We start from the raw sequence: 57,671 nt of genomic DNA, 5'->3' as shown, positions 1-57,671 counted from the left end.
TAACAGTTAACGGCAGATCCCACTACAAATGGCTTTTGCAGTTTATGCATCAGTGCAATTGCGCTGTAGTCATTGGTCTCAATTAGGTAACCAGTATTGGCGGCGTTTTCTAGGGCTTTTAATTCACTGTCAGAGCTGTATAAAGACAGCGAACTTAATACCACTTGTTTACCAGCATCGCTAAAGTCTTTGGCCAGTGCTAGGTAGTCGGCTTCTTTTAATAAGCGACGCTTCGCACAAACGGTTTCACCTAGGTAAACACGCTCGATAGGGGATTCTAAAAGGCTTTGGTAGTAATCAAAAGCTTGTTGTTTTTCCCAGCAGTACGGCAGGGGCGCAAGGGATAATTTCATTGTTATTGCCATGTTTTTTGGTATGGACCAAGGGTAGCCGCTTGGCCTTCTGCCAATTCGTTTAGGGCTTCACGCCACTGGGGCTGAACTTGGAAGTTAGTGCTGTCGGTTTTTACACTGTCAATAGCCTGACGCCAGGCACTGGCCACTTGCGTCACATAGGCCGGACTGCGTTGACGGCCTTCAATTTTCAGACAGCTGATATCTGCAGCCAGTAATTCAGGCAGTAAATCTAGGGTGTTGAGACTACTTGGGGTTTCAAAGGTGTGGCCTTTGTTATCACCACACTGGTAGCGCCCCTTACAAATGGTTGGGTAGCCGGCGGCTTCGTGTTTATCGTTCTTGTCTAGTAAGAACCCATTGAGGCGGGTTTCTAGTTCACCGTCATTTTGTTGCCAGCGAACAAACTTACTTGGTGAACAAGCCCCTGAAGTATTCGGCGATTCACCCGTTAGGTAAGACGATAAATAACAGCGGCCCTCAGAATTAATGCACAGGCTGCCAAAGGCAAACACTTCTAATTCCATGGTGGTGCGTTTAGCTAAGGATTGGATTTCTTTAATTGATAACACCCTAGGCAGTACCGCACGTTCAATCGCAAACTGTTGCTGGTAAAATTCAAGCGCAGTAGCGGTTGTAGCCGATGCCTGCACAGATAAATGCAGCGGCAGGCCTTTATGCTTGTGATGGCTGTAATCCATTAGGCCTATATCGGCCATGATCACCGCATCAACGTTGGCATCGGCGGCAACATCAATGCTGTTATGCCAAATGTGTTCCTGCTCTGGACGGGAAAAGGTATTAATGGCCACATACAGTTTTACCCCAGCGGCGCGGCAAATATCGCGAGCTTTTATTAACTGCTTGGGGGTGAAATTAAGACCGGCAAAGTGACGAGCATTGGTTTGATCCTTCATGCCGATATAAACAGCATCAGCACCTGCATGAACAGCTGCCTTTAAAGAAGCGAGGTTACCTGCGGGGCATAAAAGTTCCATTGGTATCCTTAGAAAAAGATTGATAAAAAACAATCTTAGCGAGATTTAAAAGCCCTTTTCTTGAGGTAGTTCAAACAACTTAAATTCGCTATTGAGTAAAGTATGGTTTTATTGTTTTGAATCAATGTTTACCAATAAGGGCGATTAAAAGGGCCAGTCTATGTTTAAACAATTACAAAATACACTTGAAGCTTTGCTGGTTGCTAAAGGCCCAAGTGTGACTAAGCCAATCGTGCAGTTTATGCCTTTCACCATTAAGCAGGGTATTGCCAAATATTTCCTAAATAATTTGTTAAAAGCCCCCCTAGAAGAGGGTGAACTGGAGTTTTTAGAGGGAGAAACCTTAGCTTTAGAAGTGGCAGATATTGGCTTATCACTGTCATTGGGTTTGGTTGATGAGCAGTGGCAGATTGCTCCAACTAACGGCACAGAAAGTGTCACTTTTAGTGCTGATAGCCAGTCGCTGTTGCTTATTGCCAGTAACAAAGCTGACCCAGATACGCTGTTCTTTAAGCGCAAACTGATGATCTCCGGTGATACCGAATTAGGCCTAGAAATTAAAAACCTATTTTTAGGATTAGACCCAGACTGTATTCCACAGACTTGGCAATCTAGTCTACATTTTGCGGCAGATATTGTGCAGAGACAGCAAGCGGCCTAATTTTACTGAGCTATGGATAAACATAAATTGATTTGTTGATATCTTGATTTGAGGTAAAAATTTACAGAATGTGGTTCTGAATATTACGTACTCTTCTTTGAAGATCATTAAGTACCTCTATAAGGCAAGCTAAACTCCAAATCTAGAATTCACTAGTATAACTATCAGCACTAGGATTAAACATATTACTGGTAATAGCTATTTAGAACTTACCTTCCTTTACAGAAGGCGGAAGTCTGAGCTATCAGGAACTTAGCTACAGTGGCGGCGAATGGCTAACTGTTGGTGGTGCGGTGATTACCAGCTGGGCAATTAATGCCAATGGCTATTTAGAGTTTAGTCTTGGTGATATTACCCTTACTGTGCAGTTATTGGTTGATAATCCTGCTGCTATTGGCTTGTGGGATCATAACAGTGGCGACTCTCAAGTCTGGTTACCTACCCGGCCAACTTTTGAGTAATCACTCAGCTAGTTAATAAAAGCCTTAGTTATCTAATAACTAAGGCTTTTTTATTAAATATTTCTTTATTTGGTTATTTTTGGGTTGTTTTTGTTCGATTGGGCTAACTTGTTGTTAATTAAGCTAGAATTGGGTCGCCTTAGGATGTAAGGTTCCGTAAAACTTTGTTCAAGGAAGAAGAATGTTAATCACAAAGCGCCTGTTAACTGCTGCGTTTGTTTTACTTTTTAGTGCTTGTAGTGGAGAAGCGCCAACTGAGTCAGAAAAAACACCAGTAAAACCCCTTACCGTAACGACAACCTTTGATAAAAGTGAAGCTTGTAGCTTAGGTGGCGTGTTAACTACAGAGGGGGACGATGCTAATAATAATGGTCAGCTAGAGTCATCTGAAATTACCCGCACCACAGAGACCTGTAATGAACCCCCTGTTAGTTCAACCATGACGATAAAAGGGATAATTTCGCCTGATTTAGTGGCGACGATTAATTCTGAGCAACAAGGCATTGCAGTAGAGGGTTTTGGGTTTGGTCATTTACTAAGCTCATTTACCGAACTTTTTTCCAATACAGATGAACAGCTAGCAACAACTACCGCCTCGCAAATCTCCATTGTGCCTCAATGTGTAGAGGGGATTGTTGAAGACAGCTCTGCAGAAAGTACAGATGAACAAACCTCCCCTCAAGAAGGCGAGATAACTCTTCCTTTAACTACAGTCATTCCGATTACTACTGATGAACAGGGTAACTACGAAGCTGAAGTCCCCTTGTGTGATGATTACGACTTAGTGGTAGTGGATAGCGCAAATGAGCAAGGTGTAATTATTAACCCTGTCATCCCTATTGTTGATGGTTCAGATGTGTTTTTCCCAACGGTTGACAGCAGTAGTCTCAGCCCGACGGGTACGGTCAGTTTAAACATTGTAAGTGTGACTGAGCAGGTAGCCGTTGCCAATGCGCAGGTAACATTCAGAGAATTAAACCAATCTATTAGCTCTAATGCCCAAGGGCAAGTGACTTTACGTAATGCACCTGAAGGTAGTTACACTCTAACTATTGAACATAACGATTATGCGTCAAGAGCTATCGATTTTAGAATTGAAGCCGGAACTACAACTGAACTGGTTGATATTGGCTTGCATAGCGACAGGGGACATTTAGCGGGTCAAGTCAGTGGTGAAGGGCTTAATTTGTCTGCAGGTTTTACGGTTTACGCCCGAGCTGCTGATGGCAGTATTTTTAGTACCATAACCGATGAAAATGGTTTTTATACATTGGCTAACTTACCCGTTGGTGAGGGCTACAGTGTGATTGCTAAGGCCAATGACTTTGAGATAGATAAAGTCGATAACCTCAGGGTCGAGAAGGACACCACTCGTAATGTGCCCAGCTTAAGTCTGATGAGGCAAGATAGTCAGGAACCAATAGGTTCGTTAGCGGGTTATGCCCGTTTTGCTAACCGTGGCGATATGGAGCACGCGGGCATTATTGTATCAATTGAAGGCACAGATAAAGAAGCCATTACCGCAAGGGATGGTTCATATGTGTTTAATCAATTGAGCGCTGGTAGTTATACCATCAACTACACAGACTCTAATCATGTTAGTTTTTCAACGAACATCCAAGTTCACAATAATCTAGCGACTACGCTAGACGCAGTTGAATTGCTTAGCTTTGCTGGGAGTTTGAGCGGAAAAGTCGTGGATACGGCAGGTGCTGCTGTAGTAGAGCAGGCCGTTCTACTCTCCCCTATAGGGGTAACGGTAGTTACAGATGCAGATGGTTTTTTCCGCTTTTCTGGTGTGCCGGTTGGGGCATATTTTGTCGAAATAAATAAGCAGGGTTATGGCGCTGTTTCACTTCCTGTCAATATCACTGAGGAATCAAAAAACGGCGAAGTGGTACTTGAGGAAAGCATTAATTTAGTTGCGAACTCATTATCAGGTCTGGTAGTGAGTAGCGGTGTTGAGCTCGATGGCGTAATTGTTTCTTTGGTGGGGGCAGCTGATAGCCAAACTGTCCAAACAGATTCTGAGGGCCGATTTATCTTATTAGGTGTAGCACCTGCAGAGTATCAGTTACAAGTGAGCAAGACTGGTTATAAAAGCTTTCAGATGCCGTTAGTGATGCCTGAGATAGAGCATTACGATTTACCATTACCAATAGAAATTGAACCTCAGATGGGAGTCGTAAAAGGCAACGCTCGATTACCGCATAAATCTGATCATAGTGATATTTTAGTTAAAGTTAGGGGTACAGATTATCAAACATTCACCGATTCTTCTGGTGACTGGAGCTTGCAACTTCCTGTGGGTAACTATGCCGATGTTGTGATTTTTTCAAAAGCTCTTTATTCATCTATAACTTATGATTCGACAGTGGTAGTAAATGAGGTTGGGGATTTCATTACTTCAAATATGACTTTGGAGCAAACCCATGCCCGTGTGAAGTTTGAAGTTACAACTGTAAATCAATGTCCGAGTAATATTCGGGTCGATGTTACAGATTCCGAATCTGCTCATAAAAGCACTTTTGTGGTTAGTGATAATTACTTTAATGAGGCGTTACCATTAGGTCTGCACCGCTTTGAGATTTATTGTCCTGAATCGGGGTGGGAAACGGCTGTGAGTTTCATCGATCTTGATTCGGGTGTAGAGCTTGTCGAACTGTCGGCTATAAAGCTGCGTCAATCCTATGTGATAATTAATGATGGGGCTGAATTTACCAATAACAAGTTGGTATATCTAACTATTGGACATGAAGAAGCAAGTGAAATGCAGATCAGTGTGAATGGCACGTTACAGCAAGCATGGAAGGCTCTGGAATCTGAAGCATTGATAAGTCTTGATGATGAAGATGGGCTTCAGCAGGTTAGTGTCGAATTCAGGAATAGTAATGAAGAATTGTTGCAAGATGAAGTTGATGAAATTGTTTTAGATACTCAAATACATGTGGATAGCTTCGTCGCGTCAACAGTGAGCACCATGGGGGATGAGCTGGTTCTTACCCTTAATTTGGGTGAAACTGGCGCTATGGTGAAGGCGCATTTGGGAGACATGTTCTCCAATTTAAATCTCAATGATGACGGTGTTAAAGGGGATGCCGTGGCTGAAGATGGAATTTATTCAGCTGCGTATATCATTGATAGACCTTTTGAAATTGACTTTGGTGTAACAGCATTGATAAACGATCGTGCCGGTAACGAAATGCAAGTGGTCTCGAATGCATTAAACCTGAGCACGGCTCCAAGTGTGGTGAACTTGAAAACCTCCTCAAGCACTTCAAATCGAAGTGTAGTATTCGACTTTCATACAAATGAACCCGCAAGCTCTGTACTATTATACGGGATTAGTGCAGATGCATTGTCTAATACTCAAGTTATAAATGAAACTTATACAAGCAATCACCTGGTAACCTTAGGTGACCTTACACCGAGTTCAGAGCTTTGGTACAGAATTATTGTTACAGATAAAGCTGGGAATGAAGGAGAGAGGTCTGGCAAAGTGAAAATGGCGCCTGATAGGGTGGAAGGCTTAAGTGCTCACCCTGGTGATTCTGAAATTGGTTTATTGTGGCAGCATTCATCAAAGAGTGATATTGCTGGCTACCGTATATATCGTAGTAGTAGTGCTATGGAGTCACCAAGTCTGGTTAATACTAGTCAATTAGTTCGTGATAATTACTACAGCGACCAAAACTTACAAAATGGAACGACCTATCGTTATTTTGTTACTGCAGTTGATAGCCAAGAGAATGAGTCTTTAACATCGCTGGAAGTTAACGGAATTCCATTTGAACATTATGCAGGTCCGACTTTAGTAGAAGGAGGCTTAGTTGATAGTCAGTGGGTTTGGTTAAAGTCTCGATCGCCATATCAACTTACTGCGAACTTGCGTATTGAACCAGGGGCTTCGTTAACTCTAATGCCTGGTACTGTGCTCAATATGATGAAGGCACCGCAAGTTGCTGAGGGGGAAGAGACACGAAATACAGCTAGGTATATTGAAGTTGATGGACAGTTTAGGGCTTATGGTACAGAGGACGATAAAGTTGAAATTAATCGTATTGACCTTCCAAGTAATTTCTCAACAACTGGGGAATCTAGCAGCAAAGTGGGTGAGAAGTCTCTGATACTCTTCAGACATGCCCATCTAAAGCAGGTAACGACTAGCAGCCGAACGAAAGAGTTAGTTCACCTTGATTCTGCTACTGTCAAGATTGCTGGTGATGTTGGCAATCAGATGTTTTACGCAGATAAGGTTGCCAATTCGACCTTAACTGCTGAAGTGATTATTGAGCAAGAGTCAACTTGCACCAACGATGAGACAAACCTAAAAGAGTCTTGCATTGCATTAAGTGTATCTAGCTATGGAGATTATTACCTAAATTCAATATTGGACAGCCAAGCTTTTGCAACAGGTATTTCCGAAGAGAATGCAAATAAAGTCAGACAGGGACAGTATACAAGCCGTGCTCTATCTCTTTATGCTGATGTTGCTCATGGGGTGGACTTTAAGTATGGCCATATTCAGGCAGATACTATTGAGCAGTCGAATATTGCTCATTCTGTGATGCAAGTGAAGAGGCTGTTACACAATGAAATTATAGACTCTCAGATATGGCCTCCGTTTCAACGTAAACTCCAAAATGCTAATTACAATGTAATTGATGAGATTAGTTACTTTGCCTCCCATGGGGTAGATGGCTATGAAGATACAAACTTTGCGTCTAACTATTGGAGCACACATGATATCGCAGATATTATGTTGCGTACCAACTACAAAACCACAGGTGCTAGTCGTTTATACCCGGTTATATCTTCTAGTAATATTGAGAATGCTGATTTTGATAGTGATGGCATTCCAGATCGTCTAGACCCGGATAATGATAATGATGGCTATGCAGATGTTCAGGAAGAAAAGCTGTCAAGCTTCGGTTTAGATTATGGTGTGTCAGTTATTTTCAGCCCATTGGACCCAAACTCGCACCCTAATGGAGCCATTGATACTGATGGAGATGGTATTACTGATGATGAAGATGAAGATATCGATGGAGATGGCATCAGTAATGTTGAAGAGCTAGAGCTGGGGCTAAACCCTGTTCTAACCGATACCGATGGTGATGGTGTTTCAGATAATCAAGAGCTAAGTTTGGGGACGGATCCGCTTAACTCAAGTTCTAAGCCTGTGAATAATTATACGAATGGCCTTGTTATTGGCAGTCATAACTCAAATAGCAATAACGAGTTTGTAATTTCAGGAGAGAGTATTCTGTCAAACTGTGTTGTTGAAGCAGGCACTACCCTCTTGTTGGACCTCCAAGAATGGAAAGATATTACTTTTGATTCCTGTCGCTTTGAAGGTGAGTTTGGCAAGCCTATTGTCATAAAGGGGCATCCAAATATTCCAGATGATGAAAATTTAAAAAGTAGTGATGTATATATTGTTGACAGTCAAGTTGATTACTTGGTATTGAAAAATGATATTGAGGTAATATTTAGAGTGTATACCTCAGAAGTAAAAAATAGTGAGCTTAATGCTGCTTTTGCTGGGTATTACTCTAACTCTTCAGTGGTTGATAGTTATATCGATACGGCGAGATTTAATAAGAGTTATATTGAGCATTCAAAAATTCTTAATACAAGTATATTTAATGGAACTGTGGTTAAAGACTCATATTATGGCTCTACTCCTAGTTCGGGTTGGGAAGTAGAAGGAAGCTTTGATGGCGTAGTATCTGATATCGGGGTAGTAACCAGCAAGCATGGAATGATCGATATAAAGAATAGTCTTTTATTTGAAGATTTTTATTTTGATGTCTACTCCTATCAACAGACGCGTTTTACCGATACTGATATTTACAACTTTCCTAGTAGAGCTGGTGAAAGCTTTTATGATGGGGTGGCTATTGCTTACGATGGGGTGGTAATCGACTATGCCAAAGGCTTACCTGATGATAATACCCCTGATGGCATATTAAGCACTGTTATCACTAATCCAATAAATGGCGATACTAATAAGCTTGATGGCTTATTAAACCCTAGAACCAGCTTAAACTTCCCAAACGGGGTGCGCGACCTATGGGATATGCGTTATGTTGGTACTGGCTTGGTTGAACCTGGTGCTCCTACACTACTTATTGAGCAAGACTACTTTTATAGTTTACCAATTAGTCCTGATCAAACCTTAAAGCAGATGAAGCTGACTTTTAGCGCTGACGGCGGGGTTGTATATGAGTGCTATAGCGCTGAGGTAGGGGATATTCAATGGCTTCGGGATATAGCTTGTGATAATAGCGGCTTTTGGCATATAGCTCATAGTGGATTCGGTAAGAGCCATATAGCATTTGATTGGACTGGGACTGAGTCGGTTATTGGCAACTCTATAGATATTGTTTATGACGAACAGGGCCAAGTGGATTTATCGAGCTTGGGTTTTGAAAAGTCGCAGCTAGACGTTCCATCCACAAATGTAATGTATGCTCAGGGCTTTGATTATTATCGAATGAGCGGAGTACTAACGCTGGAAAACCGCTTTGGTTATGCCATCCCGCTTCTGCCCGATTTGAAAGCGGTTGTGAAAACAAGCAATGGCGATGTTGTGATGCCGGTTGATCATGACACTGGGTATTTTGGTTTTGCAGGATGGTTAGATGCAGGTCAATTAAACTCTACGGTAACGGTCTCGATATTTGTCGACTCGGATGATAACGGCTTACAAGATGACACCGAACGTTCATTAGGTTATGGTCATTTCGATACTGAATTGGTGTTTGGTACTTTTGAGCAGCCTATGATATTGAGAAATATGGATACAGGTATAGGTATTGAAGACCTTATCGGGAATACTTACTATTTGGTGACAGAAGATGCTGATAACTCACATAATATGACGGAAATAACTTTCGTTGATGAATCGAAACTAGGTTACCGATTCTTTAAAGCAGATTTTGGCGCCTCAGAATGGCTTCATCTTGGTAGTGACTGTGAATTAGTAGGCTGTCAGCCGACGAAAAAAGATGTTAGCTCAGCAAGCTATCAATACTGGTTGCAAAGTGAAATGCATACCAGCACAGCTGGTGGGGAAACCTATAGTTATTATGGTACCACTTTAAAATTGAATATAGATGGGCAGAACTGGTATTTGATAGCTTCATTAGCAGATGTCTTTGATGACAAGGTTGAGATGCATCGACAAGCTTCAGCTGTTCTGGACCAGAATAGCAGAAGAGGTATATATAGCTTCTATAATGAGCTGCCTCAAGTTCCAAAACACCGCTCAGATATGACTTACAAGCTTGCAGATATAGGCTTTGTGGAAAGCTTTGTTGGTGGTTACATTATAAGTCCCAAACGTGCCCAATATATTGATAATAATCAGCAGCTTTTCAATACATGGAATTATGAAGAACTTTATCTTAGTGAAATTCATGCTGCGTCAGTGACCCCTTTTTATGGTTGGCGTAATGATAATATCGCTCAGGATTGGGGTTGGGGCTTTTCTGTAGAAGAAAGAAGGTTTTTCCCTGAGCCACGCTACAGTGCTGAAGGATTATTAAGCTTTGGTAGTGAAGGAAGTAATTACCGAAAAATTAAAATAGTTGCGATTGACCAGGAAAACCCTACATGGGTTTTACAGCATGATAACGCTTACCCTAGAGCCTACTTTCAAGAGGGAGGCATTAGTTTTGATAACAACGGTAAACCAGAATTAGATGTGTCAACCTATAAAGCACTAGATGTTTCTGCTATAACTGGGAAAGTATGGGTTAATCATTTAATAGCAGATAAGTATATAGAGATGTCATTTAATGAAGATGGCAGTTTGAGTTATCAGGAGCTGCAATACAATGGCAGCGAGTGGATCGCTATAGGGGATATGGTATTCACCCAGTGGACTGAAACCGAAACTGGTCAGCTGCAATTTAGCTTAGGCGATACGGTGAAAACCATGCAGTTATTGTTCACTAATGATGACGTTTCAGCGTTATGGGATGTGGACTATGGTGAGTCACAGGTATGGCTACCAACTAGGCCTGCAATGCAAAACTAACGGTTAGCCTGCTGTTTGACTAAGCAGGCGCACTGATCAGCTACAAAAAAAGCGCCATTTTAAATGGCGCTTTTTAATTTGCGACTAGATAAGTAAAAAGGCTTAGCCTTTTTGCTTATTGATTTCCGCTTCTAGCTCGGCTTGAGCTTGCTGTGCCTTAAATTCTTGGTAAAGCACATCTTCATTGCGAGGTGATAGCTTTACACCTGAATCTTTAACAGCTTGTTTGAATGCTTGTTGTTGGCTGGCTTCATTTAGTGTCACCATTACACAAAGCTTTTTATTGTCATCACCAAAATCTACATATTCGACTTTAGCGACTTTAGTACCAGTTAGAGATTGATTAGCCACCTGCTTAGAAACAGCGGTAAAGTTGCTTTCTACAACCGATCCTTTGTTAGTATCAACAAGGCTGCTGTAATTCTTGTCCATGGCTTGAACTTTAACTTCAAGGATTTTAGCAATCTCTGCACGGGCCAAAGCGGTTGCTTTGTTTTTAAGTAGATTCATACCAGCAGTATTTTCTACACATTGAGTATCTGCAATACCATCTTCAATTACAGGAAGGGTTACCCAACTTGGTAAATTATTCTCTGGTGTTGAAGAACAACCAGTAATTGTTGCTGCGGTAAGGGTAGCAAGAACTGCTAACTTAAATTTATTCATTGTTTACTCCGAAGTATAGTGAATTCCATTTACTCTTGAATATTAACTACCCAGGCGTGAACACCTATAAAGTTATTATCAAGTGGTTTAAATATTAAACCATTTAGCTTTATATTTAAATTAGTTTTGGTTGTTTCTGTAATGATGTCTTCTAATTTTATTCTACCGTTAACATTGACGATTACAGACTCTGAACGAATATATATTTTTTTCTCTTTTGCAAGCTGAACGGCAGCGCGTTTTATTGCAAGATTAATCTGTGAAGAAATTAACCCATCAGCAGTAGGGAGGATAGAGGAGCCTACTGCTCCATCCATATTTGAATACTTTGGGTTGGTTAACCATTTAGGATCAATAATTGTTTCGGGTAACTTGTATCCGAGTTCTTTTACTGAAATGTTTACTAAAAGGGTATTATTATATTTGCACTGATTTAACAATTGATAATGGGAATTCTGTGTAGGAGCTAATGCCTCAACGCTAGCGTGTTGTGACAGATGGTAAGTGGCTTTTGGGGTAGCACTTCTTTTAAGTGTTTGATAGCTATCTACCTCTATGCCATTGATTAGGTTGGCTATTTTAAATGCGTTTTGCTGAGCTTTAATAATTTGCTTATCGGGGGTAGAAGTTGAATAGCTGGCGCCAATCACACCTTGAGAGTGGCATAACCAAGAGGGTTGGCACTGCTCAAATTTACAGCTTTGTATCTCACATTTGGTATTAAAGTCTACTTTTTTATCTGCGAAATAAGCAAAACTATAAATATAACCACTATCTACAAGCTCATTCGCGAAGTATATTGTACTGCCATTAATATCTATTGATTCAACGCTTTGCAATTTATTTGTTTTTATTTGTTCTATTGGAAGTTTTTCTAGCTTAAGTAAGCTTTTTACGGCTCTCTCTCTCGCTTTTGATATAGGTGATGAAAAACCTATATCAAGATCTCTATATGTTCCAATTGCGCCGTGATAGTCCATGGTTTTTAAATCATTTATCCAACAAGGGGCGGCAGATAAAAATGTGGAAAAAAAGCAGTAAAATATTAAGGATATTATAACTTTAATCATAATGATGCTAATTGGTTATTTTTGTTTATCTGTTGAGCTGGTAATGGTTGGATTAGGTGTTTATTAATTATAACTTCTTTATTGTTATCAACATTTTCATTAAAGTTAACATGTTTGAGAAGTATTTTAAATTAAAGGATTAATAATGAAGAAGTTTAGCTTAACAGCGTTGGCTGTAGTTATTGCTACAACATGCTTTGATAGTGTTGCAGTTGAAGATGGATTTTCAGTACCCGGTACACGAGCTATGGGTTTGAGTGGAGCAGCTGTTGCTAATGTAGTGGACAGTAGTGCTATTTGGTATAACCCTGCAGCACTTGGTTTGGTGGGCGATTATGCGGATCTTACTGTGGAGTATGGTGACTTTATTAGCGCTGACTTAGCAGGTAATAGCAGTGAAATTAGCCTTTATTCAACTAAGCAAGACATCAAATATGCTGCATTTAGTTATAAAGGCTTTGGTATTGCGTACTTTAAGCCATACCAGTGGGGCCAACAAGTTAGCCATAATGGTGATTTAATTCGAGTTAAATCTGACTACAAAGAATTGAAATTATCTTACGGCTTTGGCTTAACAGATAACATTTATCTAGGCGCTGGTATTGATTTGATCAATATTGATGATGAGTTTGTACAAAGCTTTACATCGTTAGCTGAGCATGCAGATGCTAATGGTGCTCGCACTGGTTATGGTTACGCAGTAGCGGCATTAGGTAACTGGCGTTTCTTAGAAACAAGCAAGCATCCTGTAACAATAAAAGCAGGTGTGAATTTTCGTTCTAGTACCCAGGGCTTAGAGTCTGATTCGAAAGAGCAAGCTGATGCTGTTAATCAAGATACTCTAGCGAGTCGCCCTGAATCCATGAGTTACGGTGTGAGTGCAGGCTTACCTTTAATTCAAAGTGATATTTCAGTGAACCTGAACTTTTCGGCTCACTTTGAGAAGCTAAAGTATGGTTTATTAGAATTCGGTGGTGCAGAAATTCGTAATAACAGCTTATACCCAGTAAGTGAGTACTTGGCTCCTGAATACGATAAGCAAGCCTTTGGTTTAGAGGTTGATGTTACTCCAAGTTCAGATGTATTTGGTTTAACTTTACGAGCGGGGTCTTCTAAAACAGATTTAACTAACGGTAATATTCGCCTGATCCCTTCAAATGGTTATGAAAGTCAATCTGTTGGTGCAGGGCTAAGCTTTAGCAATATTCTGTTAGATGTAGCAATGGAGAAGCGTAATATTTTAGCTAATCCATTGATTACAAACTTCTCAGATGAAGAAGAGACAATGTCTTCAGCTTCTGTTTCTATTGTTTGGTAATCAGAGGGAAGGCTGATGAAATCTAAGCTACTTGCGACATTATTAGCATTAACACCTTGTTATTTGTTTGCATCTGAATCTGCTTACAAATTTTACAACGATGCTCAAAAGGCATTTACAGAAGGGAAGTTTCAACAAGCTAAGGAACTGTTACAACAGGCCTTGGCTATTGAAGCTAATGATGGTGTTCTCAGCCTTCCTCCTAAAGAACCTGTTTATAAATATATTGAACGCCCCCGTAAGCCACCTAAAAGAGTGATTGATGAAGACGCTAGGGAGAGCTATAGCTATCAGCCGAATCAACTATTAAAGAAGGTTACTTACCAAATAGCACAATTAGATCCGCTATCGCCAATGGCAAGGGAGTTATTTGATGCGGCTCCTGAAGCGTTAGTTAAAAAGACTAACTCTGTTGCTTTCATCATTGGTAATGCTAGCTATGAATCTTTGCCCGATATTGATTTTGTAAAAAATGATTTAGATTTAGTTGAGCATTACGCCAAGAGAACCTTAGGCTTTGATAAGGTCGTTAAAGAATTAGATGTAAATTCAACGGGCTTAAACACTCTTTTTGGAACTGAAAAAGGCAATTTTAAAGGCACTATTTATGACACCGTAAGTGCTTTGCATCAGTTTAACCCAGATCTTGAAGTATTAATTTATTACACAGGTCATGGCGCCCCTTCTACCGATAGTGAAAATACTGGTTCCTATTTAGTTCCGGTAGACCTCAAAGATAATCAGATGTCACGAATAAACGAGTTTGCCTATTCAATGACAGATTTTTATACCAGTATTGAGCGTTTAGATTTTGCCAATGTTACCGTAATTTTAGATACCTGTTTTTCTGGTAAGACAGCGGGTGGCGAGGAATGGCTGCTCGATACCGGCATTAAAGCGACCATGATTGTAGAAGAAGATTACTCTGATCTGCAAAGCAGCATCGGCGCGACTTTTATTACTAGTTCAAGCGCTGAGCAAGTCAGTCATAAACATAAAGATTCTAATTCGAGCTTATTTACTTATTACTTACTTGATGGCTTAAAAGGTGGGGCAGATCAAGATGGTGATAATAAAGTCGATTTAGATGAACTAGAGAGATATGTGGGTTCGAAAATGGCCGTTTATACCAGCTTGAATGGCCTAAGTAAGCAAACCCCTGATTTTAATATTAAGAAAAATAAGACTCTAGCAGAGATAAAACTATGAAAAATGTAATCAATATTTTGTTGTTATCTCTTGCTGTTAGTATAAGTTTCCATGCCAATAGCCAACAGCAGTGTGCCGTTGAGAGTGATGAAGAGGGTGTGATTACTAAAGCCGCGACGGATGCCGATCGTGAGAAAGCGGTTCAAGTTGCTTTAAAAGAGATAGCTAATCAAGTTCAAGTTGATGTCAGCACTATGGACAGTGTTCGTGAGCAGCTAACAGGTGATGAGTATCAATCTGATACGGTCGCGAGTGTAAGCGTAAGTTCAGATCTTACTTTTACTGGCATGGACGTATGCCATACGTTTGATGAGCTAACGAATACTTACTCGGTTACGGTAACAGTGGATACTAGAAACCTTACCGAGAAATTTGCTGCTAAGCTGACTCGTAAATGGAATGGTTTGCCTAGCAAACTTAATTTTATGGGTAATGCTACGTTAGTGGATTCCATGGCCATCAAACAGCTTAATGGCCGATTGGTAAACCCTGCTGCTGCTAATACTAAAGATGTTCATATTGGCTTATCAAAGCAGCATGGTAAGTGGTATTTAACCATTGATGGCATTTCTGAATTAATTGATCAAAATCAGTTATTCTCCTATATCCATTTTGACCATGCAGGGGAAGCTCTGGGATTCTTAAAGCGCACACCAGATTGGCAGACGGAATCAGTAAACCGTTTGACTGAAGATGACAGGTTTAAAATGAGTATCCAGCCCCATGGTAAAAAGTATTTCCAACTGATCAATGTGTATAAAAACGGCAATGTTGCACCCCTGTTAGGTATTCAAAAAGCTCCTAGTGAACAGTTTGATTTTCCTAGTGGAGAACGTAGATGGTTTAAAGCTGCATTAAATAATCATAATCAACAGACAACCGATTATTATGTTTTGCTGAGGGCTAATGAACACTTCCAAGTTCCAGCGCAGCTGCCTGCATTACAGGTTGGAGATGAACCTTTGAAGGGCGATCAATCTGACAAGCTTGAGCTGTTTTTAGACTGGTTAGAAGTAAATAAAGCAAATGTAGAGAGTACATTTGTCCATATTGATATTAAACCTCATGGATGATGGTATGAAAAAATTAATTGCACTAACGGCTTTATTGTTAACAGATAATAGTTTTGCTAATGATTTTGAAGCATACAAAAGTGGTTTTAAAACTTACAAAAATCAACAGCTGCAAGCTTATGCAGATTTTAAAAATGAACGAGACCGCCAATTTAGTGAGTTTTTAAAGTCTAGGTGGCAAGCTTTTGAAGGTGAGCATATTAAACCTAGAGTGACCTTGCCAATTGAATTGCCTGGTAATGATGAAGACTTTGCACAACAGCTAAAACAGTATGACGATATTTTAAATGCGCCTATCTCGGCTGATGTTGAACCAGATTTAGATTTTGATAGCAATATTGAAGAACTCTTAAATCAGCAAGATCAAGCTTTTGAAGAAGTTGCTGAACTGGAACCGTTAAATACTGAAATAACCAGTATCGCAGTTGCTGCTAAAGCGACATTAAATGATTTACCTAAGAACATTGATTCTGAAGATAAAATATCTAAGTCATGGGACGTCTTAGCAGTAACCGACTATCAACCTATTGTAGATGCTCTTAAAAAAGTACAAAAAACTAAGAAATTATCTGATTGGTTTATGCTTGAGCTTATAGAAACAAAGGTTAGCAGTGATGTAGCGGATGAAAGCCAAATCGCTGTGGTTACTTGGTTTTACTTGCTACAGATGGGGTATGACGTAAAAATTGGCTTGGTCTCAAAACAACCTGGACTGATGTTTCACAGTAAACACGATATTTATGATCAACCATTTTATTTGATGGATAAAAAGCGCTATTACCAAAGAAACCGCAATCTCAAAGGTGGAGTGGTGACTTACTTGCAGAACTTTGACGATGGTGTAAAACCATTAAAATTGGATTTTGCTAAAGGCACTCAATGGTCTAGTCAGTATAAAAGCGTTAGCACTAAGGGCATTAATGTTGAGGTTGATCTTAAATATATTAACTATTTAAAGGGTCACCCAAAGGTCGAATTAGAACATTATTTTAATGCACCACTTAATCCGCAAACAATATCGGCTCTAAAAAAATATTGGCAACCTAAACTGGCGGGTAAAAGTGACTACGAGAAGGTAAGTTTGTTACTTAGGTGGGTACACAAGCAGTTCCCACATGGATCAGATGAAGAGCAATTTGGCTTTAAAAACTACCTTACTGTAGAAGAAACGGTTTTTTATAAAGCTTCAGATTGTGAAGATAGAAGCATTTTGATGGCGAATCTCGTTAAATTGTTTACTGACTTAGATGTGGTTATTTTATCTTATCAAACCCATGTTGCGATTGGTGTTGAGTTAGAGTCATTACCTGATTCACTATACGACCGGAAGCAATACGCATATGAAGGTAAGGTTTATACGGTTGTCGACCCAAGCATGGTTGGATCGGTAGTAGGCAGAGAGGCAACTAAAATACCTTTAGATGATATGAAGATAATTAAGCTTTAATATTCTAGGTCGCTTTGAGTATAAATAGCCCCTTAATTCATCATAAGGGGCTTACTTTTATAATGACTAAGGTATTAGATACTTTTTAATTCTACTGTTTTTATCAATTTTATTGCTGGTATAAATATTACCTAACTTGGTTATTATTTGTTTTGGCAAATTAATTGTTTTAAATATATTTCAAGTTATCAGCTTGAAATATATGGCATTAATTTGCAAAAATAACTATTCACTATTAAATATTACAAGGATTGTAAGTTTGTTTTTTAGAAGTTTATACTTATTCCTTTTTGCTGTAGCAGTAACTAGTACTGCACATTCAGTCGTTGCAGAAGAAAAAATCAATTATATTGATAATACAATTGTAGGTGGCACCCCATCATCCTGGCAGCTAACTACCGTTGATATTGCCAGTCATACTGATAGAACAGGTGTTGAAAGCTCACTTTTTGTTATTCGTGATCCTGTAACTATTTATGGGACAGAGTATGGGGTTATCAAGCAGGATATCAATATAGATAGTTCTGTATTAGATGGTGGTATTAAAAAGGCGGTTTTTGGAGGTTGGCACGCGACTTCTAATTTGAGTGGTCAACTGACAAAAATAACCTTAACATTTCAAAACTCTAATGCAGAAGGGTTAGGGAGTAAAGTACTGTCTTGGGCTGGTACAGGAGGCTTTACCTGGAAAAAGCGTGAGTCTCATATAATTATTCCTGCTGAAACTAGTAAAATCACTTTCAAAGTAGAGTTCGAGAAGTTCCATAATACCAAGGGACATGTGGTTCGGTTTGATGATGCATTTTTATATATCGAACCAGCCCTAGATGTAGATAAAGACGGCATTGAAGATGCTTTTGATCTTGATATTAATAACGATGGCTTAGTAGAAGAGCTTCACCACAATACTAATGTTTTACCGAACTCAGGTTATAAAGATACTCAGCAGTCTTGGAGCACAAGTTCAGCTCAACTCTCAAGCCATTTAGACAGAGATGGTGTTGAAAAACACATGTTCGTAAAGAACGATGGTACCACTGAGCAAGGCAGCATTTCCCAAGTTGTATCATTAAACTCTCTTGGGTTTAATGACTTAACTAACTTAGACAATAAGCTTGAACAAAATGCACTGAAACTGGTTTTTGGTGGTTGGCATACTACTACAAGCCTGAATTCTGACTTTTCTAAGATTACAGTAACCTTTAAAAATGAAAATAATGAAGGACTTAGATCAAAAGTAATTGATTGGGCTGGCACTGGTGGTGAATGGAAAGAACGCTCATCTGAAGTTTTGATACCAAGTGGAACTCGTCAAATTGAATATAAAGTAGAGTTTAAAAAACCAAAATACTCTGATGGCAAACGAATTCGTTTTGATGATGGATTTATGTATATACAGCCAGCTCAAGATATTGATTTAGATGCTGTAATTGATAAATATGACCTAGATTTAGATAATGATGGTTTGGTGGATCAACAACACTATCAGACTAACATATTAAAGAATTCCTCATACAAAGACACCCAGGAGAATTGGGTGACAAGCTCTGCACAATTAGCAAAACATAAAGATGCAGGTGGAATAGAAAAACTAATGTTTGTAAAAAACGATGGTACTACCGAGCAAGGCAGCTTAACTCAAGTTGTTTCTTTACAATCGTTAGGCTTCTCTGATTTAACATTTTTAGACTCTCAGCTATCTGATAATGCACTTAAAGTCGTTTTTGGTGGCTGGCATGCGACTTCAAGTTTAAATTCAGACTTCTCTAAAATTACATTACTTTTCACCAATTCTGATAACGAAGGTCTAGGAACGCATGTATTAAGTTGGGCTGGGACTGGCGAATATTCTTGGCGCGAAAGAAAAGGTGAAGCCTTGATTCCAGTAGGAACCCGTGAAATTACCTTTAAAGTTGAATTTAAAAAGCCAAAATACTCTGATGGTAACCGTGTTCGTTTTGATGATGGCTTTATATATATACAACCGGCCATTGATATAGATTTAGACTCTGTACTGGATGAAAAAGATATAGACATAGATAACGATGGTTTAGTTGATGAGGAGCATTACAAAACTAACCTTTTAAACAATGCTAACTATCAGGATACTCAGCAGTTTTGGGAAAGTAGCTCATCCTACTTAGCAAGCCATAATGATAAAACTGGTACTCAAAAGCTGATGTACGTAAAAAGTGATGGCACCTCTGAGGTGGGCACACTATCTCAATCTATCTCTATCCAATCAGTAGGTTTAACTAATATTGATAATCTAGAAACTCAATTGGCCGCTGGAAAGCTCAAACTTGCTTTTGGGGGCTGGTTTGCAACCATTTCTGATGGAAGTGATCAATTACGAATATCAATCATATTTCAAGATAAAGATGGTAATGGTATTGGTAACGAAACTATTGATTGGGCAACTACTGGTGATTTGAACTGGGCAAGGTTATCTAAGGAAGCCTTGATCCCTTCCGGAGCTGCAACCATTCTTTTTCAAGTAGAGTTTAAAAAATCTAAGTATTCTGACGGAAATCGTGTGCGCTTTGATGATGGTTTTGTATATATCCAACCAAACGATTATGTAGAAGAAACAGAGCAACCAGATAAAGGTACAGATACAGGTACAGAGTCTGGCCCAGAAACTATTCCGGATAACAGTTTTAACAATGAAGGTAGAGCATTAGTAAATGTTAATACTGTACCAATTATTGAGTTTGGTGAAGCCACTGAGGAAGATGACAGCGCCGGTTCTGTAGGGTATCAGTTATTTTTATTGTCATTATTGCTTTTATATCGTCGTCAACAGTACTTAAAAACTAAGTAGTGCTTTGTAATTTGAGCACCCTCCTAGAGGGGCTCTCTTCCTTGATTATTCATACGTTTAATTATAGGTATTAATGGATTGATGTTTTTTATGGATAAAGTTAGTACAAATTTTTTCAAAGTATTGCCCTTGATTTCTTTGGGTATTGTTAGCTTTCAAGCTAAAGCTGCAGATGATGGCTTTTCTGTTCCTGGTACTCGGGCGATGGGCATGGGGGGGAGTGCGGTAGCTTATATCTCAGACAGTTCAGCCCTATGGTATAACCCAGCTGCTCTAGCTTTAAGCCCTGAGCATAAAGATTTAACTGTAGAGTTTGGTGATGTTATTAAACCTCAGTTGGCCACTAATAGTGATGGCACTCTAGATTTGTATGCAACTAGTCAAGAATTGAAGTATGCAAGTTTTAAAAATGGTGGCTTCTCAATAGCCTATTTTAAGCCATATAGCTGGGGGCAACTGGTGAACCATTATGGTGACCTAGCTCGAGTAGAGACTGAAGCATCTGAAATTAAAATTGCGTTTGCATTTGGTTTAGGAGAAAACTTCCTGTTAGGGGCAAGTTATGACTTGATTACTTTAGACGATAAAGTGATTGAGAATCTGACAGGAGAAAGTCTGCCAAAAATAAATGAAAAGCGTGAAGGCTGGGGCTATACGGTTGGTAGCTTAGTTAAATGGACTTTATTTGAAGATACTGTATCTCCTTTCGATTTTAGATTAGGGGTAAATTATCGTTCAAAATTAATGGCAGAGACAGAAAAAGGGTTGCCAGATACGAACCCTGATAGAGTCATCGATGGGCCTATTTCAGAAAAAACTTTAATGAGCAGACCTCAATCGCTTAGTTATGGTGCCAGCGTTTCATTACCTATTACTCTTTGGAGTTTCTCAGTGGTAACCTCATTATCTGCGCAACAAGAAAAAATTAAGTTTTCAGAAACTGAATATGCTGGGGCAATAAAAGAGCCTGAAAGTGATAATACATGGGCAATAAATGCTTTTATGGAGCCTGAATACAATAAACAAGCTATGGGCGCTGAAATTCAGATCATACCCGGTAATGTTGATTTCAGTATATATCTTAGAGCAGGTCAAACTAAGTCTGAAATGGAATTGGATAGCAAGCCTGATTATAGGGTTGGGTTAATACCATCTAAAGGATATGAGTCTAATTCCTTTGGGGCGGGCATAAATATTTCTCACTTTCATATTGATGGCGCACTGGAAAAAAGAAATATACATGCCAACCCTTTAATAACTAATTACAAAGATACAGAAGAGACTCTAGCCTCAGTATCTGTCTCATTTGCTTGGCAGTAATTTAGCGTTTAGGTGACACTATGAAAATAATAAATATAATCTCAGCTTTACTTTTATGTATTACAGTACCTGCGACTGCCTCTGAAGAAAAAGCGTTAAATGAATTCAACAAAGCTATCAAGGCATATAAGACAAAAGATTATAAGAGTGCAGAGTCATACTTAAAGTCAGCCCTTAAATATAAATCTTCTGATGGTAATATAGAGCTTGCTAACGGTAAACCAAGTTATCGTTGGAAAGATGGACCAAGGGGAAAAGAGCGATATGTTATAGGAATGACTACTCGTGATTACCCTTATTACCCAAATAGGTTGGCTGCGGACATTAAAGCAGAGAAAAAGGCATTAATTAAGTCAATCGCAATAAATATTCCTAAATCTCAAAAAAACAAGGAGAATGCCTTTGGCATTGTCATTGGAAATGCTAACTACGATCATATCGAAAATGTAGATTTTGCAGTGAATGATGCAAAGCTTGTAAAGAAGTATGTTGAAAGAACTCTTGGTTATGAAAATGTCGATATGAAAAGTAATATCAGCCAAGTTGACTTCCAAACACTATTTGGAAATAAAAGTAATGGCTACCGGGGCAAAATTTATAATATGGTTGCTGCATTAGCAGAGGATGAAAGCAACCCTGAAGTATTTATTTATTATTCAGGTCATGGTTCTCCAGACCCAAGCCGCCCGGGCGAGTCTTATTTTCTGCCAACAGAAATTTCCCGTGCAAATATGAATAGCTACATGGATACCGCTGCTTATTCAACCTCGGACTTCTATGCCAGTATCAATCGATTACCAACTAATAATGTTACCGTTATTGTTGACGCGTGTTTCTCAGGTCAGGCCTCAGGAAGTGGCAATAGCTTATTTGAAAATATTAGTGCAGGCAGCCTTGTCTCTCCTGAAACCGTTGATTTCAGCAGCAATTTGAAAAAAGCAGAGGTGATGACGAGTACCAGCAGAAACCAAGTGAGTAACTGGTATCCAGATGCTGAACATAGTCTATTTACCTATCATCTTCTCTCTGGGCTTCAGGGTGATGCGGATAAGAACAAGGACAACAAGATCAGTTTTGATGAGCTTTCTGCCTATGTAAGTAGAGAAGTTCGCCTGCAATACACCAAGGAAGATCTGCCTAAGCAAGATCCAGTGTTTAAAGGTAATGGTCGTCGTGTCATTGCGGAGTTAAAAAACTAATGAAGTTATCTTTTTCACTAAGTTTAATTGGTCTGCTAATGATAGCAGCCAACGCTAATGCGTCTAATCAGTTGCTATGTGATGCTAAAATTCGAGATCTTCCTAAGCATTTGATTGTGGGGCATGGGATAAATGAAGATCGCCAGCAAGCTAAGCAAAACGCTTTACAATCGATACTTGAACAATATCAAGTAAACATTCAAACGGAAACTGAAGTCTCAGGCAAGCAAGCTAACGGAACAAGTGAAGAGTCCTTTCGTCTCAATGTGAAGTCTCAGACTAAAGGCAAGCTTAGTGATGCCATAGATGTTTGCTCTTATACTGACGAGCAAGGGCTTCATAACTTATTTGTTTCTTGGGATAGCCGTCCTCCAATTAATCAACTTGCCAGTAAGCTGATTGAACATTGGGGCGGGAAGGCTAGTGCAATTACATTTTCGGGTTCAAAAAATATTGTTGCTAGCGCTCCACTGGTAAAACTTGAGAACTTATTAGTCGCTAGAGGGAGTGTTAGACCTGAGAAAACAGTAGGGGTGTCATTAGAGTACTTCAATAACCAATGGTTATTGAGTGCAGATGGCGTAAGCCAAGCTCTGCCGGAATCTGATCTATTAAGCTATGTGAACCTAAACGAAGGGGACGTAGAGTTTACGTTGCTTAAGTGGAATGATGGCCAGTTAAACCCTGCAAGCTCACTAAGGCAGGGAAGCTTTTTTAAGTTTAGTGCTCAGCTTTCAGGTGCTCGCTATTATCAATTATTTAATCTCTATGCTGATGGACGTGTATCTGCAGTCGAAGGCTTAACCCCAAATAGCAATGACAAGGCTGTGTTTCCAGTTAGTGGTTTTATGAAGGCAGAATTATTAGAGGAAGGAAAAGCTGACTCTGATATTTATGTGCTTGTTTATAGCGATAAAAAGTTTAGGGTAAGCGGTATTTCGGCACTTGAACGTGGTAAGGGGCTTATAACTAAACAAGGCAATTACTCACTGGATAGTTTTTTAGCTTGGTTAGATAACAATAGTAGTGTTGTAAAAACCGCAATGTTTAATGTAAAGACTGAACCTGAAACTAGCGGCACAACTTACTAATTTGAAGTTACTTTTTGCCGATATTTTGTTAATAAAAAAGCCCCTTAAGTCGTCACTCAAGGGGCTTAATATTTTCTAGCTTCTAGCTTCTAGCTTCTAGCTTCTGAATTAGTCTTCGTTGCGTGGGCGACGTTTGCGCTCGCCACCGTTACCGCGGCCTTCACCACCTTTACGATGCCCTTGACTACGTTGGCCACCACGGTTACCACCACGACCATCACGTCCACCACGGTCATCGCGACGACCACCGCCACGGCGTTGTCCAGCGGGAGCAGATTCGCCACCGTTACCTTCACGGGCTGCACCGGGTTTAGCTTCACGGATATTTAGCTTCTGACCACATACCCATACTTTACGCAGATGGCTTAGAACCTCATTTGGCATACCAACGGGTAAGTCTACGGTAGTCATGTCATCATACATTTCGATTTGACCAATATAACGTGACTCGATGTCAGCCTCATTTGCAATCGCCCCAACAATGTTACCCACTTGCACACCATGGCTACGGCCTACATCGATAAGGTAGCGTTGTAGTTGCACTTCAGGCATACCTTTTAGGCCATCTGGCTTACCAAAGTCAGACGGTGCTGGACGGGTACGACGGTTACGTTCGCCACGCTCACCACGATCGCGGTCACGACCACGCTCATTACGGTCGTTGCGTTCATTACGCTCACGACGTTCATGCTTAGGCATTTCAGAAATTTGGAGTGGACGTTTTTGTTGTACATGTTGCAACAGAGCAGAAGCTAGGGCGTCAGAATCCACTTCAAGTTGGTTACAAAGCTTAGCAACGGTTGCTTGCATAAAGTCTAGTCCGCCTTTATCCAGAGTTTCTTGGATTTGGCTGGCTAAACGCTCTACACGACGCTCTGAAACGCTTTCAGAACTTGGGATATCTAATTTTGCAATTCGGCCACGGGTGGCACGCTCAATGGTACGCAGCATACGCATTTCACGAGAAGTAACAAACAGAATTGCTTTACCGTTACGACCAGCACGACCGGTACGGCCGATACGGTGAACATAAGCTTCGGTATCGTACGGGATATCATAATTAATTACATGACCAATACGCTCAACGTCGAGACCGCGAGCAGCAACGTCAGTAGCGATTAGAATATCTAATTTACCCTTCTTTAGGGCTTCAACAGCACGTTCGCGAGCCTGTTGGCTCATTTCGCCATGTAAGCCACTAGATGCGTAACCACGAGCTTCTAACTTTTCAGCAAGTTCTTCTGCGCTGTTACGGGTGCGAACGAAGATGATAATACCATCAGTATCTTCAACTTCTAAAATGCGGCTCAATGCTTCAAGTTTTTGATTTTGAGCAACTTGAACAAAGCTTTGATCAATGCGATCTACGGTTGCAGTAGCAGATTTAATCGAAATATGCTCTGGGTTCTTAAGGTGATGATCAGCCACGCGACGAATAGCATCAGGCATAGTTGCCGAGAATAATGCTAGCTGACGGCTTGCTGGAGTGTGAGAAAGGATCCACTCAATATCATCGATGAAGCCCATTTTTAGCATTTCATCGGCTTCGTCCAGTACTAATGCTTGAAGATCATTAAGAACCAGTGTTTCACGACGCATATGATCCATAACACGCCCAGGTGTACCAACAATAACTTGTGGTCCACGCTTTAATTGGCGTAACTGGTTGGTGTAGCTTTGACCACCATAAATAGGTAGTACATGGAAACCAGGTAAATGTTTAGCATAGCTCTGAAAAGCTTCGGCTACTTGCACGGCAAGTTCGCGAGTAGGGGCTAAGACTAAAATTTGAGGTTTATTTAATTTGGCATTAACACGCCCTAATAAAGGTAAAGCAAAGGCAGCAGTTTTACCTGTACCCGTTTGAGCTTGACCAAGAATATCTCTACCTTCGGTAAGAGGCCCCACAGCAGCAGCTTGGATAGGGGTTGGTTTTTCATAACCTAATTCGGTTAATGCACGTAATACCGGCTCGGATAAACCTAGCTCGGCAAAAGTCAGTTCTGAAGACATTAATGTCGCCTTATGATGGCGCGTTAGGAAAGAGCGCCTATTAATCGGACAGCAAATCAACCCTGTCCTGATCTGCTGTGTGCAATCGATCATTATAACACTAAAGCGCCATTGCCGACTAGCGAATGCCCATTAAATAACGGCTTGTAGTGTAGTTTTTAGCTCTGGATCACAGCCACTTGACTTGATAATCTACAACCAGGATTAAAAAATAGACAAAAAACTATGAAAAAAATAATTAAGGGAATATTCGCCACGCTCGTTATCCTAACCGTTGTGTTTTTGATGTTTGGGTTTGTTTTGCAGCAATCATTGCCGATTTTAGAAGGACAGATAGCTGCCGATGTTAAGCAAAAAGTAACAATTGAAAGGGATGCTCAAGGTTTAGTGGCTTTGCAGGCGACGGATTTAAACGATGCCGTTTACGGTTTGGGTTTTGTTCATGCTCAAGAGCGTTTTTTTCAGATGGATCTACAGCGCCGTCGAAGTGCTGGCCGTTTAGCTGAATTATTTGGTAAAGCCGCCGTTGATGCCGATAAAAAAGTACGCTTACATTACTTACAAGCGAATGCCACCAAGGCATTCAGTTTATTATCGGCTGAGCAACAACATACTCTGATGCGCTATAGTGCAGGGGTTAATGCTGGTCTTGCTGCCCTAAAGTCCGCTCCATTTGAATATACGCTGTTACAAGTTACCCCTGAGCGCTGGCAAGCGAGTGATAGTTTGCTGGTGGTGTATTCAATGTTTTTATTATTGAATGATGAAACGGCAGAGTATGATTTTAGTCGGACCATCGTCGCTCGGCATTTCGGTGAACAGGTGCTGGAGTTTTTATCTCCTATTGGTAATGTTTACGATGCCACTTTAGATGGTTCTGATAAATCAGTAATGCCTATAATTGCAAATTTGAATTTAAATCAGATCAAAATTAATGAAAAACAAGTAGTAGAAGAAAAAGCAATTGATGGCTCTAACAACTGGGCAGTAGCTGGTTCACTTAGTAAAGATGGTAGCGCCATTTTAGCTGACGATATGCATTTAGGGATTAGTGTACCTAATACCTGGTTTAGAGCTCAGTTACACTATCAAGACAAATCTATAGTCGGCTTAAGCCTACCAGGGATCCCTGGCATAGTGGTGGGTAGTAATGGCCATTTAGCTTGGGGGTTTACCAATTCCTATGGTGATTGGCATGATAGAATTGCCCTAGAGCTTGACGAAAATGGTAGCCATTACCAAACCCCACAGGGCTGGCAACCCTTAGGTAAAATGACCCATCAAATTCAGGTCAAAGGTTCCGATACAGTCAACTATGAAGTCGCAATGACGCAATGGGGAGCTGCGATCGAAAATGATGATGGTAGTTGGCATGCGCTGCATTGGCTTGCTCAATATCCGAAAGCGGTAAACTTAAATTTAATGGATTTAATGTTGGCTGAAAATGTTAACCAAGGAATCAGTGCCTGTAATAATGCAGGAATGCCACCGCAAAACTGTGTACTCGCCGACAGTCAGGGCAATATAGGTTGGACCATTGCCGGTTTGCTGCCACAAAGGGGCAGTGCAGTATCGAATCAAGTAGTGCCATGGCAGCAAGCCGATGAGTTGTGGCAGGGTTGGTTGGCAAAAGATCATTATCCTAAAATTATCAATCCACAAAACCATCGAGTATGGACTGCCAACAGTCGAGTTGTTGGAGGGCATATGTTAAAAGAAATTGGTGATGGGGGTTATGATATTGGTGCTCGGACCCGTCAAATAGCCGACGGTTTACTGGCAAAAGCTTCATTTAACGAACAGCAGTTACTGGCCATAGCTCTAGATGATAGAGCGTTAATGTTAGCGAAGTGGCACAAGATGCTAATGGCTTTATTGGAGAGGCGTGGTTTAGAAGGTCATGAGTGGTATGCCGCGTTAGAAAGCTTTAGCGGTCATGCCGCTGTTAATGATTATGGCTATTCATTAGTACGCCGCTTTTATGACAATTGGCGTCAAGATGTCTATATGGCACTGGCAATTTATGCCAAAAGTGACAGCCAAGTAAATCTAAAGAAACTGCATAAACAACTATTAACTCTGAAACAAAAAGAACAGGCACTTTGGTTATTAGCCACTAGGCAACCAGCAGACTGGTTGGTGGCGAACCATAAAACCTTTGATGATTGGCTATTAGCGGTGTTGGCACAGTCTGCAGCGGAACTGACCGATGAATTTGGTTCGCTAGATGCTGCAACTTGGGGTAAACAAAACATAGCGACGATTAAACATCCACTTTCAGACTTTATGCCTTTGGGGTTAAAGCAATGGTTTGAATATAAGGTGAATATGGCGCCGAGCCAACTTCCCGGAGATGCCAATATGCCGAGAGTTCAGCGCCCTCAGCATGGAGCAAGTCAGCGTTTGGTGGTAAGTCCTGGTAATGAGCAACAGGGTATTTTGCATATGCCAGCTGGACAAAGCGGCCATCCCCTTGCACCTTATTATGGTGCAGGTCATAAAGATTGGGAACAAGGCCTTGCCAGTCCATTACTCATGGGGGATGTAGTGTGGTCTCTAGCATTGACTCCGACACAATAATGCTTGTGAATATAATGTTGCTGAGTTAACTTAGTGTTAATGCTATACCTGATTAAGGAGTTGTAAATGGAATTAATTATTGTAGCGCTTGCTACTGGGCTGATATTTGTGCCTATGTATGCCAACTATTTTAATAAGGTCTATGTGGGTATTTGTGATACCGAACAAGCTGGAACGTGGTCGTTCTTGGTGAGTATTATTTCTTACCCAGCTATTGCACTGATGAGCGTTGGCCACTTTTTATTAGCGCTTATACTAGGCTGGCGGATCCGCCGTATTTTAAAAATGACTGCTTTTGTTTCGGTGATTATGTTTACGTTGTTTACTATTGGCTATAACAGCCTCTAACTTAGCCTGACAGCTATCTAGCCAATCCTTCTCTATCTAAAAAGAGCGCTTTACAGGCGCTCTTTTTGTTTGTATCTGCTTTCAATATTATGGCATAAGCATTGGCTTTAGGAATCTTGCAGTGTGAGATTGCTCTACTTCAGCCACTTGCTCAGGGGTGCCGGTGGTTAATATGGTACCACCACCAGAACCGCCCTCTGGGCCTAAATCAACAATCCAGTCTGCGGTTTTGACGACATCAAGGTTGTGTTCAATCACCACAATGGTATTGCCATGGTCACGAAGGCGATGTAAGACTTTAAGAAGTAGTTGAATATCTTGAAAGTGCAGACCTGTGGTTGGCTCATCCAGAATATATAGGGTTTTACCTGTATCTCGCTTTGATAACTCTTTAGCTAATTTTACCCTTTGTGCTTCACCACCAGATAACGTTGTAGCGCTTTGTCCAAGGCGAATGTAGCTTAAGCCAACATCCATGAGTGTTTGTAATTTACGGGCAATAGCAGGGATGGCATCAAAGTACACGCGGGCATCTTCTACTGTCATCTCTAACACTTCATGGATGTTTTTACCCTTATATTTTACCTCGAGAGTTTCACGGTTATAACGTTTACCTTTACAGCTATCGCAAGGTACATACACATCAGGCAAAAAGTGCATCTCTACTTTGATTACGCCATCACCCTGACAGGCTTCACAGCGACCCCCTTTAACGTTAAACGAGAAGCGACCCGGTTTGTAACCACGGGCACGGGCTTCACCGGTTGCTGCAAACAGTTCACGGATTGGGGTGAAAATACCGGTATAAGTCGCTGGGTTAGAGCGGGGTGTTCGACCAATTGGGCTTTGGTCGATATCGACTACCTTGTCACATTGCTCCATCCCTTCACAGCGTCCATAAGGGGCAATCTCTGTGGTAGTGGCGCCATTTAACATATGATGCGCGATCGGATAGAAGGTACCATTTATTAGGGTTGATTTGCCTGAGCCAGATACCCCAGTAATGCAGGTTAATAGACCTATAGGAATGCTTAAGTCGACGTTTTTTAGGTTGTTACCAGTTGCCCCAAATAGCTGAATTTGTTTCTCTGGATCGTTAGGCGTACGTTGACTTGGAACGGCAATTTTTTTGGCACCTGATAAGTACTGGCCAGTAATCGAGTTAGGGTTGGCAATGATTTCGTCATAGTTGCCGCTGGCAATGACCTCACCACCGTGCACCCCGGCACCTGGGCCAATATCAATAATATGGTCGGCACAGCGGATAGCGTCCTCATCATGTTCAACAACCAAAACGGTATTACCTAGATCCCGTAAATGTGTGAGGGTATCGAGTAATCGTTCGTTATCTCGTTGATGTAAGCCAATAGATGGCTCATCCAGTACGTACATTACGCCTACTAGGCCTGCACCAATTTGACTGGCCAGGCGAATACGTTGGGCTTCACCCCCAGATAGGGTTTCGGCGCTGCGGCTTAGGGTCAGGTAGTTCAAACCCACATTCACCAAGAAACCTAAACGGGCGGTGATCTCTTTTAAAATTTTCTCGGCAATTTGAGCACGCTGGCCGGTCAGCTGTAAGTTTTCAAAGTACAGGTGACTGTCTAAAATTGAGTTGTTAGTGATTTCAGGTAAGGTCACGCCGTTAATAAATACATGGCGAGCCTCTTCACGTAAACGGGTGCCATGACAGCTGCGACAATTCTGGGTGCTAATGTATTTAGACAGTTCCTCACGCACCGAGTTAGATTCGGTTTCCTTATAGCGGCGCTGCATATTATTTAAAATGCCTTCGAAGGGGTGCTTGCGCTTGATAATATCGCCACGGTCATTGACGTATCTAAATTCAATTTCGGTGGCCCCCGAACCATTCAATACGATGTCTTTGGCTTTTTTAGATAGTTGCTTGTATGGCAATTCGACATCAAAGTCATAATGCTCTGCTAGGCTAGTCAGCATTTGGAAGTAGTAAAAGTTGCGTCTATCCCAACCACGAATAGCTCCGCCTGCTAACGATAAGTCTTCGTTAGTCAGGACTCTGGCTTCATCAAAGTATTGTTCAATGCCTAAACCGTCACAGGTTTGACAGGCCCCAGCCGGGTTATTGAATGAGAAAATACGCGGCTCTAACTCTGCCATCGAATAGCCACAGTGCGGACAAGCAAAGTTGGCCGAGAAAATAATGCCCTCGGCATCGTCACCATCCATTTCCACCACGGTGGCGATGCCGCCTGAAAGCTCTAGGGCGGTTTCAAATGATTCAGCTAAACGTTGCTGTAGATCTTGGCGCACCTTAAAGCGGTCAACCACCACTTCAATGGTGTGCTTAACGTGTAAGTCTAATTCTGGTGGATCGGATAAATCGCACACCTCACCATCAATGCGGGCACGAATAAAACCTTGGGCCGATAAGCTATCGAGCAGCTTGACGTGCTCACCTTTGCGCCCCTGAACTACAGGTGCCAGCAGCATCTGCTTAGACCCTTCTTCTAGCGAAAGCACTTTATCGACCATCTGGCTGATGGTTTGCGCCGCTAGTGGAACATCATGGGTAGGGCAGCGTGGCTCACCCACACGGGCAAACAGTAAGCGCAGGTAATCATAAATTTCGGTGATGGTACCTACGGTGGAGCGAGGGTTATGGCTAGTGGATTTTTGCTCAATGGAAATTGCCGGACTTAAGCCTTCAATATGGTCAACATCTGGTTTTTCCATCAAGGATAAGAACTGACGAGCATAAGCCGAAAGGGATTCAACATAACGCCGCTGGCCTTCAGCATAAAGAGTATCGAATGCCAATGAAGACTTACCTGAACCTGATAAGCCAGTAATGACTGTAAGTTTATCCCTAGGGATAGTGAGGTTGATGTTTTTAAGGTTATGGGTGCGAGCACCGCGTACTTCAATATTGTCCATTGGCCCAAATTTTTTACCGAAATTGATCCATGATTATGGCATAACCATCATGATATTGAACTAGTTTTATTGGTGGGAATGTAAACCTTAACGAGATATTTGAAAAATGTTACCTTGTAACATGTGGCTTGCTAACATACAATTGTGATTGTTCGTGATCTGCGTCACGCAGTGATATCGTAGCAACAAACATTAATTAGGTTTACCCTTATTCTGTATATTGGTGATGAAAAAACTATCCAGTGCTCACAAGCTAGTATCTATTGTACTTATGTTGGTGTTAAGTGCTGCTTCCGCGTACCTGCTTCATCATAATTACGAACATCAAATTCAAGATAGTCATCATTGTGAGCTGTGTGTAAATTTCAAAAACATCAGTGATGATTTTATAAGCTCACCTTTACATACAGTAGCTTCTTGCCCAACGGTAGCTGCCATTTCCGAGACGCAATGCATTACAAAAGCCATTTTGCTGGTGTGCGTAAATTGCCGTGGCCCCCCAGTAACCCCTCTAAGCTAATAAAAATTCGTTCACGATATGTAACAGCCTCATGATTCATGTTTAGGCTGCTTAGCATATTTCAAATTAAGCTTCGCCATAGTCGCGAATCATAAAAAGTGGAATTATAACAATGACTTTTAAGCGTAAGGCAATTGCCACTGCTGTACTTTTTGCCACCGCTGGTGCTTCTCAAGCGGCAGATATTAACTTTTCTGCGACCCTAAGCGGCCAATACACTAATAACTCTGAAACCCCATACTTTGAGGAAACCGTTGAAGGTTTTGGCCTTGGTGAAAACGAGATTGCGGTTTCTGGTTTTATTGATAAAAACTTCTACGGTAAGTTAACCGGTGTGCTAGTTCAGCATGGCGATAAAGTAGAGCTAGAAATTGAAGAAGCTTTTGTGCAGGCAGTAGACATTGGTGGTGGCGTGGGCATACGAGCAGGTCGCTTTTTATCGAACGTGGGTTATTTGAACTCGCGTCATATCCATCAAGATGCGTTCACTCGCCGTCCCGCAATGTACCAAGCGTTCTTTGGTAAACACTACTTTGACGATGGGATTCGTGCCAACTACATTTTACCAACTGATATTTATGCAAACTTTGGTGTAGAAGTGTTGGCTGGTGGCAAGCTAGCCCAAGGCCATGAGGTGAAAAACCCGAATGTGACGAATGTATTTGCTAAATTTGGTGATGATTTTAATGAGTCTCACTCTTGGCAGTTAGGCGCTACGGTAATGTTAAATCAGGCTGGTGCAGCTGAATTAGGTCATGAAGCGCATATTGAGCCCCAAGCGGATGAGCATGGACATGAAGAACATGGCCACAATGCTTTAGCTTCCGGTAAAAAAATGTATGTGTTAGATGGTGTGTATAAGTGGTCACCACAGGGCAATAACAAGTATCAGCAGCTAACTATTAGCGGCGAGTACATTCTTGCCGACGACATTTTCGATATTCATGAGCACGAAGAGCATGAAGAACACGGTGAAGAAGAGCACCACGATGAGCATGGTTATGATAATCATCAAGCATGGTATGCTAGCGCGGTTTACAAGTTCTTACCGAGTTGGTCTGCGGGTATCCGCTATGGTGAATTAACCATGGTTAATGGTCATATGGATGGCGAGGAAGCGCATTTAACCGAAGGTAAGCTGAAAGAAACCGAAGCTATGATTAGCTATCATGCCAGCCATAACTCAGTGATTACTCTGCAGTACACTCACCAAAACGGTGTGAATTGGGAACATGATCATGTGAACATGCAACCAAATAATATGATCATGCTGCAATACAAAATGAACCTAGGAGACCACGGCGCCCATGCGTTCTAAGTCTATTATTTTGGGGCTGCTGCTACTTGCAGCTGCCCCAGCTAAGGCGCTCTCTATTTTTGCCTGTGAGCCTATTTATGGCCAGCTGGCAAAAGAGTTAGCCCCTGATGCAAAAATTTATAATGCCACTAATAACCTGCAAGATCCCCACTATGTAGAGGCTCGTCCTAGCTTAATTTCTAAGCTGCGCCGCGCCGATGTCGCCATTTGTGGTGGAGCTTCATTAGAGCTGGCTTGGCTACCTATGCTGCAGCTTAAAGCGGGTAACCGCGATATGCTTGATGGCGAGCAGGGTATGTTCTACGCCGCTGACTATGTTGACACTGTTGATCAACTGGACCGTGTGACCGCCGATATGGGGGATGTGCACGCAGAAGGTAATCCTCACTTTCACCTTGATCCACACCGCTTAATTAAAATTGCTAAAGCTTTTGCCCAGCGCTTAACCGAGATTGATGGAGATAACGGCTATACAGCTAATGCATTAAAGTTTGAGCAAAGCATTTTAGCCGCGGAACAAGCTTGGCAACCTAAGATTAAGTACTTGAAAGGGGTTAATGTTGCGGCTTACCACAGTGATTACCGTTACTTGTATATGTACCTAGGTATGGAAAAGATCGCTGATCTTGAGCCGGTACCAGGTGTGCCACCAAGTAATGCCCACCTTGGCAAGCTGATTAAAAAGTTAACCCAGCAGCCTATTGGCGCGGTTGTGCTGTCTAAGCACCACAGCGTCGATGCTGGGCAGTGGTTATCTAGCAAGCTTAATAAACCTCTGGTGGTATTATCGATGAACCCTGAGGGTGAACAAACGCTAGCCCAGTGGTTAACAGACAATATTACCAAGTTGGCAGACAGTGTCGATGTTCGATAGTTTTTTTTGGGAAATTACAATCATATCAATGTGCTTAGGCGCATTGGTGTTGGCTACCCATGTTAAATTAGGGACGCAGGTGATTAGCCGTGGCATTGTCTTTATTGATTTAGCTATTGCCCAAATTGCCGGCCTTGGGGTGTTGATTTCACAGCAGCATTTTGTGGAAGAAACCTTTGGAGACAGTGCCCAATTACTGGCCTATGGTTTTGCCCTGTTAGGGGCGGGTCTTATTGCCAAATTGGCCAAGCGTTCTGCCAGTGAACGTGAGGCGGTGATAGGCACGGTATATGTGTGTGCCAGTGCCTTAGGGGTATTATTGATTAGCTCAAACCCTCACGGTGCAGAACAGTTTAAATCCATTTTAAATGGCCAAATATTATGGGTGCAATGGCATGATATGCTGCCCCTGGCTGTATATAGCTTAGGCTTTGCCGTTGCCTTAAAATATAAACCTAGGTTGCTCGAAAGCGATGCGTTTTATTATATCTTCGCGCTACTGATCACCGCCTCGGTGCAGCTGGTGGGTATCTATTTAGTGTTTGCTTGTTTAGTGTTCCCGGTGATTACCTTTAGGCATGCGTCTAAGCAATGGCTAAAAGGTGTCACTATGGGTTTAGTCGCCTTTCTGGCGGCGGTCGATTTATCCTACCACTGGGATTTACCCACTGGTGCGGCGATTGTAGTAACCATGGCAGCCTTTATGGTGAGCATCCGATTGATAATTTCTTTGCTAGGGAAAAAACGTGGCCACTAAAACCGAAAAGAGGCTTGAAAAGTCGTTAGTGCAGGGCTTAACCGTCCTGTGCGAACACCTAGAATCAGAACTGCTGGGCTTTTGTTGGTTAACTCATAAGTGCAACCTGAAAAAACTCGATGGCAGCTTACAGGTGCTATTGTATTTTAACGATGGCACGGCCCTTAAGCAGGCCCAAGCCAAACAAGCCATGGTTGATACCTTAACCCTAAGGTTATTAGCTCAGCAGGGGATCAAACTGTCGAAAGCTATTGGCTACCAATTTCTACTTGATTAGGTGGTGTTGAGCTTTGATGTTTGCTTGCTGTGAAACTTGAAACCGCGTTTGCTAGCCATTTCTACTGCGTTGACGCTTATTGGTGTGGAATAATCACAGGTCAATTGCACCACCCTCTTCTTCCTTCATAAATAATAACGACTAATAAACTGAAATAAATTTCCGGTCGATATCTTTTAACTTAACGTATCTATTATGGTAACTTTACATAAATTCAATGTGTTACCAAGGAAGCGTTATGTACTATGAATCTTTAGCCCTTTGGGTTGGTTTTGCCGTTGTCGGCATTTTAATTTTACGTTCAATTGTCAAAATTGTGCCTCAAAATGAGGCTTTTGTGGTCGAACGTTTAGGAAAATATTCCTCTACTTTAGAGGCTGGCATCCATATTCTGGTGCCATTTCTTGATCGCGTCGCGTACCGCCATACTCTTAAAGAGTTTGCTCTTGATATTCCTTCACAGCAAGCAATTACCAAAGATAACGTATCATTAGGAATTGATGGTGTGTTATACATGCGAGTGATGGATCCTAAAGGTGCCAGTTATGGTGTCGAAAATTTGATTTTTGCGATCACTCAGTTAGCGCAAACGTCGATGCGTGCTGAAATTGGTAAGCTATCACTGGATGAAACTTTTGAATCCCGTGAAAATATTAATGCAGAAGTGACTCAAGCCATCGATGAAGCCTCTAATGCTTGGGGGACTAAAGTATTACGTTATGAAGTGAAGGATATTTCGCCACCACGTACTATCTTAGAAGAGATGGAAAAGCAAATGGCTGCAGAGCGTGAGCGTCGTGTGGCAGTAACCACCTCTGAAGGTTACCGTCAGGCACAAATCAACCAAGCGGAAGGTGACAAGCAAGCGCAAGTTTTGCGTGCTCAAGGTTCAGCGCAGGCGGTAGAAATTGAAGCAGCCGCTCGTGCGGCTGCGATTAAAATGATTTCAGCAGCGATTAACGAACAAGGCGGCACCACTGCGGTGGCGCAGCAGTTATCTGAGCAATACATCAGTGCCTTTGAGAAGCTGGCCCGTGAAGGTACGGTGGCTCTTATCCCATCGGATGGTTCAGACGTTTCGTCTGTCGTGGGTAAAGCTTTCACCGCTTTTGAAACCCTGAAAGGTCAAGTTGACCAAGCCGGGAACATGAAGTCTTAATGGAGGTTGCTATGATGACTCCCTTTTATTTCTTTTTAATCTTAGCCATCGCGCTAATTGCGATTGAGCTGATGGTGTTCCAGTTATCTATATTTTGGCTATTGTTTATTGGGTTAGGCGCGCTTATTACGTCACTGGTATTAACCTCTATGGAAATGAGCTGGTTACCTTCGACAGTCGTGTTTGTTGGCAGTACGGTTATCATTTCATTGCTGCTTTACCGCCCGTTAAAGCGCTGGCAAGATAAACCAAGTAAGTTACCTGGGCACGATGCCATTGGCCAATCCGTGCAGGTGCTAGAGACCGTTAGCGCAACTGGTGGTAAGGTTCGATGGTCTGGTGTGGATTGGGCCGCCAAGTTGGTTGATGCCGACCAAACTCCCATTGAGCCAGGAACTTCCGCCACCATTGTCGAGATGAGCGGCATTGAGCTGAAAGTTAAGTAAAGATAACTTTTGCTTTTAAATTGAGGTCGCTGCATTGCGGCCTCTGTATCATCATTACTCACTTGATTTTATGATCTCCCCCTGCCTATTGGCGTGTCCCACTTTTCTTTTGTTGTATTAGCTTTGGATACGCTGGTTTATTAGTATCACATGTAGGCAAGCAAAATTTTAGTGCTGGTTTTAATTTATAAAGAGTAAAATGATGAAAAATAAGCTTTTTGGCTTGAATCGTTTATTTTTTATATAGGATTTATTTAATAATTTTAGGTGGTAGTTTTAAAGTTTTAAATATGTTGGGTTTTTTATTGCATGCTAAATATTTAATTGTAAAGTGAGCAGTTGGTTTGCTCACTTTATATTTTACAAAAATATATGGCTCGTAATTTAAACGTTGATATATTTGTTATAGCTTAGTTGGTTCTTTTTCCTTAGCTATAACTTTGTTTTGTGACTTTTTATCTTTTTTAGACTTTGTGTAAGTTATTAATATTTCAGATTCTGGCATTGAGAAAGAACCGTTATTAGTTGTGAAAATAACTCGTCCATCAATTCTTGATACTTCTTCCGCGAATAGATCAATTGGGAAGCCCGGAGTGAGGTATTCAGAACGAACAGTGCCTGGTTTTGCATTTGAAAGCTCTGACTTCCTGTCTTCATCATACATTTTTATCACTTCAGCAAAACCTTGCTGTAGCTCTGATTTTATTTTCTTAGATAACTTATCAGAAATCCCAGCACTTAGCTCAGAAAGGGTAATTGTTGTATCAGTGATATAAAAATATCTACCATACCAATTTTTTTTACTGTCAAGTGGAACTTGAACTTTTACCGCTGAAGCAAAATGCAATTGCGTAGCATCATTCTTTTCTACTTTCTTTATAAGGACATAAGGATGAACTTGAATGTCTGATTGTTTAAATTCATCAGTAAAGTGTACATCACCTGCCGGATTGTCCTTTATTGCTTTTTTAAGCATCTTTGATGGGTTAACATCAAACTTACCTTTAATTGCTTCAACATCTTTATTGGTTTGAGAGTTAATTAGAGCTATGTTAGTTAGCGCACCAATTAAACCAAAAGCGCCTGCAGCTGCCGAACCACCATTATTCTGGCTATATAGAACTTCATTTTCGGAAATCTTCTTAATGAAATGATTTTCTTCAAACTCTTTGTCAATTATTTGAATATTATGTTTGGCTTTATTATCTGCAGTAATTGGAAAGTTTTGATAGTTTGGAGAGGCGCATCCACTAGCTAAAATTGAAGCTATAACGACCAAGAAAAATTTTGAATTCATAAAATATTACCCATGAAATTAATGCGGCCCAAAATTAAAAATTTTGTCCGCATTAATTTCTATTAAAAATTTATAGTTTAACGCGACTTTCAAATGAAGCTAATTGAGTATCACATTGCTTAGACTTTGCTGCTTCTTGCATTGCTTTATAATCACCTTGTAGACGTGAGTATTCAGCAGCCTCCGCACCATCACCACCTTCTAAGAATAACCAAGCAGGCCAGAATAATAGTAGACCGATTGCAAATTGGGCTGAGTCAGTGTTAGCCGTTGACTTTAGATTTTGATAAAGCACTGCTGAACGATTTGCAATTTCATCCGATTGTGTCACAAGGTCTGGACAAGATAGGGCTTTAAACTTTGATGATTGCGTGAAACCTGTTTTTATACGGTCAGGGTGTGTTGCACAGCCTGATAATAACAAGGTTGCAGCTGCACCAGCAGCTAAGATTAGTTTCTTATTAATTTTCATTTTATAACTCCTTTTAAGAACTATTGTTCATGATATATATGCTTTTTATTTCTGTAAATAATTATATTTATCAACAACTTGTATATAATTGTATAGGGTTATTTAAAGATTTGATAAACGTTTTTTTGTCCTGCGTTTATCAGGGGTGGTAAGCCCTAGCAGCGACAAGGCGAAGTGGTCGGATGTCGATGGTGGGCAAGTTGGTTGATGCCGACCAAACTCCCATTGAGCCAGGAACTTCCGCCACCATTGTCGAGATGAGCGGCATTGAGCTGAAAGTTAAGTAAAAAGATTTTTAGCTTTTTCTGTTATAGCTGGTGCACTACTGCGCCAGCATCATCATTACTGCGTTCGCTGCACTTCCTAACCCGAGTCATCTAACGCACCAAACTCCCTTTTTGCTGCATTAGCATCGAAATTTCTGCGTTAGTTTCACAAAGCTACCCGCATCACTTAGCGAACTAAGCTCAACGGGCTAGCTTTGTTTACTGCCTTGAACTTTCTTCGCTAGCCTTGCAAAAACGGGCTTAGAAAGCTAGCTGCCTTGTACTGATTTCGCGCGGCTTGTAGGAGAAAATGTTTTTGGATATTAAAGTCTTTTTTGAAAAAGATCATGACTATAAGTTAGTTTTACAAGATTCTAAATTGGACTGCTCATGGTTAGATACTACTGATACAAATAGATATTTAAATTTAGTTTGGTTCACTGAACCTTATAATAATTTGATAAAAAATCTGAGATTTGATCTAACTAATGAGAGATTGAGATATGGTTTAAGAGCTTGGAAGTAATTGTTTAACTGCGAAATGCTAACAATGCAAGCCTTTAGCTTGCATTTTAAGATGGTGAGGGATTTTGTTGGCTGCGGAATACGGATAACCGAATACTGAAAAATCCGTAATCCGTAATCCGTAATCCCTCGAGCTACGAAGTAGCGTTCTCGCAGGCGAAGCCGCTCTCGAAGCGAAGCGCCCTCGCTCCCTCGAATCCCTTAAAACCTATACCCATAACTCAGAGAGAAGCCTTCCATGGATGTGCGGTCTTTATTGAGTAGATCAATAAATTCGAAAGAGACCTTATGCCCCTCAATAACGTCAAAATCAACCCCAATTCCATAAGTTAACCCTTGGATAGTTTGCGAATTTGCTTGCTCAGAGTTACTCGACTGCACACTCGCTATAGCAGCGCCGATAATAAGATAAGGGTTAATCGTCATGGTATTGTCATAGCTGTTTTTAATAAAAACACTGGCATAGGAACTTACCCCCAAGGACGCTTCAGAAAACTGGCTTTTAATGGTGGTCATTGCCCCTAACATTAACCGAGCTTCTGCAGCAAAATTTTCAGTTAGGGTTCGCTCTGCTTTAATGCCAAATAGGGTGGTATCCACTGTATCGGGTGCGGCTACAAGTGGTGGCGCAGCAACATTGGAGCTGTCTACAGGAAGGTCTGAAAATGCAGTGGCTAAACCAACATGAAACCCTTCAGCGTGAGCGGATAATGCGCAGCCAGTCAGTGCTGCTAGCAAAATTTTTGAAATACGCATACTTTCAATGACCTTTAAAAACTTCTAAATTAGTTACCACTAACTAAGGCGACATATTTTGCGGTAGGTAAAATAAAATAATTCGAACGTTTAAAAAATAAACCGCAGCTTTAAGCCGCGGTTACAGAGTTTAGTGATTACTTACTTTTAGGGTTTCAATCGAGTCTGTTTTTAATAATGGTTCTGAGCCTAATCTAAAGTTAAGTTGTATCTGAGTTCCTTGGGCACCAGCCTGACTTGGTTGGTATTGCCACTGTTGCAATGCTTTAACGGCTTCTTTATCGAATATCCCTTCAGGTTGACTGTCGATAACACTGACATTACTAACCTTGCCTGCCGCGCTAATATCGAATTTCATGACCACATGGCCTTCAATTCTTTGTTGAGCTGCCGCGATTGGGTATCCGGGCTCGATGCGAACGGTTGGCGCTGGCCCTTTGGCCTTTGGGGCTATTCCCGCATAACTAATGCCAGATAATAGGGTAATTGCAGCACCCATAAATGCGCTTGCTGCCAGCTTGGATGGACGAGTGTTTTTTTGCATATTCAATAACCTCTGTTTTAGGGTGTGTTTATCACCGTAATTTGCCATTAGCAGTCGCTCAAACGGCTTGTAAAGGTTGTTGGCGGCAACTTCCACGAGAGCTTGGGAGTAATCAATTTTGGTTTGTTTGTTTGCTTGTTTAAGCACTTGCTCATCACAGCTAAGTTCTTGTTGCTGCCTAAACTGCCGGTAACACATCCAGGCCAAAGGGTTAAACCACATAAGGGCTAACAGTACGAAAGCACACAGGTTCCAAAGGTTGTCTAGGCGGTGTTTGTGTTGCAATTCATGGCGGATGATCAGTTGCTGGACTTGCTTTGAATGACTGGCAAAGCGTTGCTGATTGACAATTAATTTAGGTTTAAGCAGGCCAACTAACATTGGGCTACTGGCTTGGTCGCTGTGGTGAATGGCCTCGCCCGATATTTGGGTGTAAGGCTCAGGTGTAAGCTTGCGAACAAAGCCAATATGACCCATCAGAGTGACAATAATAATGATTACGCTGACCAATGGCAGTAGCCACCAAAATTGAGTATCACTGGTTTGTAATAACCATTGCTGAGAATCATGGCTGATTTGATTGACCACAGTAAATTCACTAATAGGTGCTTTTATATACTGGCTTGCCAATGCATAGCCAACACAGCTCATCGGCAGTAACGCCCAGCTTAAATACAAGCTGGTGGCGCTAAGATAGCGGTTAAAAAGTTTGTGGCCGATAAGTAGCAGTGCAGCGCATAGGCTAAATGGCAGCAGCAGTTGTAGGCTAATCATTTTTTTGCTCCCAATCTTTGATGATTTGTTTAAGCTCATCAATGTCTTCCCGCTTTAGTTGCTCGGTTTTAGAGAACCCCGCCACTAAAGGGGCTAATTTGCCGTTGAACAGGCGATCTAAAAAACCTTGGGATTGGGATACGGCGTAATCTTGTTTTTCAATCAGTGGGAAATACAAATAACTGCGCCCTTGTTTTTCAAAGCCTACCGCCTGTTTTTTTACTAGGCGGTTTAGCAAAGTTTTAGCAGTTTTTTCATGCCAGGGCTTAGTTTGATTGAGTCTAGTAATTAACTCACTGGCACTGGTTGGGTGTGCTTGCCACAGGGCGTTGAGAACTTCTTCTTCGGTTTTGCTCACTTCAATCATGTTTTTGCCTTAGTTATTATCGATTACGAATGTAATTTATATTTAAGATTACACTTGTAGTCAATGCGGTCAAGTTTTTTTAACAATAATTTTACTAGAGTGATCACTCTAAGTTAGGCTAGATGCTGGGCAGCATATTACCGATAAAGGGGACTTTTTTATGGCACAGGCAACAGGATTCGCGTTGAAATTAAGTGATAGCGCGGATTTAGCATTATCCGATCGTATTGAAAAACAGACTAAAACTTTACCGGTTCTAAAAAAGGGACAGGTTCGGGTGAAAATGCACTATGCCCCCGTTAACCCCTCTGACTTAGTTCATTTAATGGGTAAGTACGGCGTCGATGCTAAAGACGGAGCCTTTGTTGGCTTTGAGGGCAGTGGCGTTGTGGTTGAGGCCAACGCTGGTTTGTATGGTAAATATTTAATGGGTAAGCGGGTGGCGGTATCTGCCCAGCCGGGCATGGATGGTTTATGGAGCGACTATGCGATTACCGCGGCCAATTTATGCCTACCCCTTAGGGATGATATTTCAATGCAGCAGGGTTCAACCTTAATTGTCAATCCTTGCACCTCTGTATGTATGGTCGAACGGGCGCGGCAGTTAGGCAGTAAAGGCATTGTCCTTAATGCGGCGGCGTCACAGGTGGGTAAGGGCGCCATTCGCTATGCCAAAATGCTAGGTTTGAGTAGCATTGCCATTTTACGCAGTGATGCGCAAAAGCAAGCCCTCTATGATTTAGGGGCGAGCGTGGTATTAAACTCTAACGACGATGATTTTCACAGGCAGCTTAAGGAGGCCTGTGAGCAGCATCAGGCTAAGGTGCTGTTAGATGCCGTAGCCGACAGTGCCACACCACAGACCATGCGCGCTATGCCTAAAGGCACTACGGCGATTGTATATGGGCGCTTAACTGATACCCATGACCCAATTGGTGGCCAATTTGTGGTGTCTGATATTATTTTTAAAGACCAAAAGATCGAAGGCTTTTGGTTAGCAAACTACTTTTATCGCTCTAGCCCTTGGCATATTTATCAGTTGTCTAAAAAGGTGCAAAAGCTGTTTGCGGAAGGTGTGTTTAATACTGATATTTATGGTGAGTTTGGTTTCGACGAATTTAAATCAGCAGTCGACCATTACAGCGTCAACAAAAGTGATGGTAAAGTGCTATTAAAGTTAATTTAGCTTTTGCAATGTGACGATTGTTTTTCGGCTAAAGCAAATGAGTGCAATGTACAGGGGGGACAAGCACAGAAGCGCATATTTGCTAACTTGATGCTGCAGTACAGCCGAGGACAGCCATTCGCCTGCAAAGGTGGCTCACAGAGATAATAACAAAGCTAATTCGAGACTCAATATGGACCGCATATACCCTAAAAGGTAAAGGTTTATTTGTTAACTTTTGCTATGCTTATCAAGCAAATAAACAATATCTTCAGTTAGGGGAATAATAATGCAATCACAGCGTCAAAGCTGGCTACCTATGGTGGCGATATCTTTATCAATGGTGATGATGTATATCACAAGTTTTGGAGTGAATGTGTTAATTAACGCCATCGTTAATGACCTTCAAACGACGGTGGTTACATTACAATCGGTCATTGTATCAGCGTCGTTTATAGCGGGTTCGTTGATGGTTACTGCGGGACGCCTTGGCGATAAATTTGGCAAAAAACGCATATTTGTTCTAGGTGTAGCTATTTACACTTTAGGTTTAACTGGAGTGGTATTAAGTCCCAATACCTTAGCTTTTAGTATTGCCTGGGGGGTGATCTGGCCATCAGGAATGGTATTGATCATTCCTACCTCTATTGCATTAATTATGCATTATTACCATGGAAAGCAACGGGCTCAAGCTTTTGGTATTTATGGCGCGATTCTGTCTGTGGTATCGGCGCTTGCTCCGGTGTTAGTTGGGGTGTTATCGGATCTGATTAACTGGCGGATAGCTTTAGCGCTATCACCCATTATGGGGGTGGCCACGTTACTGGTGTCAGCCAAATTGCCAGAGACCAATAAAGACGCAAGGGTTGAAATTGATTTACTAAGTGTGCTGTTATCGGTAGTGAGTTTTGGCTTGTTCTTGTATGCCGTCACCCTAGCTGGTCAGTATGGCTGGATATTTGAAAAACGCCCATTTGCCATGATGGGTATGCAGTGGGCAGTATTGGGCTTGTCTCCGGTACCGTTTATTTATCTTGCCAGTTTCTTGTTGTCGCTGGTGTTTATCTATCGTGGTAATCAACTGAAAAAACAGGGGCGTTCGCCGTTATTAGATAGCAGCCTATTACTGAATATCCCTTTTAGTATTGGCATGTGGATTGGGGCGTTGTTCTTTATGGTGGGGGCTGGCTTCCTATTTGCCTATTCGGTATATCTGCAGGCTGGGGCTGAAATGTCAGGCTTAGATACCGCGTTAACCACCTTGCCCTATGCTATTACAGTAGCTGTGGTGTCTTTTGCTAGCCCTAAACTTGCCAGTAAGTTAGCGCCTAAGTGGATCATTATAATTGGTGCCCTAGTGATGATTTACGGTATGTACCTCACTGGGCAACATGCCTCTTTGTCTATGGTGCCTAGTGATGTATTGGTGGCAATGACCATTGTGGGTATTGGTGCAGGATTAGTGATGGCGCAATACACCAATGTCACTATGATGTCGGTTAAGCCCGAAGACAGTGGTGCGGCCTCAGGTTTATCTGAAACCATGAAAGAGATCGTGGGGCAGGGGTTTGCGGTCGCCTTTGCGGGCTCAATTTTGTTTAGTGCCGTATATGCCAGTATGACGGACAGTTATGCTGAAAAAGAGGGGTTAACTTTAGAGTCTGTCGAGCACAGCCAGATTGTGGTTGAGCTGGAGGATACTTTTAATACTATCAGCCCAGAAGAGGAAGCTCAGTTTGTTGCCAGCCTGCCTAAAAATACCCGTGAAGCTTACCCGCAAATTGTGCAAAAAGCTGCAAATGATGGTTTGCAAATTACTCTGTACTTTATGATGTTAGCCATGCTGCTGGTGGCATTGATGGCGCTGGCCGCGCCATCACAAAGGGTAGAGAGTTAACTCTTAAGGGCTAAGATTTTGAACAATGACCACAGGCATTAACCTTAATGCCTGTGTCGATGTCTATGCGACCGTTGCTAATAAAGAACTCTAGCATTTGCTCTAAGCTGAGTCCCTCAACTTTACAAGTTCGAAACTTAGCATCACGACCAAACTCTTTGGTCGCTAACACGATTAATTCCTTTTTGGACAAACCTACATTTTCTGCTGCTAAATTTATAAGTTTTTTACCGTGCAACATACCGCACTCTCCGAATGACTTAGAACTTAATAATACTATCCTAAAAAGATGACTATTAATGTGATTGAGATAAATATTATTGCTTATAAGGGTTAAGTCTTAGGTATCCCATGTCGCCTTTGGTAGGAGTAATAATTCCTTGTGGGGCTGGTATGTTTTCATCATTTTTCGATAAGCTGCTTTTTGTTTTAATATTTTTATTGGTTGCCCAAGTGCCATCTATTAGTGACCAATATTTGGGCTATTTACAAGAATATAAAAAAACGAGCATACAAAATATTGATCAATTAAAAGTGAATGCGGATATGCATGGCTATAAAGATGTGTCGTCAATGCTATATGATTGGTTAACTTATGATATTCCTGCGGTCATTGATGATGCTGAAGGGAAGTTTAAGCTGTTACAGCAATATGAGCAGGTGATTGCAGATAAAGCATATCTTCAACAAGCCAATTATTTCGAACAGTTATTGTTTATTGCAAATCCATTAAAGTGGGGGGTGCTTAAGAATGTTCTTAAAGATTATCATCCCAGTATTCCTGTTAATGTTGGAGTGATCTCATTTGCGATTTTAGCGACGCTGTTGTTGCAGGTGTTGCTTTACTTGCCATTTTGGCTAGGAAAGGGCATTGGTCAGGGGATGTCAACTAAAGAGAAATTATTATTCTCTCGTTAATTTTATTATTGCTAGAGCCTTGTAAGATCCTAATTTTATCAAGAGCTTGGCAAACTGAATTAATTCCATCAATGGTTCTAGTCGTGGCTCGTTGGATTAGGTCAGTATCGACTTCAATTATCTTATTTGTTGCAACAGCCTTTATTATTGGCCATCTATTCCAATCCATACTGGAGAGATTGGCTGGTTCATCACTTTGAATGATGACTTGTGGCTGTAACTCTATAATTTTTTCCAGACTAACCAATGGGTAATCGGTGTGGCTATGTTCGAAAATGTTTTCCCCGCCACATACTTTAAATATCTGATTTATCCAAGAATTATTTGTCGCTGTCATCAAGGGGTTGCCCCATAACTGATAAAAAAATGTGACTTTAGGTTTTTTGCTGTAAGCGTTCTTAATTTGATTAAGTTGCAAAAGATACTGCCGTGCGAGTTGTTTAGCTTGAGCGGTTCTGTTGACTAATCGGCCAATATGATTGAGCTCGGTTGCTATATCCGTTAATTGTTGGCTCTCAGTTAAATAAACATTGAAACCTAGCTTTTTAATTTGGTCTATATCTTTACTTTTATTGCCCCCTCGCCAGAGCAAGACTAAATCGGGTTCCAAGGCAAGCAATTGCTCGATAGCAATGCCATTATGGTTGCCAATTCTAGGAATAGCTGTAGCTGCTTGGGGATAGTCAGCGTGTTCAACTGTAGCAACAATTTGCTCGCCTACCCCAAGCTTATAAAGGAGTTCCACAAGATTAGGTGATAGGGCAGCAATCCTTTGTTGGGCAGCGTCAGCTGGCAATGAAAGCGCCAATATGAACAGTAGTATACGAATCAAAAATCCAGCCCTTTTTGCGCCATCACACCGACTTCAAATGCATGTTTAGTGGGTTCTATGGTGCTAACCGTATCCGCCATCTCAATCAGCTTTCTGTGAGCGTTACGGCCAGTTATGATTACATGCTGCATAGCAGGCCTATTTTTTAAAGCGCTTAGTACTTCTTCAACATCGAGATAGTGGTAACTCAGCATATAGGTGAGCTCATCGAGCAAAACCATATCAATCGTTGGATCTTCAAGCCATTGCTTAGCTTGCTGCCACGCTTTTTGGCAGGCAATAGTGTCGGTTTCTCTATTTTGAGTTTCCCAGGTGAAGCCCGTTGCCATGACCTCAAACGGCACCCCAAATTTTTCTAATAGATTACGTTCACCACAATCCATGGTTCCTTTAATAAATTGAACTACCGCGGCACTCATGCCGTGGCCTACAGCACGACAAACATTACCAAAACCGGCGGTTGACTTTCCTTTGCCATTGCCGCTGATCACCATTAGCACACCTTGTACTTTTGTCGCAGCAGCAATGTTAGCATCGACTTTTTGTTTTAACCTTTGCTGTCTCTGTGAGTGTTTTTGTTGTTTATCAAGCATGAGCCATTAACCTTTGCGTCTTAACAAAATTAAGAAAAAGAAACTGCCAATAAAGGCTGTGATAATACCAACAGGTATTTCTTGAGCAACAATGGCAATGCGAGCTAGGGTATCCACCCAAATCATAAATATACCCCCTAAAAGCATCACTAATATAGGAGAGTTTTGCTGCTTAATAAGCATTTTGGTTATATGGGGGATCATTAACCCAACAAAGCCAATACCTCCACAGTTGGCAACTAATACTGCAGTCAAAATAGAGCATAGCGCTAACATTGTCAGCCGAATTCGGCTGGGATCCACGCCCAAACTATGGGCGCTATGATCACCACTGGCCAGAGCCAGCAATGGCCGATGCAAGCCTATGGTGGCAAATCCAATTAATAATAAACTGATTAAGCTTATTTTTACCCCTAGCCAATCGGCGTTGGCAAAACTGCCTAAGGACCAAAATAATACCGAGGCTGCAGCTTGTGGCGTGGCGAAATATAAAATGAAACTACTGATAGCGCTAAATAAGAAAGCGCAGGCGACACCAGCCAATACCATTTTTTGAGTTTGTTGCTGCAAGTTACCAGCAGCTAAATAAAGCACCACAAAGGTGGATATTAATGCCCCTACTAAAGCGCCAAAAGTAAGATTTAAGGAAATAGAGCTGGCCAAGGCGATGACAACTACAGCACCTAAAGACGCGCCGGCGGAAACACCAAATAAATAAGGATCAGCGAGTGGATTTCGAGTTACCATTTGCAGAATGTAACCAGCTAAGGATAATCCCGCTCCTGCCGTTAATGCTTGTATTATTCGTGGGAGTCTTAAATCAAATAAAATCTGCTGTTGAACGGTTTGTTCTCGCTGTGACACTAGCTGTTTGCAAACTTCGAACAGATCGATGGATACAGCCCCTATGCTAAGGCTAAGCATTACGCTTAATCCTGTAAGCATGCACATAATTAAAATAAGGATATTAGCACGGGTTAAGATCATGGATTCCTCGAACTAAACTGAATGGCTAAACCTTGCTGATAGTGTGCATCAATTTTGCAGTTTACCTTAAATACCTGGGCAATATTATGTTGATTCAATACTTGTTCAGGAGTCCCAAAATCAAACAAACTTCCTTCATTTAGAATGATCACTTTATCACAGAATTGCGCAGCTAAATTAAGATCATGCAGACTAATTAAGCTAGTAAAGGATTGCTTTTTTAAATAGTTAAGCAAATGAAGCTGGTGTTCAATATCTAAATGATTATTGGGTTCATCTAACAGCAGCAGCCTAGGTTGCTGAAGCAGTGACTTAACAATATGCGCTCTTTGTCTTTGGCCACCAGAAAGTTCACTTAATGGCGTATTGAGTTTGTCTAATAAATCAAACTGCCTTAAATAGGACTCAATTTTACCTTGCTGCTGAAAAGAGATTTTTTGCCATAGACCAAGTTGTGGCAGTAGTCCTAGACTGACAAATTCTTTAACCGATAATGCTATTTGTTGATCTTGATGCTGGCTAACACTCGCAATCAACTTAGCCACTGTATTAGAAGACAGCTGCTGAAGATCTTGTCCAGCTATCTGAATGAGCCCCGTTGCGGCAATAAAACCATTAATGCTATTGAGAAGACTGGTTTTGCCAGATCCATTGGGGCCAACTAATGCAACCAACTCACCATGGTCCAGCTGTAAATCTATAGCTTTAAGCACCTCACCATGGCCATAGCTAAGAGACACTTGCTTAAGTGATAAAAGGGGAGCTTGCTCTGCCATAAGAATTCAGTTTAGTGTGGATAACTATAGTTTATCGCTTCTTTGAAGGCTTGTAAAAAAGCCATGCAAATGCATGGCTTGAAGAATTTTAGTGGGCTGTGTTAGTGCCTGCTTGGCCGTCATAAATGGCTGCGATATCGATACTGTCAAAATTGTAAGTAGTATTACAGTAATCGCAGTGAAGACCCACTTTACCTTCCTCATTTACGATTTGTTCGATTTCATTGCGGTCAATTGAACGAATGGCATCTGCTGATTTTTTACGAGAACAGCGACATTTAAAGTTGACATCTGCCGCATCAAACAGCATCAACTCTTCTTCGTGGAATAACCGATGCAGGATTTCTTGGGCAGGTAGGCTGGCTAATTCATCTGCAGAAATGGTGTTAGTGAGCTGACTCAAATGCTCAAATGCATTCATTTGATCATCTTCATTTGAAGGCAGAACTTGCAACAGCATACCTGAAGCAAAATCACCATCAGCAAAGAGTTTAATGAAGGTTGGAAGCTGTTCAGATTGGGCAAAATAATTACTTAAGCATTGACTGATTGTTGGTTTATCTAAAGCAACAATACCTTGGTAGCGCTCACCTTTATTTGGAGTAATAGTGATTACCATATGCCCTTTACCAAACAGCGCCTGTAGGTTTGAATCTTCCGTTAATGCTTCACTATTAAATTGCGAAAGACCGCGAACTTGCAGCAGGTGATCGCTATTGATGACCGCTAAGCTTACAGGACCGTCCCCTTGTATTTGAACGGCAATATCACCTTCAAACTTCAACGTTGCTGTAAGCAATGTGGTAGCGGCTAACAATTCACCAAGAATATTTTTAATAATCTTTGGATAGCTATGGTCACTTAAGATTTGTTGATAGCTTTGCTGCAATTGTACAACTTCACCGCGTACAGATTCTTTTTCAAACAAGAAACGATTCAGGGTATCTTGGCTTGTATTGGTCATCTTTTACTCTACAGATTGTCTTGATTTTTAAAACGAATAATTTGTCTACGCTGTTTTTTATCAGGTCGACTATCGCTATGGGACATGCCGGCATTCATAGTTTTACGAGCCGCTGCTGCTGCCTCACGTTTTGCAAGTGATTGTTCGCTCTCGCGATACATTTCTTGTGCGATTGGAGCGGAAACACGCTTGTGCCCCAGTTCTATCACTTCAATTTCCCGTTCATCATGGCCGATCCTTAGGGTAATTTTAGCGCCGATTTCAACTTCTTTACTGGGTTTACATCTTTGCCCATTATAGTGGACTTTGCCGCCATTGATCATTTCTTGAGAAAGGGAGCGTGTTTTGTATAAACGAACGGCCCATAACCATTTATCAAGGCGTATTTTATTGCTATTTTGAATGCTTTTCATGAAACCTAATTAGAAAGATAAAGTCATATATGGAAGTATTTGCCAATATGTTTTACTGTTTAGAAATGTGAGGTCAAGCTCGCGAGCGATAATGCCCGCAACAATAGCATAAATCTTAGCCACAAGCCATGTTTGAAGAGATATTTGGGGGTTGTTGTGATCTACTTGGCAAGGTAATATGGGAAACAAATAATAAAAAATAAACAGTTATCGGCTAAAGGGTAGCCCACGATTATATGGAACAAGTTCAAGCAGTCATTAGCAAGTTAAAAACGTTACCTAAAGAGCCAGTGATTAATGCTGGAGTGTTGCTATTTGCAACACTAGCCCTCTATCAATTGGCTCAGCTAACGTGGCAAGTCATAACGCCTACCCAAACCTCCACAACCTGGAAACCTGTGATCTCAGTTACCGAGGTAGAGCAGGTAAGTATTGAAAATATAAAAAAATTACAACTTTTCGGTGAAAAAGGAAGCGCTGCTGTTGTAGAAAAAAAGCCTCAAATTGTTAAAAATGATTTACTTGATGCACCTAAAACAAGCTTATCAATTCAATTGACTGGGGTAGTGGCTTCCACTAATGAATCTAATGGCTTAGCGATTATTGAATCTGCTGGTTCTCAAGAAACCTATAGTATTGGGGATAAAATTAAAGCGACCAGAGCTTCGCTAGCAGAAGTATTTGCCGACCGCGCCATTATTAATAATAGCGGAAAACTTGAAACGGTCATGCTCGATGGGATGACATTTACTTCTGCAATCACAGATTCGAATGCTCAGTTGCAACAAGCAAAAATTCAAGAAAAATCAAAAGTCTTACCCAATTCTGACGTCTATAAAAGAATTAAAGAAAGCAAAGAAAAGTTATTGCAAGATCCATCGAGCATTAGTAATTATTTTAGGTTTTCTAAAGTAACCAACAAAGATGGCAGTGTGGAAGGTTATCGTTTGAATCCCGGTCAAGACAGAGATTTGTTTTATGATGCAGGCTTCAAAGCCAACGATTTGGCTAAATCGGTCAATGGTTACGACCTCACTGACCCTATGCAGGCCATGGAGTTGATGGGGCAATTAAGAGAATTATCAGAGGTATCAATTATTGTTGAACGACAAGGGCAGTTGATTGATATTTCATTGGCTGCGCCACAAGAATAAGAATTTGAGGAACAACATGACAATTACAAGGATAGGCAAACAGTTTTGCGCATCTATGTTGCTGGGCGCAAGCGTTTTAGGCGCGGCATCCTTACCGGTGTATGCTCAACAATATGCCGCCAACTTTAAAGGTACGGATGTACAAGAGTTTATTAATATTGTTGGTAAAAACCTAAACAAAACCATAATCGTAGATCCCACCGTTCGTGGCAAGATTAATGTTCGCAGTTATGATCTGCTCAATGATGAACAGTACTATCAATTTTTCTTAAATGTACTTCAAGTCTATGGCTTTGCAATAGTCGAGATGGATAACAACATCATTAAAGTTGTTAAAGATAAAGACGCTAAGCTTTCTAATATTAGAGTCGCTGATGATAACGCCCCTGGTATCGGCGATGAAATGGTGACTCGCATTGTGCCTCTATATAATGTTGAGGCCAAGCAACTTGCGCCATTGTTACGCCAGCTTAATGACAACGCCGGCGGCGGTAACGTGGTGAACTATGATCCTTCTAATGTATTGATGATCACCGGTCGTGCAGCCACCGTAAATAAGTTAGTTGAAATCGTTAAACGAGTCGACTTGCAAGGTGATACTGCTATGGATGTGGTGCAATTACGCCATGCCAGTGCGGGAGAGATGGTGCGTATCATTGATACTTTGTATCGCAGCTCTGGAGCTAAAGGGGCAAGTCCCGGCCAAAGCCCTAAGGTTGTTGCTGATGAGCGTACTAACGCAGTGATTGTTAGTGGTGATGAAAAGAGCCGTGCCCGAGTAAGAAATTTAATTGAAACCTTAGATGGTGAACTAAAGACCACAGGTAACACTAAGGTGGTTTACCTTAAATACGCTAAGGCTGAAGACCTTGTAAAAGTATTATCAGGCTTTGCTGAAACCCTAGAAAATAATGGTGAGCCCAAAACGACTAAGAATTCATCCAGAAATCGTATAACCATTGTTTCTCACGATGAAACTAATGCACTAGTGATTAATGCTGAACCTGATCAAATGCGCACCCTAGATAGTGTTATTCGTCAGTTAGACGTGCGCCGTGCCCAGGTATTGGTGGAAGCAATTATTGTAGAAGTGGCTGAAGGTGATGACGTAGGTTTCGGCATTCAGTGGGCAACGACAGCTGGTGCAGGTACTCAGTTTAATAACTTAGGGCCTACCATTGGTGAGATTGGTGCAGGCATTTGGCAGGCTCAGCCTAAGAAAGCAAATAATACTTGTACAGTGACCGCCAGTGGTGCAGAAAACTGTACTAATAATCCTGATCAGCGAGGGGATATTAGCTTGCTGGCTCAGGCTCTAGGTAAGGTTAATGGTATGGCCTGGGGTGTGGCCTTTGGTGACTTTGGCGCCTTAGTGCAAGCGGTTTCCAGTGACACTAATTCTAACGTACTAGCAACGCCTTCTATTACTACCCTAGACAACCAAGAAGCGTCATTTGTCGTGGGCGATGAAGTGCCTATTTTGACCGGTTCTACTGCTAGCTCTTCAAATTCAAACCCATTCCAAACGGTTGAGCGTAAAGAAGTCGGTATCAAGCTTAAGGTTATTCCGCAGATTAACGAAGGTTCAGGGGTTAAGCTAACCATTGAACAGGAAGTATCAAATATTAATGGTAAAACATCGGTGGATGTAACCTTTGGTACTCGCCGTTTAACCACTACGGTGATGGCCGACTCAGGCAAAATCGTAGTACTAGGTGGTCTATTACAAGAAGCGGTACAAGAATCGGTTCAAAAAGTACCATTCCTTGGAGACATTCCAATTATTGGTCACTTATTCCGTTCAAGTTCTTCAGGTGTGACTAAGAAAAACTTAATGGTATTTATTAAACCAACCATTATCCGTGATGACGTAACTATGCAAGGAATTGCAGGTCGGAAGTACAACTATTTCCGTGGTGTGCAACTTGAGCAGCAAGAGCGTGGCGTAAACCTAATGCCAAAAGTCACTCCTCCAATTCTTGATGAATGGAACCCGGAAGATGATATTCCAGAAGGGGTAAAAAAGGTGCTGGAAGGGTATCAATCTGGAGATGGCCTGGAAACGCGTATTCGTGACAGCGAACCTGCTTTAAAAGTAATCACGGACAAACCACAACACGGTGATGATAATGACTGAAGATAACCAAGGTCATTTACAAGTTAGCCATGATGAAAAGGATGCTCTTCATCTTGGTGTTGCAGCAGAGGAAACCCTCGAAATTGATTCGGTGGAAGTATTAGCAGCAGATAAACTTCCTTTTTTGTTTGCCAAAAACCATCAGTTGACATTTTATCGTGGGCAGCAAGGTGAACTGCCTCTGACCATTTTTCATACCGAGAAAACTGAAATTTCAGCGTTACTTGAAGCCTGTCGACATGCTGGCCAAGCATTGCCTTTAGAAGAGGTTGATGCGGTAGAGTTTGAAAAAATTCTTACTGAAGCTTATCAGCAAGACTCTTCAGAGGCCCAGCAGATGATGGAAGACATTGGCAATGAGATGGATTTATTCACCCTTGCCGAAGAAATGCCGCAAACCGAAGACTTACTTGAGTCTGAAGATGATGCGCCCATTATTCGTCTAATCAACGCCTTATTATCTGAGGCGATTAAGGAAGAAGCCTCTGATATTCACATTGAGACTTATGAGCAACAATTGATTGTTCGCTTCCGTGTGGATGGTGTTTTGCGTGAGGTGTTAAGGCCAAACCGTAAACTATCCAACCTATTGGTTTCCCGTATTAAGGTAATGGCTAAGCTTGATATTGCTGAAAAACGTGTGCCTCAGGATGGTCGTATCTCATTACGTATCGGTGGTCGCGCGGTAGATTTACGTGTTTCTACCATGCCTTCTAGCCATGGTGAACGGGTAGTATTGCGTTTGCTTGATAAAAATGCCGGCCGCCTAGTGTTAAAGCAACTTGGCATGAGCGACTCGATTCGCCAAGAATTTAACGCGCTTATCAGAAAGCCCCACGGTATTATTCTGGTTACCGGCCCTACGGGTTCGGGTAAATCAACCACCCTATATGCGGGCATTAACGAGATTAATTGCCGTGACTTAAACATTCTTACCGTTGAAGATCCGATTGAATATGATATCGAAGGCATTGGTCAAACCCAAGTAAATACTAAGGTGGATATGACCTTTGCTCGTGGTCTAAAAGCCATTTTGCGTCAGGACCCTGATGTGGTAATGGTGGGTGAAATTCGTGACCTAGAAACCGGTGCGATTGCGGTACAGGCTTCATTAACGGGTCACTTGGTAATGTCGACGCTGCATACGAATACCGCTTCAGGTTCGATTACTCGTCTGCAAGATATGGGCGTTGAGCCATTTCTTGTTTCGTCTTCACTCCTAGGGGTGCTCGCCCAGCGACTTATTCGTACCCTGTGTCCAACTTGTAAGTTGCCACATGTTGCCGATGCTGGTGAGCGTGAATTGTTAGGTTGCAGTGACGATGAAGGCGAGGTGATTATTTACCGCGCTAATGGCTGTGAAGAATGTAATCAGCATGGTTATAAAGGCCGTACTGGTATTCATGAGTTATTGGTGGTTGACGAAACCGTACGTCAACTAATTCATGATGGTGGCGGTGAAATGGCCATTGAAAAATATATTCGTACCCAAACCCCAAGTATTCGCCAAGATGGCTGTTCAAAGGTATTAGCAGGTCAGACTACCCTTGAAGAAGTCATGCGTGTGACCAGAGAGGAATAATAGTGGCAGCGTTTGAATACAAAGCGCTCGACGCTAAGGGTAAGCAAAAAAAAGGCATTATAGAAGCAGATACTTCTAGGCAGGCTCGTTCACAGTTAAAAGAGCAGGGGTTAATGCCGTTGAGTCTTAGTGAAACCTCAGCAAGAGCCAAGCCTAAAGAATCTTCAAGCAGTGATTCTGGCTTTAAACTAGAGCTGGGTTTTAAAACCCGGGTATCTACCGCTGATTTAGCGCTGTTGACACGCCAGCTGGCTACTTTGGTTGGCGCCGGGATGCCGATTGAAGAGTGTTTAAAGGCGGTGGCTCAGCAGGTTGAGAAAGATAAGCTTTCGAGCATGATGATGTCTGTGCGTTCGCGTGTGGTGGAGGGGTATTCCCTTGCTGAAGCTTTGGCTGACTACCCCCATGTGTTTGACCAATTGTTTGTGGCCATGGTGGCATCAGGTGAAAAATCAGGCCACTTAGAGGTGGTACTAAATCGTCTTGCTGATTATACCGAGCGACGTCAAGCGATGAAGTCCACTATCACCCAAGCTATGGTATATCCTGCAATGTTGACCATAGTTGCTGTGTCCGTGGTCGCCTTTTTGTTAGCAACCGTAGTTCCAGATGTTGTTGGCCAGTTTATGCATATGGGCCAAGACCTGCCACAAATTACTCAGGTGATGATTGCCCTTAGTGATTTTATTCTAGATTGGGGGCTGCTGTTTCTGGTGCTCATGCTGATTGCTATGGTCACGATTAACCGATTATTAATGAAGCCTGAGATTAGGCTGGCATGGGATGCTAGAAAGCTTAAATTACCGGTTATTGGTAAAGTGTCTTCAAGCTTGGAAACTTCTCGCTTCGCCCACACTCTAAGTATCTTAACGGCCAGTGCTGTGCCCTTATTGGAGGCGATGCAAATTGCTTCACAGGTTTTAGCGAATACCAAGGCTAAAGAGTTGGTTAAGGATGCTACTGCTAGAGTACGTGAGGGCACAAGTTTACGGGCGGCATTGCTTGATACCGGATTGTTCCCACCTATGATGATTTATATGGTGGCATCGGGTGAAAAGTCGGGGGAGCTGGAACAAATGCTCGGCCGTGCAGCCGATAACCAAGACAAGCAGTTTGAGGCTCAAGTGCAAATTGCATTAGGGATTTTCCAGCCAGTATTAGTGCTGATCATGGCCGGTATGGTGCTGTCTATTGTGATGGCAATTCTACTGCCAATTATCGAATTAAATAATTTAATGAATTAGTGAGAACAATATGAAAAGTCGTAAAAAAGCTAACAAACAACAGGGTTTTACCTTACTAGAAGTCATGGTAGTGCTAGTAATTATCGGTCTATTAGGGGCCATTGTGGCGCCTAACGTGCTTGGCAACAAGGAAAAGGCTGATCGCCAAAAAACGGTTACCGATATCACGACCTTAGAATCAGCGCTCAACATGTACAAGCTAGATAACAGTCGTTACCCAACCACTGAACAGGGTCTAGAAGCGCTAATCGAGAAGCCAAGTATTTCTCCAGAGCCACGCAATTATACTGAAGGTGGTTACATTATGCGTCTGCCTCAGGATCCTTGGGGTGGTGATTATTACCTGGTAAGCCCTGGTGAAAATGGCGTGATTGACATTTTTAGTGCAGGTCCAGATATGGAAGTGGGTACTGAAGACGATATTGGTAACTGGAACCTACAAGACAACTAATATGAAAGTTAAGCAGCAAGGTTTTACATTACTGGAAATATTGTTAGTGGTATTAATTATGTCACTAGCCGCAATGACGGTGAGCTTAAATTTTGCTGCAGACCAAGAACAACAGTTAGTTGATAAAGAAGCCAAAAAGCTTGCTGCTATTTTAGAATCCGCTTCTCAACAGGCGGTATTAGGCGGACTGATTTTAGGCATAGAAATGGATGACTATAGCTACCAATTAGTTGTGCGTAATCCAGATTATCAGCCTTTTGCCAAGCCTGAATCCAATTCTAGCTCCCAGGGGTTAACCTCAAAAGAACAACCTAAATGGATTGCATTTGATCACCCTTCCATGCGTGCTGAAAGTCGCTTAGCTGAAGGGGTGATTGCTCAGTTAAAGGTAGAAGGACTAGCCTTAGCCGAACAAGAGCAAGATGAGGAGTCATGGCTTGGGGAGTCGACATTTGAAGAGGCTAGCTTTAATGGGCAAAAGAAGCAGAAGAAAGTTGAACCACAAATTTTGATTTTACCCAGTGGTGAAATGAGTGCCTTTGAGTTAGTCCTGTCTTGGCAAGAAGATGACACTATTTGGCAGGCGGTCAATGTTGATGCTATGGGAAGAGT

At 41.6% G+C, this 57,671-nt stretch carries 46 protein-coding genes (2 of these 46 running past the window's edge); 28 read left to right on the top strand and 18 right to left on the bottom strand.

Features of this window, described 5'->3' with window-relative positions:
• Together GFB48_RS05585 and GFB48_RS05580 are read right to left on the bottom strand one after the other, a co-directional pair.
• A protein-coding gene (locus tag GFB48_RS05585; RefSeq protein WP_163932379.1) for a U32 family peptidase crosses the window boundary here: on the bottom strand, nt 1-353 show its 5' portion. The gene continues 523 nt to the left of window position 1, outside the view; only the first 353 of its 876 coding nucleotides appear in the window; it begins with the start codon at nt 351-353; its stop codon lies off the left edge, out of view.
• A gap of 2 nt (nt 354-355) precedes the next feature.
• Complete coding sequence (locus tag GFB48_RS05580; protein ID WP_163932376.1) at nt 356-1,351, bottom strand: peptidase U32 family protein; 996 nt, start codon at nt 1,349-1,351, stop codon at nt 356-358.
• Between the two features lie 160 nt (nt 1,352-1,511).
• On the opposite strand from GFB48_RS05580, the gene GFB48_RS05575 reads away from it, so the two are divergent.
• From GFB48_RS05575 to GFB48_RS05565, 3 genes are all read left to right on the top strand, one after another.
• Nucleotides 1,512-2,012: an SCP2 domain-containing protein gene (locus GFB48_RS05575; RefSeq protein WP_163932373.1), complete on the top strand. Its 501-nt coding sequence runs from the start codon at nt 1,512-1,514 to the stop codon at nt 2,010-2,012.
• A 293-nt stretch (nt 2,013-2,305) separates the two neighbouring features.
• Entirely contained in the window at nt 2,306-2,473 is a 168-nt protein-coding gene (locus GFB48_RS05570; RefSeq protein WP_163932371.1) for a hypothetical protein, read from the top strand.
• Between the two features lie 181 nt (nt 2,474-2,654).
• Complete coding sequence (locus GFB48_RS05565; RefSeq protein WP_163932368.1) at nt 2,655-10,520, top strand: carboxypeptidase regulatory-like domain-containing protein; 7,866 nt, start codon at nt 2,655-2,657, stop codon at nt 10,518-10,520.
• Nucleotides 10,521-10,622: 102 nt separating this feature from the next.
• On the opposite strand, the gene GFB48_RS05560 is transcribed toward GFB48_RS05565, so the two are convergent.
• Together GFB48_RS05560 and GFB48_RS05555 are read right to left on the bottom strand one after the other, a co-directional pair.
• Complete coding sequence (locus tag GFB48_RS05560) at nt 10,623-11,186, bottom strand: hypothetical protein (RefSeq protein ID WP_163932366.1); 564 nt, start codon at nt 11,184-11,186, stop codon at nt 10,623-10,625.
• A gap of 29 nt (nt 11,187-11,215) precedes the next feature.
• Nucleotides 11,216-12,256 carry a hypothetical protein gene (locus GFB48_RS05555; RefSeq protein ID WP_163932363.1) on the bottom strand — a complete coding sequence of 347 codons (1,041 nt, stop codon included), beginning with the start codon at nt 12,254-12,256 and terminating at the stop codon, nt 11,216-11,218.
• A gap of 145 nt (nt 12,257-12,401) precedes the next feature.
• Here GFB48_RS05555 and GFB48_RS05550 point away from each other — a divergent pair, with 145 nt between their 5' ends.
• From GFB48_RS05550 to GFB48_RS05515, 8 genes are all read left to right on the top strand, one after another.
• The gene (locus tag GFB48_RS05550; RefSeq protein ID WP_163932360.1) at nt 12,402-13,574 is read left to right on the top strand and encodes a hypothetical protein; all 1,173 of its coding nucleotides are present in this window, start codon (nt 12,402-12,404) and stop codon (nt 13,572-13,574) included.
• A gap of 15 nt (nt 13,575-13,589) precedes the next feature.
• On the top strand, nt 13,590-14,783 hold the full coding sequence (locus tag GFB48_RS05545) for a caspase family protein (protein ID WP_163932356.1): 1,194 nt from the start codon (nt 13,590-13,592) through the stop codon (nt 14,781-14,783).
• A complete protein-coding gene (locus GFB48_RS05540; RefSeq protein ID WP_163932354.1) occupies nt 14,780-15,856 on the top strand; it encodes a hypothetical protein in 1,077 nt (358 codons plus the stop codon). The genes GFB48_RS05545 and GFB48_RS05540 overlap by 4 nt, the downstream gene beginning before the upstream one ends.
• A gap of 4 nt (nt 15,857-15,860) precedes the next feature.
• Entirely contained in the window at nt 15,861-17,303 is a 1,443-nt protein-coding gene (locus GFB48_RS05535; RefSeq protein ID WP_163932352.1) for a hypothetical protein, read from the top strand.
• Nucleotides 17,304-17,562: 259 nt separating this feature from the next.
• Nucleotides 17,563-20,127 carry a hypothetical protein gene (locus tag GFB48_RS05530; protein WP_163932348.1) on the top strand — a complete coding sequence of 855 codons (2,565 nt, stop codon included), beginning with the start codon at nt 17,563-17,565 and terminating at the stop codon, nt 20,125-20,127.
• Nucleotides 20,128-20,217: 90 nt separating this feature from the next.
• Nucleotides 20,218-21,447: a hypothetical protein gene (locus GFB48_RS05525; protein WP_163932345.1), complete on the top strand. Its 1,230-nt coding sequence runs from the start codon at nt 20,218-20,220 to the stop codon at nt 21,445-21,447.
• 20 nt (nt 21,448-21,467) lie between these two features.
• Nucleotides 21,468-22,646 carry a caspase family protein gene (locus GFB48_RS05520; protein WP_163932342.1) on the top strand — a complete coding sequence of 393 codons (1,179 nt, stop codon included), beginning with the start codon at nt 21,468-21,470 and terminating at the stop codon, nt 22,644-22,646.
• Nucleotides 22,646-23,737 (top strand): LPP20 family lipoprotein, encoded by a 1,092-nt coding sequence (locus tag GFB48_RS05515; RefSeq protein ID WP_163932339.1) that lies wholly within the window; start codon nt 22,646-22,648, stop codon nt 23,735-23,737. The genes GFB48_RS05520 and GFB48_RS05515 overlap by 1 nt, the downstream gene beginning before the upstream one ends.
• A 108-nt stretch (nt 23,738-23,845) precedes the next feature.
• Here the strand turns inward: GFB48_RS05515 and GFB48_RS05510 are convergent, their stop codons facing one another.
• Nucleotides 23,846-25,750, bottom strand: coding sequence for a DEAD/DEAH box helicase (locus tag GFB48_RS05510; RefSeq protein ID WP_163932336.1), 1,905 nt, complete (start codon nt 25,748-25,750; stop codon nt 23,846-23,848).
• A gap of 225 nt (nt 25,751-25,975) precedes the next feature.
• Between GFB48_RS05510 and GFB48_RS05505 the strand changes: the two genes are divergently transcribed.
• Together GFB48_RS05505 and GFB48_RS05500 are read left to right on the top strand one after the other, a co-directional pair.
• Nucleotides 25,976-28,330, top strand: coding sequence for a penicillin acylase family protein (locus tag GFB48_RS05505; protein ID WP_163932334.1), 2,355 nt, complete (start codon nt 25,976-25,978; stop codon nt 28,328-28,330).
• Between the two features lie 66 nt (nt 28,331-28,396).
• Entirely contained in the window at nt 28,397-28,678 is a 282-nt protein-coding gene (locus GFB48_RS05500) for a hypothetical protein (protein WP_163932331.1), read from the top strand.
• A gap of 87 nt (nt 28,679-28,765) precedes the next feature.
• Here the strand turns inward: GFB48_RS05500 and uvrA are convergent, their stop codons facing one another.
• The gene (gene uvrA, locus GFB48_RS05495) at nt 28,766-31,594 is read right to left on the bottom strand and encodes an excinuclease ABC subunit UvrA (protein ID WP_163932329.1); all 2,829 of its coding nucleotides are present in this window, start codon (nt 31,592-31,594) and stop codon (nt 28,766-28,768) included.
• A 632-nt stretch (nt 31,595-32,226) separates the two neighbouring features.
• Here uvrA and GFB48_RS05490 point away from each other — a divergent pair.
• The 6 genes from GFB48_RS05490 (at nt 32,227) to GFB48_RS05465 (ending at nt 36,945) form a co-directional block, all read left to right on the top strand.
• Nucleotides 32,227-33,432 (top strand): hypothetical protein, encoded by a 1,206-nt coding sequence (locus GFB48_RS05490; protein ID WP_163932325.1) that lies wholly within the window; start codon nt 32,227-32,229, stop codon nt 33,430-33,432.
• Nucleotides 33,422-34,306: a metal ABC transporter solute-binding protein, Zn/Mn family gene (locus GFB48_RS05485; protein ID WP_163932322.1), complete on the top strand. Its 885-nt coding sequence runs from the start codon at nt 33,422-33,424 to the stop codon at nt 34,304-34,306. The genes GFB48_RS05490 and GFB48_RS05485 overlap by 11 nt, the downstream gene beginning before the upstream one ends.
• Entirely contained in the window at nt 34,296-35,063 is a 768-nt protein-coding gene (locus tag GFB48_RS05480) for a metal ABC transporter permease (RefSeq protein ID WP_163932319.1), read from the top strand. The genes GFB48_RS05485 and GFB48_RS05480 overlap by 11 nt, the downstream gene beginning before the upstream one ends.
• Complete coding sequence (locus GFB48_RS05475; RefSeq protein WP_163932316.1) at nt 35,053-35,340, top strand: hypothetical protein; 288 nt, start codon at nt 35,053-35,055, stop codon at nt 35,338-35,340. Before GFB48_RS05480 ends, GFB48_RS05475 begins: the two co-directional genes overlap by 11 nt.
• 238 nt (nt 35,341-35,578) lie before the next feature.
• Nucleotides 35,579-36,499 carry an SPFH domain-containing protein gene (locus GFB48_RS05470; protein WP_163932314.1) on the top strand — a complete coding sequence of 307 codons (921 nt, stop codon included), beginning with the start codon at nt 35,579-35,581 and terminating at the stop codon, nt 36,497-36,499.
• Between the two features lie 11 nt (nt 36,500-36,510).
• Nucleotides 36,511-36,945, top strand: coding sequence for an NfeD family protein (locus tag GFB48_RS05465; RefSeq protein ID WP_163932311.1), 435 nt, complete (start codon nt 36,511-36,513; stop codon nt 36,943-36,945).
• 403 nt (nt 36,946-37,348) lie between these two features.
• On the opposite strand, the gene GFB48_RS05460 is transcribed toward GFB48_RS05465, so the two are convergent.
• From GFB48_RS05460 to GFB48_RS05440, 5 genes are all read right to left on the bottom strand, one after another.
• On the bottom strand, nt 37,349-38,242 hold the full coding sequence (locus GFB48_RS05460) for a hypothetical protein (RefSeq protein WP_163932308.1): 894 nt from the start codon (nt 38,240-38,242) through the stop codon (nt 37,349-37,351).
• A 70-nt stretch (nt 38,243-38,312) separates the two neighbouring features.
• A complete protein-coding gene (locus GFB48_RS05455) occupies nt 38,313-38,714 on the bottom strand; it encodes a hypothetical protein (RefSeq protein ID WP_163932305.1) in 402 nt (133 codons plus the stop codon).
• Between the two features lie 992 nt (nt 38,715-39,706).
• Nucleotides 39,707-40,261 carry an outer membrane beta-barrel protein gene (locus tag GFB48_RS05450; RefSeq protein WP_163932302.1) on the bottom strand — a complete coding sequence of 185 codons (555 nt, stop codon included), beginning with the start codon at nt 40,259-40,261 and terminating at the stop codon, nt 39,707-39,709.
• A 130-nt stretch (nt 40,262-40,391) separates the two neighbouring features.
• On the bottom strand, nt 40,392-41,579 hold the full coding sequence (locus GFB48_RS05445; RefSeq protein WP_163932299.1) for a M56 family metallopeptidase: 1,188 nt from the start codon (nt 41,577-41,579) through the stop codon (nt 40,392-40,394).
• The gene (locus tag GFB48_RS05440; protein ID WP_163932296.1) at nt 41,572-41,946 is read right to left on the bottom strand and encodes a BlaI/MecI/CopY family transcriptional regulator; all 375 of its coding nucleotides are present in this window, start codon (nt 41,944-41,946) and stop codon (nt 41,572-41,574) included. Before GFB48_RS05440 ends, GFB48_RS05445 begins: the two co-directional genes overlap by 8 nt.
• Nucleotides 41,947-42,106: 160 nt before the next feature.
• On the opposite strand from GFB48_RS05440, the gene GFB48_RS05435 reads away from it, so the two are divergent.
• The gene (locus tag GFB48_RS05435; RefSeq protein WP_163932293.1) at nt 42,107-43,132 is read left to right on the top strand and encodes a zinc-binding dehydrogenase; all 1,026 of its coding nucleotides are present in this window, start codon (nt 42,107-42,109) and stop codon (nt 43,130-43,132) included.
• A 268-nt stretch (nt 43,133-43,400) separates the two neighbouring features.
• Nucleotides 43,401-45,008: an MFS transporter gene (locus tag GFB48_RS05430; RefSeq protein ID WP_163932289.1), complete on the top strand. Its 1,608-nt coding sequence runs from the start codon at nt 43,401-43,403 to the stop codon at nt 45,006-45,008.
• A gap of 10 nt (nt 45,009-45,018) precedes the next feature.
• Here GFB48_RS05430 and GFB48_RS05425 read toward each other — a convergent pair whose 3' ends face one another.
• Nucleotides 45,019-45,249, bottom strand: a complete 231-nt coding sequence (locus GFB48_RS05425; protein WP_163932286.1) for a DUF2492 family protein — start codon at nt 45,247-45,249, stop codon at nt 45,019-45,021.
• 152 nt (nt 45,250-45,401) lie between these two features.
• Between GFB48_RS05425 and GFB48_RS05420 the strand changes: the two genes are divergently transcribed.
• Nucleotides 45,402-45,926, top strand: a complete 525-nt coding sequence (locus GFB48_RS05420; RefSeq protein ID WP_163932284.1) for a DUF2937 family protein — start codon at nt 45,402-45,404, stop codon at nt 45,924-45,926.
• On the opposite strand, the gene GFB48_RS05415 is transcribed toward GFB48_RS05420, so the two are convergent.
• The 6 genes from GFB48_RS05415 to hslR form a co-directional block, all read right to left on the bottom strand.
• Entirely contained in the window at nt 45,898-46,758 is an 861-nt protein-coding gene (locus GFB48_RS05415) for a cobalamin-binding protein (protein WP_163932280.1), read from the bottom strand. The two genes, GFB48_RS05420 and GFB48_RS05415, sit on opposite strands and share 29 nt — an antisense overlap.
• Nucleotides 46,755-47,351 (bottom strand): cob(I)yrinic acid a,c-diamide adenosyltransferase, encoded by a 597-nt coding sequence (gene cobO, locus GFB48_RS05410; RefSeq protein ID WP_163932278.1) that lies wholly within the window; start codon nt 47,349-47,351, stop codon nt 46,755-46,757. The genes GFB48_RS05415 and cobO overlap by 4 nt, the downstream gene beginning before the upstream one ends.
• Nucleotides 47,352-47,357: 6 nt before the next feature.
• On the bottom strand, nt 47,358-48,275 hold the full coding sequence (locus GFB48_RS05405; RefSeq protein WP_240464830.1) for an iron ABC transporter permease: 918 nt from the start codon (nt 48,273-48,275) through the stop codon (nt 47,358-47,360).
• A gap of 59 nt (nt 48,276-48,334) precedes the next feature.
• The gene (locus GFB48_RS05400) at nt 48,335-49,114 is read right to left on the bottom strand and encodes an ABC transporter ATP-binding protein (protein WP_163932273.1); all 780 of its coding nucleotides are present in this window, start codon (nt 49,112-49,114) and stop codon (nt 48,335-48,337) included.
• Nucleotides 49,115-49,202: 88 nt separating this feature from the next.
• On the bottom strand, nt 49,203-50,078 hold the full coding sequence (gene hslO / locus GFB48_RS05395) for an Hsp33 family molecular chaperone HslO (RefSeq protein ID WP_163932271.1): 876 nt from the start codon (nt 50,076-50,078) through the stop codon (nt 49,203-49,205).
• An 8-nt stretch (nt 50,079-50,086) separates the two neighbouring features.
• Nucleotides 50,087-50,491: a ribosome-associated heat shock protein Hsp15 gene (gene hslR, locus GFB48_RS05390; RefSeq protein ID WP_163932269.1), complete on the bottom strand. Its 405-nt coding sequence runs from the start codon at nt 50,489-50,491 to the stop codon at nt 50,087-50,089.
• A 236-nt stretch (nt 50,492-50,727) separates the two neighbouring features.
• Here hslR and gspC point away from each other — a divergent pair, with 236 nt between their 5' ends.
• The 6 genes in view from gspC to gspH are tightly spaced (at most 16 nt apart) and all read left to right on the top strand, a layout consistent with a single transcriptional unit that may run on beyond the window.
• A complete protein-coding gene (gene gspC, locus GFB48_RS05385) occupies nt 50,728-51,645 on the top strand; it encodes a type II secretion system protein GspC (protein WP_163932267.1) in 918 nt (305 codons plus the stop codon).
• A 16-nt stretch (nt 51,646-51,661) separates the two neighbouring features.
• Complete coding sequence (gene gspD / locus GFB48_RS05380; protein WP_163932264.1) at nt 51,662-53,782, top strand: type II secretion system secretin GspD; 2,121 nt, start codon at nt 51,662-51,664, stop codon at nt 53,780-53,782.
• A complete protein-coding gene (gene gspE / locus GFB48_RS05375; RefSeq protein ID WP_163932261.1) occupies nt 53,775-55,364 on the top strand; it encodes a type II secretion system ATPase GspE in 1,590 nt (529 codons plus the stop codon). Before gspD ends, gspE begins: the two co-directional genes overlap by 8 nt.
• Before the next feature lie 2 nt (nt 55,365-55,366).
• Nucleotides 55,367-56,608, top strand: coding sequence for a type II secretion system inner membrane protein GspF (gene gspF, locus GFB48_RS05370; RefSeq protein ID WP_163932258.1), 1,242 nt, complete (start codon nt 55,367-55,369; stop codon nt 56,606-56,608).
• Between the two features lie 10 nt (nt 56,609-56,618).
• Entirely contained in the window at nt 56,619-57,059 is a 441-nt protein-coding gene (gene gspG / locus GFB48_RS05365) for a type II secretion system major pseudopilin GspG (protein ID WP_163932255.1), read from the top strand.
• A 1-nt stretch (nt 57,060) separates the two neighbouring features.
• Nucleotides 57,061-57,671, top strand: partial view of a type II secretion system minor pseudopilin GspH gene (gene gspH, locus GFB48_RS05360; RefSeq protein WP_163932252.1) — the 5' portion only. Its footprint extends 34 nt past the window's final position; 611 of the gene's 645 nt are visible here — the first part of the coding sequence; its start codon is at nt 57,061-57,063; the stop codon falls past the right edge of the window.

Source organism: Paraferrimonas sp. SM1919 (assembly GCF_010993985.1).
In the GTDB taxonomy this organism is placed as follows: domain Bacteria; phylum Pseudomonadota; class Gammaproteobacteria; order Enterobacterales; family Shewanellaceae; genus SM1919.
Note: the sequence above shows the minus strand (reverse complement) of the source record. Positions and strands in the feature narration are given on the sequence as shown.

Excerpts from the sequence above, each read along its gene's own strand:
- GFB48_RS05580 (WP_163932376.1), bottom strand. The coding sequence starts at position 1,351 with ATGGAACTTTTATGCCCCGCAGGTAACCTCGCTTCTTTAAAGGCAGCT.
- GFB48_RS05575 (WP_163932373.1), top strand. The coding sequence starts at position 1,512 with ATGTTTAAACAATTACAAAATACACTTGAAGCTTTGCTGGTTGCTAAA.
- GFB48_RS05565 (WP_163932368.1), top strand. The coding sequence starts at position 2,655 with ATGTTAATCACAAAGCGCCTGTTAACTGCTGCGTTTGTTTTACTTTTT.
- GFB48_RS05560 (WP_163932366.1), bottom strand. The coding sequence starts at position 11,186 with ATGAATAAATTTAAGTTAGCAGTTCTTGCTACCCTTACCGCAGCAACA.
- GFB48_RS05555 (WP_163932363.1), bottom strand. The coding sequence starts at position 12,256 with ATGATTAAAGTTATAATATCCTTAATATTTTACTGCTTTTTTTCCACA.
- GFB48_RS05550 (WP_163932360.1), top strand. The coding sequence starts at position 12,402 with ATGAAGAAGTTTAGCTTAACAGCGTTGGCTGTAGTTATTGCTACAACA.
- GFB48_RS05545 (WP_163932356.1), top strand. The coding sequence starts at position 13,590 with ATGAAATCTAAGCTACTTGCGACATTATTAGCATTAACACCTTGTTAT.
- GFB48_RS05540 (WP_163932354.1), top strand. The coding sequence starts at position 14,780 with ATGAAAAATGTAATCAATATTTTGTTGTTATCTCTTGCTGTTAGTATA.
- GFB48_RS05535 (WP_163932352.1), top strand. The coding sequence starts at position 15,861 with ATGAAAAAATTAATTGCACTAACGGCTTTATTGTTAACAGATAATAGT.
- GFB48_RS05525 (WP_163932345.1), top strand. The coding sequence starts at position 20,218 with ATGGATAAAGTTAGTACAAATTTTTTCAAAGTATTGCCCTTGATTTCT.
- GFB48_RS05520 (WP_163932342.1), top strand. The coding sequence starts at position 21,468 with ATGAAAATAATAAATATAATCTCAGCTTTACTTTTATGTATTACAGTA.
- GFB48_RS05515 (WP_163932339.1), top strand. The coding sequence starts at position 22,646 with ATGAAGTTATCTTTTTCACTAAGTTTAATTGGTCTGCTAATGATAGCA.
- GFB48_RS05510 (WP_163932336.1), bottom strand. The coding sequence starts at position 25,750 with ATGTCTTCAGAACTGACTTTTGCCGAGCTAGGTTTATCCGAGCCGGTA.
- GFB48_RS05505 (WP_163932334.1), top strand. The coding sequence starts at position 25,976 with ATGAAAAAAATAATTAAGGGAATATTCGCCACGCTCGTTATCCTAACC.
- GFB48_RS05500 (WP_163932331.1), top strand. The coding sequence starts at position 28,397 with ATGGAATTAATTATTGTAGCGCTTGCTACTGGGCTGATATTTGTGCCT.
- uvrA (WP_163932329.1), bottom strand. The coding sequence starts at position 31,594 with ATGGACAATATTGAAGTACGCGGTGCTCGCACCCATAACCTTAAAAAC.
- GFB48_RS05490 (WP_163932325.1), top strand. The coding sequence starts at position 32,227 with ATGACTTTTAAGCGTAAGGCAATTGCCACTGCTGTACTTTTTGCCACC.
- GFB48_RS05485 (WP_163932322.1), top strand. The coding sequence starts at position 33,422 with ATGCGTTCTAAGTCTATTATTTTGGGGCTGCTGCTACTTGCAGCTGCC.
- GFB48_RS05480 (WP_163932319.1), top strand. The coding sequence starts at position 34,296 with ATGTTCGATAGTTTTTTTTGGGAAATTACAATCATATCAATGTGCTTA.
- GFB48_RS05470 (WP_163932314.1), top strand. The coding sequence starts at position 35,579 with ATGTACTATGAATCTTTAGCCCTTTGGGTTGGTTTTGCCGTTGTCGGC.
- GFB48_RS05465 (WP_163932311.1), top strand. The coding sequence starts at position 36,511 with ATGATGACTCCCTTTTATTTCTTTTTAATCTTAGCCATCGCGCTAATT.
- GFB48_RS05460 (WP_163932308.1), bottom strand. The coding sequence starts at position 38,242 with ATGAATTCAAAATTTTTCTTGGTCGTTATAGCTTCAATTTTAGCTAGT.
- GFB48_RS05455 (WP_163932305.1), bottom strand. The coding sequence starts at position 38,714 with ATGAAAATTAATAAGAAACTAATCTTAGCTGCTGGTGCAGCTGCAACC.
- GFB48_RS05450 (WP_163932302.1), bottom strand. The coding sequence starts at position 40,261 with ATGCGTATTTCAAAAATTTTGCTAGCAGCACTGACTGGCTGCGCATTA.
- GFB48_RS05445 (WP_163932299.1), bottom strand. The coding sequence starts at position 41,579 with ATGATTAGCCTACAACTGCTGCTGCCATTTAGCCTATGCGCTGCACTG.
- GFB48_RS05440 (WP_163932296.1), bottom strand. The coding sequence starts at position 41,946 with ATGATTGAAGTGAGCAAAACCGAAGAAGAAGTTCTCAACGCCCTGTGG.
- GFB48_RS05435 (WP_163932293.1), top strand. The coding sequence starts at position 42,107 with ATGGCACAGGCAACAGGATTCGCGTTGAAATTAAGTGATAGCGCGGAT.
- GFB48_RS05430 (WP_163932289.1), top strand. The coding sequence starts at position 43,401 with ATGCAATCACAGCGTCAAAGCTGGCTACCTATGGTGGCGATATCTTTA.
- GFB48_RS05425 (WP_163932286.1), bottom strand. The coding sequence starts at position 45,249 with ATGTTGCACGGTAAAAAACTTATAAATTTAGCAGCAGAAAATGTAGGT.
- GFB48_RS05420 (WP_163932284.1), top strand. The coding sequence starts at position 45,402 with ATGTTTTCATCATTTTTCGATAAGCTGCTTTTTGTTTTAATATTTTTA.
- cobO (WP_163932278.1), bottom strand. The coding sequence starts at position 47,351 with ATGCTTGATAAACAACAAAAACACTCACAGAGACAGCAAAGGTTAAAA.
- GFB48_RS05405 (WP_240464830.1), bottom strand. The coding sequence starts at position 48,275 with ATGCTTAGCCTTAGCATAGGGGCTGTATCCATCGATCTGTTCGAAGTT.
- GFB48_RS05400 (WP_163932273.1), bottom strand. The coding sequence starts at position 49,114 with ATGGCAGAGCAAGCTCCCCTTTTATCACTTAAGCAAGTGTCTCTTAGC.
- hslO (WP_163932271.1), bottom strand. The coding sequence starts at position 50,078 with ATGACCAATACAAGCCAAGATACCCTGAATCGTTTCTTGTTTGAAAAA.
- hslR (WP_163932269.1), bottom strand. The coding sequence starts at position 50,491 with ATGAAAAGCATTCAAAATAGCAATAAAATACGCCTTGATAAATGGTTA.
- gspC (WP_163932267.1), top strand. The coding sequence starts at position 50,728 with ATGGAACAAGTTCAAGCAGTCATTAGCAAGTTAAAAACGTTACCTAAA.
- gspD (WP_163932264.1), top strand. The coding sequence starts at position 51,662 with ATGACAATTACAAGGATAGGCAAACAGTTTTGCGCATCTATGTTGCTG.
- gspE (WP_163932261.1), top strand. The coding sequence starts at position 53,775 with ATGACTGAAGATAACCAAGGTCATTTACAAGTTAGCCATGATGAAAAG.
- gspG (WP_163932255.1), top strand. The coding sequence starts at position 56,619 with ATGAAAAGTCGTAAAAAAGCTAACAAACAACAGGGTTTTACCTTACTA.